Below are 57,671 nucleotides of genomic sequence, written 5' to 3'. Positions count from 1 at the left end.
AGGCAACTCTCCGTTTAATTCGAGGTAAGCCTGCATACCACCAATCTTTCCCGCCCATTCTGATTCTTTGGATAAAATAAACCCCATTAAACCATTGTTTTCTTTTTGAACCAACGTTACGGACAAATTGCCCTCTTGCAAATGCTTGTTTACATAGTCGGCATCCAAAACAACTGTATGCCATTCACTTTTAGGTGTGGCAATAAGTTCAAAAGTTCCAATCGTACCATAAGCTTTCGGTTTGGAGTTCCAGTTTACTTTTGATTCTTTCCAATTAGAGTCAGAGCCCAATACGTCGATTATTAGCTTTTTATCGTCTTTCGCAAAGTTTCTTCCGCGAACAAATAACACTGCCGTTTTAACCTCTATATTCTTTTTGTTTCTAAACTTTAAAAGTATTTCGCGTGTATAACCTGCACTTCCATTCTTAATTAACAGTTTGGTGGCATCACCAAAATTATCATTAGCGAATTCGCCGTTATTAATGTAGCAATCCTCAATAGCCTGCAATTTTATTTGAGCATTAGCAGGCCTAAATGTCACAACCAGCAATGCTATTATTGTTATTAAATACCTGTATTTCATTTTGATAACATTTTTGATTATCTGTTTTTTACTACCTTCTCAACATAGTTCCCTCTCTCACCTTCTATTGAGATAATATAAATGCCAAAAGGAATATTCAATGGATACATATATCCTTTATTTATATTAACCTTTGAAGAAGCAATGACCTTTCCCTGAATATCGTACACTGTGAGTTTACTCTTCCCAAAGTGTTCATCAAAAATAACGCCCTGCTCTACTGCATACAAAGCCTTTCCTGATGTATTCACATTTTGCTTATTCAGTTTTTTGTTGCTCGAGACAACATCATTATATCCCGACAATCTGTTGTTTAGCTGGTAATGATATAACGATGCCGGCCTTATGCCTTCTTGATTGAACCCTTCGATTTCTATCCATTCATCAGACCGGTCGGTAGTGCTGTGTTCTACTTCCATTAAATAGTCGGGATGATAAACGCCGGCTAACACACTTTTGGGATATAGTTTATAGCATTCGTAATTTAACCCATACTTAGAATAATAATCCCAGTAGTTCCATAGCCCGGAAAAGAAGTCCATGCCGGGCCTTCTCGAATCTTGTTTCTTAGAACCTATCAGGTTCCAAAAAACATTGTATTGACCGGAGTGTGGCATATTTTGTTCAGCTCCTCCGCCATAAGTATAAACATTATTAATACATTCAAAAAGATTGTGGGATGCAAAACCGCCTCCGTGAAAATCGATCATTCCATCGAGGTAATTTATTCCAATGTTAGTAAATACATTGCCGTGCGCACCCCCTTCCGTACCAACAGTATGTGTTCTGAATGCATTAAAAAAAACATCTTTAACCAAGCAAAAAGACGAAGAAGGAGTTTTTACACCATGATGTCCATCCAATCCTTCTATTACAACATTTTGAACGGTAACATTTTTTGAAGAAGCTATTTGTATATCGCATACCATATTTTTAATAACCAAATCCTTAACCCATCCGTTCTTGACATTCGCTAATTCTATTCCACACCAACCATAATCAACTTCCCAATTTAAATGATGGCTGTATCCTCCCTGAAAATCAGACTCGAGCCTGAGGTTTTCAATACCCACATTTTCAATAAAAGTTAGTTTTTCCAATCTGGGATTCCACTCTGTTGATATTGTTTGCATTAAAGATTCCTTCAATTTTACCGTTTTTCCATCTACCACCTCTTCAATTTCAAAAAAGCATTCGAATGGAGAAAATCTCTTATAAAATGTCCAGGTTGTTTCAGGGGGCAACGGATGAGACAATAATCGGCTTAAGTCATCTTGTCTTTCACCATTCTTTGCTGGATTAAACATCCGTAAGCGCACAGCATCTCCGGCAACCAATCCGTTTGTTGAAGCTACGGTTAGAAGGTGGCTGCCTTTAGCTGCGTTTTTGGTAACAGAAAGATAGGGAGCACCGACGAAACTACCGGAGGCAGCATAAATCATTCCGCGTCCATAAGCTTCATTAATGTAATTAGCTAGAAATAGAATAGTTCCATCTTCTGCGTTTCCACTTCCTTTCAGAACTACATTGTCTTTCATTGTAACATAAGAATCATCAGCTGCAGCATTGAACAGGAACTTACCTTTCGGGATAACAACGGCCCCTCCTCCTTGAGACGCCGCATAATCGATAGCATCCTGAAAAGCCTGGGTGTCATCAATTAAATCATCAGCCACTGCTCCAAAATCTGTTACTACAGCAATTTCGGCAACATCAGGAAAAGCCTCTTCCCCACCTTTATAGCCCGCATATGAGTAATCATATAAAACACTATTTTCGGGATCAGCTTCAAAATCAGATAAAATATTAGTTTCCCACGTTTCAGACACTATCCCGTAACTTTGCCACTTAATTTCATCTACAACTATCGCTGTAGATGAAGTTAGGTTAGAAATTTTTATTTTGAATAATCCTTGAATATTTATATTATCAAGAGAGTATTCAGTGTCTTCAGCAATATTTCCATCCAAAGAAAACTGTTGTGAGACTGTGGAACTTCCATTATCCGGAATTATTTCCAGTTTAAATACTCTTTTTTCATTGGAGGACCAACACTTATTAACTTTAAATGAAACATAATTGACTCCACCATTAAGCCAAGAGGATTCTACGCTTCCCGTGTTATTTTTAAGAATCAGGCTTTTGCCCTCTATCGTATATGTTCCTGTTGCTTTTCTGCAATCTTTATATGTCCACCAATAAGCATTTGATGAGCTTTTGAACGTTCCATAGTTATAATTACTTTCCGGACAATTCTCCGCTTCTAAGTCTTCATGAAAAATTGAGTTTTGCGCCACGAGCAAGTCGGAATTCGTGAGCATAAGACTCACGAAAAACAACAAAAAACTCTTTCGAAAAAAACCATCCATATCAGAGGATTTTATTTAACAGCTTTAATTTTCTGATTTTAAGGAAAAACCAAGTTAAAGACATTAAGTCCTTAACTTGGTGACGGAAAAGCTATTCCATAATTATTTTTGTGGTTTCTATATGATCTTCAAACCAAAGAGACACCAGATATATTCCTGAAGGCAGACCATGTATATCCATGGTTTCATTGCGGAATTGTTTACTGTAAACAATTGCTCCTGCCAGATTATAAACCTTCACGTGGATAGGTTCATAAGATGCCTGTTTGTCCATTCGCTCAAGTTGGATGACACCTGATTTTAACGTCACTTTCACCGACTTATAGTTTCCAAGCTCACCATCATCAAACCCTTCTTCAACACTCGTCGTTTCAATTGTAGTCATATCCAGCTCAGACAAAACTCCTTCCCTGCTTTCAACTAATGTATAAACGTCGAAACTTGTTGCCCAAACCAACTCATCAACCGTAATGGTTGCTTGAGAAACAGACTTATCAACTACTTGCATTCCATTTACAAAACCATCTCCATAATATACAGCATCGGCATCAGGACCAGAGCTCCCTCCAACATAAGCACTCCAGTAAACTGTTCCCGGTCTGTCTACATCAATGATTACATCAGCGGTTCTATGCCTAATGTTTTTAACATCAACAATTTTATTTAATGGTTTCGAAAGGTTGATAACATAAGTTGCAGTATTGTTTTCTGACAAATTATTGCCAGCAACATCAAAAACATTGTTCGCTGAAACTGTTATTGTGTTATCATGAACCAACGACTCACTCATATCAGCGACTGTTAGTACAACACTTGCAGAGTCATTAATGTCAACGTTTAGCACGTTTCCATTTAGTCCTGCAGTGCCGCCAATAACATAGTCAGAAACCTCAAGGGATGGCTTCACAGCTTCCGAGAAATAAAGGATTAGCGTACCTGAATTTATAAACTCTAACTCAGGCAATACTTCGGGAGCTGTTCGGTCAATAATTATGGCAGCACGATTATTAGGTTCTGCAACAGTAAAAACTCCGTTTTTACCTTTTACATTTATTACATCAACGGTTATTGTTGTGCCATCAGCGCTGTGCTGAGTAGATGGAACTGTTAAATCAAATGTTTTGTCATCTACCATAACTACTGCTGACGGATTGGTTTCAACGCCATCAGAAAAAACCAATTTATAGTTGTCGGTCATTAGGGCGTCAGTTTCGTCAATAGCATACGTATAACGCAAACGCAGGGTAGTAAAATCGATGTATTCCAACTGCTTAACTACCTCGGGTTTTTCAACGGTAATACTCTTTTTATTTTCAACAGATAAACCATTGATTAAATTTCTGACATTATTGGATGTAACAGTAATCACAGACTTATTATCCAAGCCCGAGATGTCTTCTTTTGTCGTTATTTTAACCATGTTGCCTTCGAAATACTCCACTGTTGAAAGTTCCGTTTCAACCCCATCAAATTCCACCTTAAAATTATCGATGGTCACATCGCGGGAATCTATTAACTGATTATAACCCAATACAAATTGTTTTTGTGAACTTAGCAAAACAGTATCGACAAATGCCGGGGAATAGCTAGTCCATTTCACGTTATCTATAACAATATTTTGATTGGTAACGGTGGTGTTTTTTATCTCAAAAGGAACCCCTTCTTCCTTTGGCATTATGTTCAAGTCATCATATGTATACAGTTTTACCTCTGAAGGATTTCCGGAAATAGCAATGGCATTCTCGGCTAAAAGCTGATCTGCTATTGCACATTCAAAGTAACGATCATCATAGTTTGACCAAACCGTGTAAAACTGAAAAGAGACGGATGCTACACCTTGTCCAAAATTGTGTTTCAAAGTACTGCTATCTTTGAATCGCAACATAATTCCTTTTTCATATTCTGTATCCTCACGAGCGCTGGAATAAGTCCAGTTCAGATTGTGCTCTCCAACATAAGTATAATCGGTATAAGCACCTGTTAACGGAGCCTTAGAAAAAGTTTCGCAAAAATGCCAAACAAAATATTTTGCTACGGATTGTTGAGGATTTAGTTCCTTGCCGGATACAGCGGTTACGTTACTCACTCTTACTTCAATACCCGCATTGGGTTCAAGTTCTGACATGTCAGATGCCAGCAGCAGAGTTACTGCACTTCCACTAATATCAGCAGAAACAGGATTTCCGGTTAATCCGCCTGTGCCACTAATGGTATAGTTTGTCACTTCCGCGGCTTCGGCTGGATCTACATTTTCACTAAAATTCAGTTTAAATGTATTTTCGGACTGATACTCCAGCTGCACGTTAACAGTTAAATCTTGCGCAAATGAAGATATAGAAACGAAAACACATAATAACAGTATAATATATTTCATAATTAACTCTTTAATGCGTCTTAAATTCTGGATTCTATTACTTTACAAGTACCTTGCTAGAAGACACACCCAGAGGATCTGATACCATAATTAGGTAAATACCCTTACTTTCTACGGGAATAGAGACTTCTCTGTTGGCTGATTCTATACTGTTAACCAACTGGCCCGAAACATTATAAACGCTCACCTTCCCAATCTCTCTGCCAGCCTTTCTGATTACAATATTTTTTTCCCGGCTAAACACCGTAAGGTTATCAACTTCTGTATCTTTAATACCGGTAGATATTGGTTTATCCTTCCAGGTAATGTTATCAATCACAATTTCTCCGATATTAGATGAAGCATTTACAATGCGGAATGAACAAGCACCCACTATATCTATTCCGCTGATTGTATATTGAAACAATTCAAACCGATGTTCGCTTTGACGCTCATATGTCAAATCATTTTTTTCAAAAACCAAGTCATCATTGGCATCATAAACTTTCAACTGAAAATTTTGAACTCCCGAATTTCCAATCCAATTCTGTACCGCCAGAAAGCTCAATTCTTTCAACCCGTTAGATAATAAATTTGACTGGATATAGCCATAAGTGTCTTTTAACATGATACTTTTGTCTCCTCCGATAATATATTCCAGTGGTGTTCTTCCGTTTGAATACAGCCACGTGCCACCATTATTACCGGTAAAGGAACCTGTTTCATAACTATTGTCAGCAATGCTGGCGTTTTCTATTGTTTCCAGATTATCTTCAGTTCCAACCATCATTATATTATCAATTATAATAATCGTTCCTTCTGTTTTATTGGTGATTTTGTATGAATAACTTCCAGTTATGTTTAAACCATTAATTTGAATTTCGTAAATAGTCTGATCCGCACCAGCATTGGAAAAATCGTAAGTTGTAGTCTGTCCTAAGTCTTCATCAACAATTTCAACCGAAATTAAACGCTCCTGACCGTCTGTTATCCATCCGGCTCTCTGGTTAAAAGAGAGTTCCTTTAACCCACCTTGAAATACCGGTGATTGAATAATTCCTGCACCATCGCTTTTTAAAGCGACACTTTTACCATTAATATTTGTATATAAGCCCGGTATATAACGGCACTGTGTTAAATTCCATGTTAAACCGTTAGATGAACTGGTAAAACTAACGTCTCCATAGGTTCCCTCCGGAGCATTACTTGCATTAAAATTTTCGAAAACAGATGCCTGTGCAAAGTGTGCCACAAACAACATCACTGTAATTGCTATACCATAAGATTTTTTCATTTTATTAATATTTAGTTAGTTAAATTATCATTTGTAAAAACTTCGCGTTCTGGGATAGGCCAGTATAGTTTGTCGCTATTGTAAGGCAATTCAACCTGATCTGTTCTGTCACCAGGGCTTACCTGGCCTCTGATTGCTTGCACATAATACAATCGATCTCCTTCAAAAAACAACTCGATAGCACGTTCCCTGTGAGTAATATCAAGTAGCTCGGAGGTACTGTAACTATTATCCAGTGGTTCGTAATTGTCGCCGTAAGCCCTTTTCCGAACAATATTCAGATCGGTTATCGCCTGTTGATTACCTCCACCTTCTCCGGTAAGAAGACAAATAAGCGCACGGGTTAAGTGTAATTCAGGAGAGCGCATCATTGGGAAGCTGTAGGTTCTTGCTTTCCATTTGTCAGCCCATATTTTACCGTAAGAAATAGTAAACAACTCGCTATATCGTAAATCCTTTGCAGCTTCATCCGAATTATCCCAACCAACAAAAGCGGCAAAGGAGTCGTTCATATGAAACATTTTTCGGCGGCCAGATGCCGAACCTCCCGAAAAAAAGTGATAAACCCTCGGATATCTCCACTGAGAGTTACCGTTATAAGAGGCATACTGAAATACTGTTTCACTTGACATTTGTCCTAACCCTGATTGAGTGTAAGCATCAGCAGGGGAACCATTCAGCGGGTATTTATTGTCTCCTAATATTTCATTTATTAATGCCAAAGAGTTCTCCCAGAATTCAGGCCCCATCTGGAAGAAAACCCGACTCAACAAAAACTCGGCAGCATCTCGCTTAGCTCGATCCTGGTATGACTCCGGATCGCGATTTTCCTCGTATTCTTCCGGAAGAAATTGAATGGCATTATTTAAATCACTAATAATTTGTTTATAAGTACCATCAATGCTTTGCAATGCTCTTGTATCAAAAGGCCCTTCAGATATTGTCGTATCACAAATAATACCGGGTTGAGTCATATCCCCGTTTACGTCGTAAGGAGGACAGAATATTTTGCTCAATGTGTAAAACGCAAATGCCCGGTTGAAGTAGGCTTCTCCTTTCATTCTGTCTGCCCATCCAATTTCGCTGTCGTTAAATGGCCCCTTGCTGTTCAAATGCGTTAAAACCAAATTGGCGAAATGCACACTTCCATAGCCTGACTGCCATACATACTGCAAATAAGGAATTGAATTATTCCAGGTATTCCTGTTATACAATTGATCATGATTTCCATATTCTACATTTATGTCATGACTTGCGCTAATAATTCCCTCGTCTGACGCAAACGACGGAATAATAAAGCTTAAATCGCAGATGCCTTCATGGTACCCTTGCCAGGCGAAATAAGCAGAACTAACCAACTGTTCTAATTCCTTATTAGACGAAATATCTGTGGTTAGAATATCTGCAGGCATTTCTACTTCTTGAAAAAAGTCTTCACAACTTAGAAGTAAGAGGGAGATTAACACAGTTACAATATATTTCATAACGATTAAATTTTTTTGGTTTAAAAACTAAGTCTGGCTCCGATAGTGATAGTCCGAGCTTTTGGAAAAGGATCATACTTTACGTAACCCTGCCCCAGGTTGCGATCTGCAGTGACAGCATGTATGTCTCCATAGTTAACAAACTCAGGGTCGAACGATTTGAAAGGTGACCACACCCATAAATTAGACACTGTACTATACAGTGTTGCAGACTTAACTCCTACTTTCTTTAGTAAAGCATAAGGCAACTTGTATTTTAGCCCAATGTTTTGTAGTCTTATATAGTCACCCTTGTACAGGTACCTGCTGTGCTGTGTCCCCACCTGAGCTCCGGTATCGTCCAGATTATTATACGTTTGAATGGGGTATTCTGCATCTTCCCTGACACCCGGGATAAACGTTTTTCCGTAGATCCTGTCATCAATCGGATTAACTCCCTGTAATACAAAGCCATTGTTGGCAACTGTTTGGTCGTAGATATAGTTTCCCCCGGAGAATGTAAAAGAAACGTCTAATGTGAAATTTTTAACGGTAAAAGAATTAGTTATACCACCAAAATAAGTTGGCAACCCTGTTTTATTATTATGAAACATCCTGTTTTTCTGAATATTTTCGGATGTAGCTCTCACTATGTTACCGGTTTTTTCGGTAATCTGGCCGCCACTTTGCGCAAACTTTTCTTGATCAATTTCATAAATAGTTTCAAATCCTTGCTCATCCATACCTGCGTATTCTGCAATATAATAGCGCCCCAACCGCTCACCAGTCCATACAGAATTAAGTTGAAGTGTGTTTCCAAATGCAGGAGAGTAGCCTATCTGCAGTGGATTGCTAATTTCCTTGGATAGCTTTCCTACCTCGTTCCTATTTGTAGACAAGTTGACATCTGCTTCCCATTTGAAATTTTTAATGTTTACAATAGCGGCACTTATCTGAATTTCAAAACCCTGATTGAACATCTGGCCTACATTAATTAAAGACGTTGGTCCTGCGTTACCTGAATAAACTCCATGGCTAAGTGCAATAGGAGTATTCAACAACATATCTTCAGTTCGCGTATGGTAATAACCAATTGAACCATTAATTCGGTTTTCAAACAGTCCATAATCAAGAGCTAAATCGAACGTAAATGATTTCTCCCATGTCAGGTTATCAATGGCTAAATTTCCAAGAACAAGTGAATTGGAATTGCCATACAACGGCCATGTTTGATAGGTATTTATCCAGCTGAAACTAGGAATACTGGCATTTCCGGTTGAACCATAACTTGAACGGAGTTTTAATAAATTAAATGCCTTGAGATTGCTCATAAATTCTTCGTCACTTAAAATCCAACCGCCCGAGATTGACCAAAAATCGCCCCAACGATTTTTGGGAGCAAAAACAGAAGCTCCGTCGCGTCTATAGCTGGTTCCCAATAGATATCGATTATTCAAAGAGAAATTTGCTCTTCCAAAGAAAGACACAAACCGATCACTGGCAACTGAATACCGTCCCATTAAGAATGTTGCTCCTTCTGTATTCCCGAGTTGAATCCTTTGCGTTTGAAGGTCTTCGAAATCGGCCAACTGTACTTCATCTTTTCTTTCAAACATTTCAGTTCCTGCCATCAATTCCAATTTCAGGCTATTTACTCGCCTAGAATAGTTAGCAAATGCGTTTAATGTTGTATTTGATTTTATTCTTGTATTCTGAGTACCTCTGGCTGAGCCTGTTCTATTGTCCGAGCTTTTTAACCGAATCGCATCAGTAATATGAAATAACTGAGAACGTATGTTATGATCATAACCTCCTCTGGCTGATATCACCAGGTTTTCCAGAAGTTTGTAATCAAGTGAAGCAACTATACTGCCTCTATAATCTTGATTTCTATTGATTTGATTATTTTCCATTAATGAAGGATATGGGTTATAGCCTCCATATGGGTCAAAAAGTTCTCCACTTGGTGTATGACTAGGCATCATCGGTGTTGAACTTCTGTTTATGGTTCTCCAACCAGCTCTAGCTCCCCAGTTATTTCTTCCAACTTCGTTAATGCCCAGACTTCCGCCTTTCTGTGCATAATCATATTTATTGTAGCCAATTTTCGCTTTAATGGCGCCACTGAGTTTTTTTGTAACATCAAAATTCAGGTTCGATGTTAACCCATATTCTGTGCGCTCATCGCCAATCATTATTCCGGTAGCATCTTTAGTCCAAAAAGAGATATAGTATCTGGCACCTTTGCCGCCTCCGCTTAACGAAGTGGATATTCTTTTGAACATGCCCTGGCGCAATACCATATCTATCCAGTTATTATCAACCGTTTCAGCATACGCCCGGTTGTAAAAAGGATAAAGGCCTCTGTCATCATCAAAGTAAAAGGGCACCCAATGACTGAAATCTCTACCTGAGTTTTTACCCATTTCATCCAGCAACTCATAATGCTGAGCTGTATTTAAATACGTTTTGTAATTAACTGCTTCCGATGTGCCATATTCAGTGGTTAACGATATGTTGGCCACGCCAGTGCTACCTTGCTTAGTAGAAACGAGTATTACTCCATTAGCACCTCTTGAACCATAAATAGATGTTGATGCTGCATCTTTTAAAACCTGGATAGATGCAATATCATCAACATTGAGGTCTGCTAGTGGATTAGTAATATCCAACACTCCGCTGGATCGCAGATTGCTGTTTTCCTGGTCGGAATTAACAGGAACTCCATCGATAATCCATAATGGCTCAGTTCCTGAATTTATTGAATTGGTGCCTCTTACCTGGACTCTCATCGAAGCACCCGGCGTAGAACCAGTATTTGTGATTTGCAGACCCGAAGCTTTCCCTTGCAATACTTCACCAATTGAGGCGCCTCCTTCGTCGTTAAGAGATGTAATGGTGGAAATGGAAGACGTTACCTCTCTTTTAATCTGTGTTCCATACCCTACAGCAACAACCTCATTCAGTAAAGTTACCTCTTCTTCAAGCACAACATTTATTACTGTTTTGCCTGCTACGTTAACCTCGGTTCGTTTAAACCCGATAAAATTGAAGGCCAATACGGCGTCTCCATTCTGTAGATTAATTACATAATCACCGTTAAAATCTGAGATTGTGCCATTGCTGGTCCCCTTCTCTATGATATTAACTCCAGGAATGCCAATGCCACTGACATTAGTCACTTTCCCTTTTATTTGACTGACTACGGTTATGGAACACAATAAACACATGCTCATAACAAATAGTCGAGCGCTAAGTAACCTAATTTTCCTCATAAAATTTATCTATATTGATTAGTTGTACTTTTTTACTGATTTAATGGTGTTTACACTTGTCTATTCTATTAATTCAAGCATTTCAATTCCTGCCAAAATAAAAGCCCCCGCACCATACGAAAAGGTTGTATTTTCATTGGTACTGTCAGGAGCGGCACCAATAGGCTGGACGTATCCGAGCATGCCTGTTTCTTCGTTTACACATTTGTTTAAAGCCAGCCATCCTTTTTCTACAATTGGCTGATAATCTGCTCTGCTCAAATACCCGTTATTGATACCCCAGGCTAAACTGTATACAAAAAAACCCGACGAGCTTGTTTCTTTGCTGGGATAGTGTTTGGGGTTTAACAAATCGCTTCTCCATAAACCATCAGCTTGTTGCGCTATCACAATTCTTTCCGCTATCTGCTGAAACAATTCAATATAGCGTTGTTTCATCGCGGCATCTTCAACATATGGGATAAGGCGGGCTAGTCCGCCCAATACCCAACCATTACCACGCCCCCAGAAAATTTTTTGATCATCGGGCCCTCTTTGAGTAAAAAAGCGATCATCCCGATAAAACAAAGAATTTTCATGGTCAAACAAATAGTCATAAACATCCCAATACATTGAATCGGAAAACTGAATATAAGATGGCTCGTTCAAAATTTTACCCGCCATCGTATAAACAGGAGGAGCCATGAATAATGCGTCGCACCAATGCCATTCCTCTCTTCCTCTTCTGGCTGTTTGAAGAACAGAGTCCATTCTTACAACAAGGTTCTCGATGTAACCATTCTTCCGTTCATGTCTATACAAATCCAAATAAACCTGCCCACAAACAATATCGTCTGCATGATTAAGCCGGGGGGCACAAGTCCAGTTGGTTTTGTTACCCCACTTTTTTACCTCCTCCAAATATTTTTTATCACCTGTGGCCTCATATAGGGGTATAAGACTTACGTAAAAAGTGGAGGGGATCCATCCGTTCGCAAAATCATGTTGTAAATCGTAATCGTGAACTGATGGATGGCTCAGTTCATAATCTGCCACCCTTTTTATCTGACTAATAATTTCTTTTGAGGTTATTGTTTTTTGAAATTGACAATTCACCAAAAGAAATCCAATACTAATAATGAATACATTTTTCATTTCTGAATTATTCGTTTCTGATTTATCTAGATGTAAAGGAAATTTCCTTTGGCTTTTTTAACATAAACGAATAATTCAAAAATTGAAATTTCGTTTCAACCAATCCGTAAAAGTTACATTTGATTCATCTTTTGGATTTTTGATTCACCCCTCACCTGCTTCACAACTCCATATTTTTTAAGACGACTATCTTCTATTTTTTCTCAAATACCCCCGATTCTTCTGGAATAAAGAATGGCCTGTTTTTTACTGAAACTATTACTATTTGCTTATTTTTGACATTTGTTTCACCTTTTCATTATTTGTTTCATTCTGTGCTCTAAAAAAGAGCATGCACTATTTTTTATTTAAATTAGTCACGAATTTTGGAATCCCAAAGCTAAACAAATGAGGTTTCTTTTTATTACCATATTACTTAACATATTTATAATATCAGGCCAGGCAGAAATTCAGTTTAATCATTATACTATTAGAAACGGCCTGTCTGAAAACTCAATTACATCCGTATGCCAGGACAAGAAAGGTTTTATGTGGTTTGGAACCAGAAATTCGGGCATTAACAGGTTTGACGGTATCAACTTCACTACTTACAACCTGACCATCGACGCATCAACCCAGTTATGCTCCAATGAAATTACATTTTTAGAACCAGATACATTGCAGCAGTTGATTTGGATAGGAACTACCGATGGGTTAAATTGTCTGAACCAGAAAACTGACAATATAGACATTGCTTACTATACCGATCAGGATAACATCTTATTTTCTTTTTCCGGAAAAAAAATAACCGATATAATTGCTGATGAAAACGGTACAGTTTGGGTAGTTGCGTCTAACCATTTGTATTGCAAAAGTAAGGATGATGTATATTTTAAAGCAATTCCTTTCCGGATTGGTGACATACGGAGTATTGCCAAGATGGGAAAAGACAACCTGATTGTGGCTTCATTCACCCAGATATATCTCTACTCCATATCCTCCCAGATACTACAAGAATTGAACATTTTCAAAGACATTCCGAAAGGAGAAATCTACAATGTTCATGTAGATAAAGACCAGAATATATTTGTAGGATTTGTTCATAATGGGTTTGCATTGTATTCTTCCACCGATTATGCCAGCTACTATTTCTCACCACAAAATACACCGGTAATGAGAAATGGTTTTATCCGATGCTTTTCGGAAGATGAGAATGGGATAGTCTACATTGGAGGATTTAACGGATTATATACCTTGGATAAATCTACACTCAAAGTAAATGCCTATTTTTCAGACGACAGAAGCAAATACGGATTAAGTCACAATTCTATTGTAGACATTTACAAAGATATGGCAGGCAATATGTGGTTTGGAACCTACAGCGGAGGCGTAAATGTAAAATACCAGACCAACTACCCATTCCAAACCTATTACCACGATCCCTCGAAAAAAAATACCATTACATCCAATGTTATCAATACATTTTTTGAAGATCAGCACGGCATTTGGATCGGAACAGATGGTGCAGGAATCTCATTATTCAACAACGGAGAGTTCAAAAATTATACGCTGCCACTTGACAATCATAAATTTGCCACCCACATAAAAGTTATTAGTAAGAGAGATGAAAATACTCTTTGGCTTGGTGGTCATAACTCCGGGCTATTGGTATTCAACGTCAGAACAAATGCAATAGAACATCGATACATGGGCAATAAAGGCATTTATGATATTGCCAAAGATACAACCGGGTTGTTATGGTTGGCCACTGTAACAGAGGGACTGATTTGTTTTGACGAGGCAAAAAATTCTGTAACAAACAATATCAATATTCCAAAGCACTTTAAATCTCCCTTAAAGAATCTGCATTATTCCAGCAGCACCAACACCATGTGGGTTTGCACTCAAGATGGTGTTTACTTTTACAACTACCGTTCTAAGCAGTTTATTAAGTTGAAAAACCACTATTATTGGAGTCATCACAACAATACGATTCACCATTTTTTTGAAGATAAACAACACAACATATGGTTAGCTACGTCTCAGGGACTTTATCGAATTTATCAAATCGATTATCAGTCGGGTAATTGCAAAACGCAGATATTTAACACTTCAAACATACTGCCTAGCAACACAATAATGGCTGTTGCACAAGATGATAGCGGACTCATTTGGGTGAGCTCACTTAAAGGAATAACGCGAATTTCTTTGGATTACCATACCGCCAGAACTTTTAACCACGACTACAATATTCAAGGCAATGAATTCTCCCCGACAGCATCATACAAATCAAAAGACCATCGTTTATGGTTTGGCGGCAATGAAGGCTTTTCTGCATTTGACCCAGCCATGCTAAAATCCAACCAATACATTCCTCCTGTTGCTTTCACTCAGCTGACGATAAACAACATGGAAATTAGCCCCAATCATAAATATAAAGTGTTAACCAGCAATATATCATACACGAAAAAACTAAAGCTAAACTATTGGCAAAATAATATAATACTGAAGGTGGCTGCCCTTAACTTCAATAAACCAGAGCGAAACAATTACAAGTGGGAGCTCTATAATCATGACCGCGAAATTTTGACTGGAAATACATCAGGCATACACATTAACAATCTTCTGCCCGGAAATTACGAATTGAAGGTCTGGGCTTCAAATAATGATAATGTTTGGAACAATACTCCTTTAGTGCTTAAAATTGAAATAATACCGCAGTGGTATAAAACCAACATTGCCATAATCGTTTTTATCTTACTTGGTTTGTTAATGTTAATAGCCATTCTCAAGGTTATTAGCGACAGGAAAAAAGTATTTTATAACCTCAAGCTTGAAAAACAAGAAAAGGAGCTACAAGAAAAAAAGATTATGTTTTTCACCAATATTTCCCATGAAATACGTACTCCTCTGTCACTAATCTATGGTCCTCTCACAACGGCCATTGAACTGGCTCAATCACCTGAGTTAAAAAAGCAACTCAAACTCGCCAAAAGAAATACAACTCGTTTAATGACTTTAATAAATCAGCTAATAGATATCAGGCGAGTAGAGCAAAACCATAAACAGTTGAAAGTTGGTAAATACAATTTAATCTCCCTGACTACCGAAATAGTTGATTTATTCAAAGAATCATTTGCACAAAGCACCATAACTTTGAATAATACCAGCACAAACGTTGAAGGCTTTGTGGACTCCGATATTTTAGAAAAAGTAATTTCCAATTTATTAACTAACGCCATTAAATACAACAAGGAAAACAATCCTATAAGCGTTTCCATATCAGATGACTTTTGTACCGACCATTCCTTGCTTTCTTCATCAACCGTGGTAGGCGAAGCAATTGATCCGAACATACGGTGTATTGTTATTTCTGTTGAGGATCAAGGGATAGGTATACCTCAAAAAGATTTGTCTAATATTTTTGGCCGTTTTTTTCAAATAGAAAGGAAAGACCATCAAACCAGAGGCTATGGCATTGGTTTGTCTTATATACACAAGCTTATAGCCATTCATAAAGGGCAAATTAAGGTAGAAACAAAGGAATATGTTGGTAGTAGGTTTTCCATTAAACTGCCTGTTGAAAAGAGTTATTATGAAGACTCTGAAATTGCTGCAGTTTTGGTGGATGATGAGAAGCCACTAAGATACTTTGATGAAGAAGATGTGCTGTACGATAATACAGGAGAACAGCTGTCTCAGACAAACACTACCATACTTATTGTTGAAGACAATTTAGATTTAAGAAACTGGATGGTTAACTATTTAAGTCGTTATTTCAATTGCATTGAGGCTGACAATGGCCGTGCTGGAATCGAATTGGCCAAGAAAAAAATTCCGGACATTATTATTTCTGACATCATGATGCCTGAAGTTGACGGACTCGAACTTTGCAGGACTCTCAAAAATGACCAACTAACAAGTCATGTCCCCATTATATTACTAACTGCAAAATCAGCTGAGACCGATGAAAAGCTTGGTGTAGAATCTGGTGCCGACTTATATATTTCTAAACCCTTTGATGTTCAAATGTTATTGAGCCGCATTAATAATTTGCTCAAACTTAAACAGCAGATTATCAAACGATTCAATCTTAATCCTGACGACAAGTCTTTTGAAGAAAGTTTATCGATCCACGATCGAAGAATAAAGAATAAGATTGATCAATATATTAGTGCTAACCTATCGGATGTAAACCTAAACGTTGAAACAATGGCCAGAGAAATAGGAATGAGCCGTGTAAGCTTATACCGCAAGCTAAAGGCGCTGACCGGCATTAGTCCCAACCAGTACATCAGGGATGTTAGATTGAGTAATGCGGCCAAACTAATAAAAAAACAACAGTTTGATATTCTGGAAGTATCAGAAAAGGTTGGCTTTGCAGATGTTTACTATTTTCGAAAATGCTTTGAAAAGAAATTTGGTATCAAGCCGGAAAAGATGTAAAATCGCAACAGACCCTGATTATACGTTAGTCGCTCTATCTGCCTGTTTCTCTGATTTCAAAATTGAAGGTTTGCATGTTGCCATTTTGAAGTTCTTTAATTGAAGTTCGACACAACCTTGCAATATTCTTTCAAAGAAGGTATCGTTTCTGTTCTGCCTCAATAAAGAATAATGATATTTCATGGCATTTTTGAAAAAAAGAGGCCGTCCCTTTTGAGACAGCCTCTTTTTGTACCCCGGACGGGATTCGAATGCTTTTTTACAACTAATTTATTTACTGACACTTATAATCATCAACTATTACAGGTATCGATTTAGTCACTCTCTGAAATTTCCCATAATGTTTATACTAATTTAGCAAAAACATGGCGGAATAAAGACAAAAAAGAACAAAATTGTATAAGCCTCAAGCAACGACCTTCTACAAACCTTTAGCAGATTCACTCAATAAATTTTCTGCAAGAAAAGTGCTTGCGAAATACGGTTATAGAAATCGTCAAAAAAAAGTAAATGACTAATAAGCACTATCTCATAATACTTTCCAAAGATTTAAAATTTGAATAAGGTCAAAAAGAATTTGCTCTTTAATTCTATTGAGCATTTTCTTCAAATTGTACCCTGTTCCGGCGAGGATTGTATTTAATTGGTCACCAACAACACCTTTTAAATAATTTTTAGCATTCTGTGGTCGTGTTTAATGTGGTTAATCACTATAAACCGACTAAGGTCGGGATTTATAAAATTATCTTCTGTAACGCTCATTTTATGGGCGTTTATTTTTCAATTTTAAATTAGACCCCATTCCAATTTAACTTCAATTGTCCGGGAGAACCACCAATTTGCTTTTTAAAATTTCTATTGGTATTACGTAATAGTTCTGTTAATTCAAGCATACTTATCAGGTGTATTCTCACAAGTGAAGCGACTACGGAGAATGCCTTCTTTGTTTGCGCTTTCTTTTGAATAACTGTCATTAATAGTTGGGCTATTAGTGTACACCAAACCTGCGTGCGTATGGCATTCTCATTTTCGCCGTAGAAGTAGTGAAGCTGGAAGTTTTGCTTCATCTTTTTGAAAAGTAGCTCTATGCCCCAGCGTTTCTTGTATAGAAATGCCACTTCTTCGGCTGTGATTTCAAAATTATTGGTTAAGAACTCAAAGTAGCGGTTCTTCTCATCTTGATATGCTACTTCTCTTAGCCTTAATGACTTTTTAATTTTATACTGCTTTTCTCCATCCTCATTCTCCGGATAGTATTCCAGCTCTATAGTTTGGTCCTTTAAAACTTTGGCAACACCTTTTTTTCGATAGCCCGTTTTATGTGTTTCTATCACTGTATAAACAGCATTCTTCTTTATTCGGGTGACAAAATAAACATGATGGTTAGTCCATAATGCAAACTGATGGTAATAATTGTATGCTTTATCGAAGACTATCATGCTGTGGGATATTAGCTCCAATTTCTTGAGAAAATTTTTGTCATGCACGTTGGCTGCTGTAACCTTGACGAACCTACCAACTGATTGCACAGCATTAATTAGCATATGTACCTTAAGTCCGCCTTTCTTTTTACCATCTCCTTTAGGGTTGCGCCCTACGCCTTTTAGTACATCACTAAATAAACGAATAGTAGTGGAATCAATTAATAGCACCTCTTTGAAAGTCAGTCCATAAGTTCGGCTGTCCGACAAAAAAGATTGGTATTTGTGAACCAATTCAAAATATAATGATTCTAAAAAACGGTTATCGCGATTACGTAACCCATCTCCTGCAGTACTTTTTGCAGGTGCTTTCTCAAGCCCTAAATGATTTAGCTTTCCTGCTAAAGCCCGCAGCCCCTCACAGGTTTCATTCATCGAATTACAACGGCTTAAAATACCAAAAAGCATCGTAATTATATGCGTGCTGCTTTTGAAAGCTTTGTAATATCGGTCGCTTTCGTGAGCCTTTATGAGTGACGGTATGTTGGCGACTTTAAGCAAATCTATTATCTGTTTGAATATCGGCTGTCCAACAAATTTTATATTGAATATCCGCAATCTATCATAATCCTGTAACTGCAGCAATGACAAACCTATCAAAGAGCTTCTCACCAAAATATCTCCTGTTTAGCTTGTAGACAAACTCGTTCAAACACATCTGAAGATACTTTCCTTTAATCTTGTGGTAATTTTCCAGGAAGTTCCGTTTAGCATTGCTAATGGTGATATGAATCCAGCGCAATGTTTCTTTGGTGAGCTTTTCATTGGACTTCTCAGAAAAATGCAGCTTTACATAGTCGGAGATATCAACATAAGAACTACTGTCATCGGTGAATACGATGCTTTTTTCATCAAAAGATTCTTTGATGGTATCATTTATTTGATTGGCCTGATGACTTTCGAGAACCTTGGCTTTGAAGTACCGACATTGGCTCGTTTTTTTACCAGTCTCAATATCTTCAAGTTTAGTCGACTCTGCCATTACAGACACTGGTGCTTTACCTGCCGCACCGCGCCCCCTTCTTGTTTGGCAATCTTGTTTATCCGCTCAATAATACGTTTATGTAGTTTGGCATCGGTTGGGTAGATAATATTCTTTTCCTGCACGGTACTGTCAATTAATACCTCTTTTGCCTGAGCTTCTTTGGCAAATAGCTGTATAGGTGCTTTCAATAGTTTTTCTGCTCCTTCTTTGCCTATTCGGTTTCTGAAATGTATAAATTCTGTCGGGTCGAAGGGCTTTTGGGTCTGAAAAACTTTTTCTCTGCTAAAATACTTCCAGTATGGGTTTTCAATCCACCGCTCAACCATTGCTTCGTCGCTTAAATTGTAAATGTGCTTTAGTAATAGCAGCCCAACCATCCTGCGGATTGGTACTGATGGACGTCCTGTTTCTGAATAATAAACAGAAAATTCTTCCTCTATTGAATCCCAATCTATTTGTTTAAACAGAATACACAATTCATACTTTAAATTGATGAACCTCTCCAGGGGGGATCAAAAATACTCAACTGCGGTGCTTTGTCTTGTTTTCCAACCATATCTGCAAACTTTTTAACCAAAAAACTTATTTACTTGCATTTTTAAAAACAAAATTAAATTTGTTATCAATTGATTATCAACAGCCTATTCTGTTTTTAAGGATTGACTAGTTATTACTAAATATCGTCACTAACTATTTTTAGTTCAACATTGCATTGGAGCATACTTTTTTTGAAAAAAATGGTTAGTTACCAAACAGCCTCATCAGATATTACCAGTGCAAAAGAAAATTCCCGGATATTATTAACATCCGGGAATCATAAATATCTATTTAAGATACCTTAACATAAGCTAAAGCCTCGTGAAATGGAATCGAAGAATGGCCTGATCATTGAACCAATCGCGGAATAAGACCATTTCCTTGTTATCAATAAAGGTTACTTCGTAAGTAAAATCTTCATTAATTGTAGTTGTTTTATTGCTTACAAGATCGGTTCTAATATTGTAGGTAACTGTTAATTCAGTATGTCCACTATTCAGATTCCATGCGCCTGTTATGATACTCTCTGTGTCTTTCTCAATAAAATCCCCGTTGCTTTTAAATTCATAAGTAATGGAATTAGGGATTGATGTTGCCAACACATGGTTTATTGTATCAAGCGCCCATACTCCTATTATCACATTACTGTAATCGACAGATCCGGGAGCTGTCAGCCAATGTTGCCTTTCTGTTTGTATGTTGTAATAAAAGCTTACTTTTTCTCCTGATTCTTCTGTAATAGCATAAACAAGAAAACCTTCTCCATCGGCATCTTCATGCGAAATTTTATTGATAATCACATCAACCCCGTTAAAAGTAAATACCTCCCCATTTAAAAATGATTCGAATAATCTACTGCCCCTTTTTGTTGTGATGCCTGACAGGTCAACAGGTTCATTCTTAAAATTTGCCTTATAAGTTACCTGTGAACCATCTTCCGGGAACGAAAACAGAAAGCTGTATTCTTCGTTTGTAACTTCAATCGTATTAAAAATACTACTTTCGATTTCATTTCGGTCTATATAATCTGCCATTACATCTTCTGCAAGTTGAAAAACAGTGTAGTTGATAAAAGTTATTATTCCAATACCCAACACATCTCCTTCGTTGTAAAGCGACTGCCCGTAGGTATTATCTATCGTAACATTAAAGATATCTCCTACTTTAGCTATGTCGGCAGTATTAAAAAAAATTACAAGTTTGTCCCCGTCTTGCCTTAGAACCAGGGAAACCCCATCAATAGTAAGTTTTCCCTCATTGCTGTTCCAGTAAAAACTATACTCCTGAAAAACACTAAGATCTTCATATTTAGTTGTTTCTATTTGCTGAATAGAAATTACAGAAAAAAGATTGTTACCCATATCATAAACCTGCAATTTCTCCTTGTCTTTAATGGTTTGTTTATAAGAGTTCCATTCTGATAGTTTACTGTTTCCACTGTAAAAATCAATCTTCCATGAGTCGCATTTCCATTGTATTTCCACTAAATTTTCCAAGGCGGGGATTACCAGACCCACTCCTGTAATATTTTCAACCTGCTTACCAAATTCGGACGAAAGATCAATGTCCGTATTTTCTTTCTTACAGCCATACAGAAAGATACACGTAATAAAAAAAAGCTTAATTAACTGTTTCATTGTAATCCGTTTTAAAGTAAAACTAATTAAATTTGTCATATTGTCTAAAAATATTTTTGCATGAAGTTCACATTCTTCTGCCATGTATGGATATTATAAAGAGACGGACTTATATTTTTCGTTGCCTGCACAAAATATTTTTTTTAGAAAATCAAAAAAAAACGTCTTCCATCCCGAAATAATTACTTAATGCGGATATTAAAATAATTTCAGGCAACGTTTTCATAAAGTAACACTCTGTATAAAATATACTGTTATGTATGAATTTACTGTCAGCTGATAAATGGATTTAAAAAGAACGATAAAGCTCTGTTTAAAAAGAGACGAACAGGCTTTTAAGAAGCTTTATAACCACTATATTTCTGCCTTTTGGGGTATTACAAGACGTTATACCGCTTCCCCGGAAGAGACTGATGATATTGTACAGGAGGCTTTTATTAAAATATTCAACAATTTAAACCAGTTAAGGGATATAGAACATTTTGAAGCCTGGGCCAAGCGTATTATAATTAATACTGCACTACACGCCATTTCCAATAAAAACAATTCAAATATTGATATAAATGACTACAAACCAGAACTACCAGAAGAAGATGAACCTAGATCCTTGACAGCAATGGACAACATGGGAATTAGTGAGTTAATCGGGTTAATGGACCATTTACCTGCCGGCTACAAAACAATACTCAACCTGTATGCAGTAGAAGAATTTTCACACAAAGAGATAGGGAAAATGCTTAACATTAAAGAGGCAACATCCAGGTCGCAATATTTTAAAGCCAAAAAAGCTTTTCAGAAGATTCTAGTGGAACACAATCTAAAAAGTCATGAGCAATATGCAGTTTGAAAACCTTTTAAGGGAAAAGGCTTTAAGCTATAAACCGGATATTTCACCCAACGTATATACCCGAATTTACGAAGGGATAAATGCCGGGACAAAAACGGCTATAGCAAATTCTGGGAAAACTGCTGCATTAGAAATTTCTATTGCAAGAACCGCCCATTGGACAACCTTAAAGACAGTAATCGGCATTGTTTTGGCAACAGCTTTGGGGCTTTCTGTTTATTTTTTTATGAAATTCGATGAATCCGCAATACCAAAAACAAATGAGCTTACTGAACAGGAAAGAATAAACCACACCCCGAAAGACCCCATAGAAAACAAGTCTGGTTTATCCGAACATTCTGTTAATACCGATGAAGTAAACCCGGTACTGAAAACTCCATTGCAAAAACAAGTAAACAAAAATGGAGAATTGCCCAGAGGCAATAAGAAACAGGAAAAAATGATGCAGATAACCACGGGAGAAAAAAAACAAAAGCATGTGAACATTACGGACAGCTTTTTGCCCATAAAAACGGAAATCCACCAGTTGAACCTTAAACCATTGCCAGAAAAAGAATACCAGTTAGATATCGGCTCCCCTTTCAAAATTGTTCCCGTTCCCAGAATCACGAATGCTTCAGTAAAAGGGAAAAGTCATTCTCGTGTAAAACAAAAGGGGAAACCGCACGAAAATGGCTTTAGTATAGCATCTAAATCTATGGTAGGCTTACCGTTTCTTCTAAAAAATAAAGAATCGTTGAATGGTCTTGCCGAAAAATCGCAAGGTACATCGTGGAGTAGTAATATTGCCATCCTCTATCAATTAAACGACCAATGGAAAGTTGGGATAAAAACCGGATACCAGCAAATAAACCTTAAAAGCAAGTACTACTCCAGCAACAGTTTAGACGGGGTTATCCAAAGAGATATTCTACTACTAAGCATAAAAGCCGGCCTGCAATACCAAATATTTTCGAGAGGTAACTGGAATGTTGATTTGATTTCAAATGTTGGATTATCATATAAATTAAGGCACACAAACGGGTTCTCCGGGAAATATTTCGAACAGGCATTTTCTATCGATCAGAAAAAACAAAATACATGGAGCCCGACAGCAGATATGGAATTGAACCTGAATTACAAAATAGGAACACATTTCTCGCTTGGTGCCGGGATATATACTGATTTTATTTATTTTGAAAAAGAATCGCAATTACTAGATGCAGGCGGTCAAATAATATTGACTTATTTTTGGTAAAGGGATAGGTTTGTTCCCTGTCAGTTCAAACTCCCGGCTTAGGATTCCTGCTATTGTAAATTCAGGAATAAAACAATAAAAGCCGGCTCCTTTACAGAACCGGCTTTATATTTTTCGGTATAATACTGAAAAATAGTTGGTAAAAATCTCTGAATAGCTTGACGGTATTAGGATAGCGAGAAGCTTTTTGAAATTGGTTTTTGAATATCCGTAAACTGTCATAATCCTGTAATTCCAGCAATAACAAGCCTGTCAAAGAGCTTTTCCCCAAAGTACCTCCTGTTTAAACAGCATCTGCATCATAAGAATTTTTAACTAATTCTGACACAGCAGTTTCATGTCTTGCAACTAGTTCCTTGCCAAGTCTGTTAATTACGCCAGAGTCGACTGAAAACCGGACATTATTGTTATCGAGAGAAGCTAACTCATGTGAAAGCTTCAATATTTTTTCAATATTGTTAGGATCTTTAGCTACTGTTCTAGCCAGTTCCTCCCTTATTTTTATTTCATTCATAATGTTCACAGTTAATCAATAAGTTACTTGAACTAAACCAAAACGCTTATTTCTCATTTAAATTCTTTCTATTAATTCAATTTTCAGCCAATTAAAAGCCTCATTTTGATTGTATTTAATTTCAGGTCTCAACAAAGCTTCCATGTCACCAGTAAATTCGGTGCTATTTTCTTTCTCTTCAACATTTAGCAGGAATTCCTTTTTACTGGGAGGTCTTTTGCCCGTTGCAAAAGAGGTGTATTCCTTAAAACAATTTATAATTTGCTCATAGTCCAAGTCAATATTTTGCCGGGAATAATCTAAATCAAACAAATCTCTTCCTTTACTTCGTTGGTAAAGTGCCCTGAGTTTTGTTCCCAGAAGTTCATTTATATTGTACGTTCTTATTTTTGTTTTACCAGAAAACCATTCACTTTCAACGTCAAAAGGAAAATTAACCCAATCAAGTACATTGAAGTGTTCTTTACAGTTAATTTCTAATTTGAGTCGCATTCGTATTTCTTCATATTCCGATGTGAATCGATACAACGCTTTTGCCCCATGTCCACGAACCTGTGTTGTCCTTTTTTCTTCAAAAAAGGTGACCACTTCACCAATCCTTTCCATTATTGGCTTAATAGGACCAGGTTTTATTTGAACTAAATCAATATCTTCAGAATATCTTGCAGCAGGATTTAGATATAATTTGTGTAAAGCAGTACCTCCTCTGAAAGCAAGATTTTCCCGGAGGAACTCATCGGAGAAGATTTCTACCAAAGTTCTGGAAATAATTAAATCTTGCTCAACTTGCGCAAATTCTTTCCATGGAGCATGCTGTTGCCATTTTGCTATAAAGGGTTTTGGTATCATAAATCACTCTCCAATTTTATATTAATAGCCACTTTCCATCTATTATTTACAGCTCCGGGTTTTTCATCTGACTTTGGGCTCAGCAAAACCGGAAAGAAATTTGTCGTCTTTAAATTCACAAATATTATTTCCTGAAGATCTTCCTTAATCCCAAGGTGTTCCAACAAAACGCCAAATCTTTGTAATGTACTTTTATTGGGATACCAACTTAAAAGTTCAACCAAATCCGATTCATTTAATTCTTCTGACAATTCTTCAATAACGGCAAGCATTCTGTTTATCCCACCTAACTTTGTTTGATAATGAATTAAGTCGGCAATTGTCAGGGCAGGACTTGACACCTTATATGGACCAGCATCAGATTTTTTAATTTGAATATTTTTGTCCGACCGGTTACTAGTTGTAAAAAAACGAATATCAATTGAGCCTTTTGAAATATCGTTAAGTTTTGGTTTCTCAGTTATTATGTAGTCTCTATGAACCTGCTGGTGGCTTGCACCATGAAATTTTGCTGCTGAAAAAAGAGCAACATAATAATTCCTGTCTAAGTGTTTGAAAAGTTTCTCGCAATAAAGCTGAATTGGCAACTTTTGCGCCGATGAATATCTTGGTGTTATAATAAGATAAAAGCCTTTTCTAAGGTTTACTATTTCTTTTTTAGCAATCAGCCGAGATAATTCACTTTTTATAGAAATCTCACTTTTATGAATATTCGCAATTAATTCATTTAGGGAGAATGAATATTCCTCGTAGGATAATAATTGTTTTATGTAATTTGATACTGTCAACTTTAGTAGAATTTAGACAAAGATATTTAAATTCGATAATATTCTCCAATTATTACTAATTTCTTTTTGTTCTAAGGGAGGGTAAAAATTGTAATGCACTATACATCCTACTAGCTAATAGTCTTTATACCGTTTTAATCTAGTGTTTTTCATGAATATTCTGTCTAATGGACCTTTTTGCAAGAAATTTTTCACTACCACAGGGTTAATATCACTTGTTTCGCATGAGCCATGTCCGAGTAATTTTTTATACTCCCAATTGATTACTGGTTTTAAGACTAAGTATGAAGCCTATATATTAGTTGTTGTTGCCAAGATAAATATATTGTTAGCAACAACAAATCAAAATAGTTAAACAATTTACTAATGTTCAAAAATCCCAAAAACATAAAGCTTCAGCGACTCATTCCCCTGTCTCTGTTCTTTACTCTATACTTCTTCGCTGGCTCCTGTTTACGCCGATTGCTGCGCTCAATTAACCGATTCAAATCTCTCGCCCATTGTGCCAGCTGAAATTTATCAATCACCGGTTTGTCGATTTGTAATTCCTTTTCAGCCCTGGCGGAAACATAAAACCTCGGTCGTTCCTCAAACTCTGAAAGCCGAATCGGATAACGAACCGGATTTCCATTACCATCGGTTACAAACACAACATACCCTCTTCCCGACCTTCGAATCTCTACATTAAAAAGCTCCAGCGACTTGTCGTAAAGTTGTTTAGTGGTTATAGATTCAATCTGATTCAGTTGATAAAATAAACTTTCAAGATTCCGCTTAAGGTTGCTACTTCCAGCTGAAAACTTCAAATTTGCCTGTTCTCTGTTTAGTTCTTTGGTCAGATCATATTTCTGCTCCAGGGATTTAATAAACCGCTGTACTTTCTCCTTTTCGTAATTGTCTCGGATCTTCTTACCTGTTTGCTGGTCAATCCGAGTGGATACAATATGAAAATGAGTCCGATCCAAGTCGGCGTGTTTATAAACAAAGCATGGCTGGTTTCCATAGCCCAGATATTCCATCAGGTTTTTGATTTCAATTCGGATGCCCGCATCTCCCAATTTCACCAGGTCGCTGACCGTTGGATTCACAGAAATATGCAGGCACTTCTTTTTAACCCGCGTGTTACGCTCTTCAATTTCTTTCAGGATATTCCAGCGGTCTTGTTTACTCCCGGCAAAAGGATTAACCGTTGGAGAATTTCCGCTGTGGAAGAAAAAGGCTTTCTTTTGGCTGACTTTCTTTTCATTGTAAAACAAAGCGTTCTGCGTATTCAGAGACTGATGGATAACAATAACCATTAGAAAAAGATTCAGCGGAGGTGTTTTTGTAAAAATGCCAGGCATCGGGTCATCATTTCGAAAGCTAGTCTCAGTAGTTGTCGATCGTTATCACCAATGTTACAACCAACAAAAGAATTCATGCGTTTGGAAAGCTGGTTCAGGTTAACTCCGATTTTATTGAGTTCGTAATCCATTTCTTTTAATTGTCGACTGGTTTCATTGTCAAGAGTTATCGTCTTCTTGTCCAGGCGCCGAAAAATACGGTTCCGTATAAAATCACTCATACAGGGATAGCCTCCGGATCGTGTCAACGATTTAATCCGTAGCTTTTCATCCGGGTTCACCCGGATGATGAGTTTCTGACTCCGTTTTTCATTTTCTGATAATGCCGGACGCATTTATACCTGTAATTTTTGTTTTCAAGGGGAAGGGAATTTTTGTCGTTTTTGGAAAAAGCGACTGGCCCCTGCCGGGCAAGATGGAAAGGTTTTTGTGCATACAAAAACACATCTTGCCCTCCCCTCCCCCAAGTTAATTTCCGGTTCTGAACCAGGTTCTTCCTTTTCCAAAAAGAAAGGGAAAACTTTTTTAAATGATTCCCCTCCCCTGGCGAAGAGAGGTGGTTTTGGTTAACCAGCCTTTGGCTTAAGCCCTTTGGATTTCTCCTGTTTCTGTTCCAATGCCTGTTCTTTTTCTTGTTTAAACCCGGAGAAACTGATGTTCCGGTTGGCTGCATCCACCTGCAGGGTTGCCCCAAACTTCTTCCCGTTCCGCCCGGTCATCCCCTCCAAGGTGACTTTTCCCCCGGCGGCCAGCTTTTGCTTCTGCTCTTCGGAAAGGGCTACTCCTTTAATCCGGTCAGGCACCTGGATATGTTTGGTCCGGAGCGGTATCAGTTCATTGGTTTTGTTATCAACGCCCAGGTAGTAGGTATCCTTTTTCCCATCCCTGCCGGTCAGCTCAATGGTTTTTCCCAGGTTTCTTTCTCCCAGCAGAGCGGCCTTCTCCCCTTTGGTAAACGAATGCCCCATGTATTCATCCGGGATAAAAAGCCGTTGTATAGGATGGATTCTTACATTCACCGAGCCGTCTTCCTGCTTCTGCAACCGGATTTTGGCAGGGATCTTATACTCCTGGTTGTCAACGGTTGCATTGACGGTGTAAAGTTTTTCCGAGCGGAATCCATTCAAAAAATCCCTCAGTTCATTACTCTCCATGTGGGTGACAAAATCTCGGTTTATCCCAACTTTTTCCAGTTTGTCAAAGGGAATCTCTTCTTTGTTCATGCGTGTGTACTGTTCCATAATTTTACTATTTAAGTGTTAATCGACTTCAAATACATGTTTTTCTTTCCTGTTCAGTTCCACCAACCCACGCAGGATGGTATACACCTCTTCCGGATTTTTGATGGCCTCCAGCCGGAACACCGGGGTGGTCTTGTCCGAGGTGTAAATCACCAGGTTGCCCCGCCCGAAAAAGCGGTAAATCAATGGCCGGTCCACCCGAAAATCCTTTATCCGGTACAGCTCAATATAGCCGTGCTTCCGGTGTAAAATCCCGGAAGTGTGTTGTAACTCCTCAGGGTTAATTTTATAAACGGTGCAGCGGGTCTGAAGGACATGGTACCCCAGCTTTAAAAGGGCTGTCACAAACAGACAGGCTGGCAACCCGGGAAGGTAATTTACAAACGAATCCGGCATAAACGCCATGGGCAGGATCTGTCCTATTGCTTTTGCGGGGATAAAGAGCAGGGGAACCAACAGCAACACAACTCCCAAATGACCCAGGTTAGTTAGCTGGGACGGCCTGCATTTGATATAGGTGGTATTTTCAATCATAGGATACGGGTTTATGGTTTTTGTTCTGTATGTCAGGGACAATGGACCGGATCTCGTTTTGTATCCGCGTGCGGTTGCGTTCCAGCGTTTCACGGCTATTGTCAAAATCATAAAAGTCAGGGATGGGGGCAACCTGTTTTTCTTCCCGCTCAAGCGCTTTTGTGTCCGGGCTTATCAGGCAATTAAAATTCTTCTGGCTGATTCGCTCCCCGAAGTTGTCGGCCACCTGCCCGGCCATGTACCCTTGTGGCAGGGTGGCAATTTTGCCTTCCGGCACCAGGTAATCCAGCTGCGTGGAAAAGGAAGTGGACTGGGTATTGCGGTTGATGTTCACGGACTGGCGTTCCTGCAGGATTTTCCCCATTCTGTTCTGGATAAACCGGGCTGTATCGCCCACACTCTGCCCGGCAAAGATGTTCCCGATGTTGGTCAGGATGGCATTGGCTTGCTCTTTGCCGTAATCCCGTACCAGCTGGTCAATGGTCTGTATTCCCAGCAACGTGGATATCCTGTTGCCCCTTGCCGTGGCTATCAGCGTGTCCAGCCCCCGGAAATAGATGGTTGGCAACTCATCAAAAATAAGGGAGCATTTGTGCTGATGCTTCCGGTTAATGACTTTCAGCATCCGGGTGATAAACAGGGACAATACTGCCCCGTACATTTCAATGCGCAGGGGATTGTTGGCCAGGCAAACCACTTTGGGCTGTCCGGGGGTATTGATGTCCAGGGAAAAATCACTCCCGGAGCAGATCCAGTAAATTTCTTTTGAGATGATTTTAGAGACTGCAATCTTCAGGCTCCCCAATTGCCCTTCCAGTTGTTCGTGTGCACCCCTTTTGTGGGCATTGACAAACGGGTTGATGATATTAGCCACATCATTCTCCTTAGAAAGCACAAGAAACAGATCCTCGTAGTCCAGTTGCAACAGTTCAATGGCGTGGGGAAGCGTACAATACTCCCCGTTGCGGTACTTTTTTAAAAACCAGATGACCGCAGCAAAAAAGGAGACTGCGGACTCGGAGAAAAATTCCCCTTGTCTACGTATCCACTCCCGGTTCAGGTTGTACAGCACGGTACGGGAAGATTCAAAGGCATCGATGGTGCTCTCCATCAGCTCCGGAGCCAAGGGATTACAGCGGTACGACTTACGGATGTCATCAAAATTAATGACATAAAACCGGGTGTTCCCGGGTAGTTTCCCCCTTTTCTTAGCCCCCAGGAAATGGGTATATGCAACTTGAGACAAATCCGGGTATTTAAAATCATACACGCACATGGCAAATCCTTTATCCAGGTGTTGCCGGATAAACGGCAGCACCACGGAGTAAGATTTCCCGGAGCCGGGCGTGCCAATGACCATGGTTCCCCGAAAAGGGTTGACAATGTTTATCCATCCCCTGTGCCACCTGTTCCTGTATTGATATTGCGTTGCCAGGTTTACGGAGAACTCATTGGAGATCAGGGATTGTTCCTGGGGAAAACTTTCGTTTTCCCGGTTAAACCGGTCTTTCATCAGGTTCACGTTTATCAGTTTGGAGGTGTTGTCAAACCCGATGTTCAGCAGCACAAAGCCCACAAAAGAACAGAGCAGGTAAGCAATTGGCAGACGGTGCAGAAAAAACAAACTGCCCCAGTACAATACTGTTCCGGCTGTTACCTGTGCCACCAGCCCGGAGACTTTCAGATCCCTGTCTTTCTTTCCCCTGGTTCCGATGCAGGTGACGGCTAAAAAGCCCAGGCAGGATAGCTTGGAAACTACCGGGCTGGCCAGGAAATCCAGCTGCATCAGCTTCGCCAGCACCGGGGTAACCCCGGGCAGGCTGATTCCCCTGCTTATGAAAAATTCCGGCAGGGCCGTGTACAATGTCAGCAGCAACAACAGGTAGCTGAAGAACCGGAAGCCTTCGTGCATCTTCTGTAAATCTGCGGATTCTTGAACCATTGCTTGAGGTTATTTGAGTGGGCGTGCTTTCAAAATGTCCCTGTTCTTTATATCCAGGCTCAGTGTACGGCCGGTGTTCCCCAGGGCGTTCTCCCGCATCTCCAAACGCAGGATGCGTTTCCCCGGGAGGCTCAGCCGGGGCAGGACAAACACCTCCCGCAGGGTGGTGGCTGCCGGGATAGTGGCTACTCCGTAACAGGCAAATTCGGGATGTACCGGGTATTCCTGGACATTGGTGGCTTTCACCTGCCGCTGGTCATCTATCCACCAGTTGAACCCGTCGATGCGGTAGCTGGCAGCGGTTGTATTGGTGATGCTGATTTCAAAAAAGAGCCAATCGTTGTTCTGCCCGATATTATTTAGCCGGAGAACAATCCCGTCTTTTTGGGTTTTTCGGAGCCTGACGTGCCTGGAGCGCTGGGTTAACAGCTGACGGCACAGCTCTTCCAGGACATATTCCGGGACCGGGCCTGCTGACAGCGTACCTGCCTTTTTTCCTGAAAAAGATTCCAGGCAGTATTCTATAGGACAGGCCTTTCCGTACGACACCACCAGCGAATAAATCGCACCGGCACTAACCACTGCCAGTGAAGACTTCCCTTCAAACGGCTCCGTGGCTTTTACCCGGACCAGGTTAGGATGCTCCGGCACCACCTCGGCGATTATCCGGGAAGAGTCGCCCGCCCGGAGGTAGCTCACCCTTTCCGGGCAAATGATGTGTGTAGTTTTGGTTTCATGGACACAAATACTGTTTTGTGCCGCCAGGGATAACTGAAAGCTGGTTAAAAAAGCAAGGATAAGAACCTTCATTTTGTTGCATTTAAAATTATTGACTTCGAGGGATGAGATAAACCCGCGTATTTTTCTTGACCGTTACCTTTTTCAGACGTACCCTTTTTACCAGGGCGCGGGTTGTCCGGTCTACAGCCCGGATTCCGGCATAAGCCAACGGGTTGTCGGTCATGCCTAAAAGCGACGACGTGTTGGCGCTGCTCCCTGCCTCACGGGTGACACTTCGGGCAGCATTCCCGGGAACGTATAGCCCGGGCAGGCCATCCAAATCATAGACTGCCAAATCAACCGGCAGGAAAGTTTTTCCCCCGGGAATACGGGAGACTGTAATGTTCAGCCGTTCGTGGTTGACTTTGCATATCCCATAAAAAAAAGTGTTCCGGGGAATTTTCACCCCGTCCAGCCAGGTGTCTTCCAGCAACCGCAGTTTTACCCGGTTACCATCCAGGACAGTAGCCGTTTCATAAACCTCGGCCCGAATAGGAGTACCGGTCGTTGTTTCGTCCCGAATCCCTGAACTGTTTTCCTTTTCCGGCGTAAGCATGTATTGCTTTTGTTCCGCTTCATGTTGCAGCTGTTGCAGCCGGGCAAGGGCAAGCTCCAGGGAATCGTTCCTGCGGGTCAAAACACTGTTCTCCTCAAACATTCTATCCAGTTCTTCGATCCCTGTATGTTGGTTGACGACATCGGAAGGGTTGTCTGCGTCCTTGAGGTTATCAGTGTTTTCCGGGGATGAATGATGGTTCTCTTCTGTTCCCCTGCCCGGGATGTTCAACTCGCGATTAATCTCCTCTTCTTTTTGCCGGATGTGTGCCAGCAGGTTATTGGTGACATCCACATTGACCTGCTCTTGTCGGGGGATGTTCCCGCTCCCTGCCGTATCTCCCGGAAAAGATAATGCTTCGTCGGCTCTTGTCAGTGAATCCGGGATTTCCAAGATGTAATAATCCGTTGTAGTTACCCGCTCTCCCTGCCTTTCATAGGCTTCCGGCTTATCGGCAATTTCAATGGAGCTTTCAGCCTGGGGAATGGTGTAGTTGGCCCCCTGCCGGGGTTCTCTGTTGGGGCTGTTTTTCCGCCCGTTCCCGGGTGGGGTTCCGCCTCCCAGTGTATAAAACAACAGGAGCACAAAAGGCAATAATGCCAGGGGAAGAATAATCAGGGCCTTATTCTGCTTCAAAAGTGTCTTCATTGCTTTTTTGTTTTAATGGGTGTTCTAATGAATCGGCCGGGAGTTCCATGATACCTGTTCCGGAAGGAAACTGTACAGTATCTGTTCTCACGGGAGTCTTGCCCGGCAGGGCTTGATGCTCGACCGTTACCCGGGGAAACCAGGTAAAGGAGAGCACAAACAGCAGAAACAGGATACAAAGGAAGATGACCCACTTTTTTTTTCTGCCCCGCGGACTGAGTAACCGGTCTTTTTCGTCCAGCCCGTTTATCCACCGGGTGAACCGGCTGACGTCCTTAAACGAAGGTTGCTTCATATCTCGATGGCTGTTCATAATAAAAAATTAAAACGATTTTCTGCGTACGGTCTCAAGGTCTTTGTTGTCCGCGATCCGCCACCCTTCCATTAAAAACCCGTGCGGGTTGTTGTCGGTACGGGAGATGTTGCGCAGGCGGCCCGTGGTCGCCAGGTTACGCAGCGTAATGTTGGAGGTGCGTACGATTTTCTGTTTCCCGTAATAGGCAAATGAATACGGGTAGGTCGAAAAATCCAGACGGATGGAATCTGTGGCAAGGGTCATGCTAATGTCCGAGGCAATCACCTGGTTGTAGACGTTGTTTTCTTTAAACGAGCGGTACTGGTTCATGGCTGACCGATCGGCCAGGTGCAAGGCTTCGCGGATGTTGTTCTCGATGTACTCCTTGTCCGGTTCCAGGGTAAAAAACAGCTCATGAAACCGTTTTACATGGTCCCGGGCTTCTGCATCCCGGTTCTCCGTGATATCTTCACGCAAGGCTACCAGCAGGGACTTGCCGTTGTCCAGCACATAGATCTTCTGCCGGGAGCGCTCCACCATCCTGACCGACAGGGTAAACACATAACTGCTCACCCCGGTCAGCGCCAGGCTGATGGCCAGGAACAGGTACACGGTAAACCGGAACTTGCGCCGGATGTCAAATTGTTTTTTCATGGGTTTATAATTGTTGATTTCGATAATGATTCACGAAACTCACACGATAGTCCTGCTACTTCATGGCGCCCTTGGTGGCTGCCATGACAGCGGCTGTTCGAATCAGCCTTCCCCCGCCGGAAGCAGTGCCCGATGCCTGGACTATCCATGATGCTATCCTGGGGACGAGCGCCATCCCGATGATTCCGCAGACCGGCACAACCAGGTTGGAGACATAAAACAGTTGCGGCTGGTACACGGGCAGGGCATGTATCTGTGCAATTTCCCGGTCCAGGACATACAACAGGATCTCCTGCACCAGGGAAAGGATTAGAAGTGCAATGGGCAGGTACAGGTTGACATTGATAAAACGTGCAATCCACTGCAGGTAGTTATCCCGAAACCCGTCAAAGACGGAAAGGGCAAATACCAGCGGTCCGAAGATGACCAGCAGGACACAAAACACCGTTCTTAAAAAAGCGATCAGGTAGACCAGCACTTCAAAAATGGTCTCCGTCAGTTGCCGACAAGCATCCATGATATAAAGGTTGATCTGATTCCGGATGGCCCGGCCGGTAACAATGTTGTAGGAGGTCAGCAGCAGGTTGATGCCTTTATCCCACAGCTGGGACTCTTTATCTTCATTTTCATAAAAAGCGGGTAAATCGGTCGCTGCAATTGCCTGGTGTTTCTCTTCAAGCTTTTCCCGAACCAGGTGCTTCTTATCGGCGTAAACTGCTTCCGAAAGACTGGTCAGCCCTTGGGCAGGAACCATCAGCAGGTTTACAAACGGCCCCCAGAAAGTAATGACCAACAGCAGGGCGAACGGGCGGAGCAGGGGAAGGATATACACCGGGTTATCAGCTATCAGCTGTTCATATATCCGTTTGGAGATATAGAAAAAAGCGGCTATTCCCCCGATAGCCCGCGCCATGTTGACCAGGATGCCGGCGTGGCTGATCCCTGAGGTGATCAAAAAATCAGTGAACGTAAAGAAATCAGTGGTGTTAATAACCTGTAGTAACATATTTTCTGGTTTTTACGGGGTTAGAACAGAGTAGCCTGCCAGAGTCGTTGCCCCGGCGGTTTCATAATACTGCAGTTTTCGAAAGGTATAATCCAGTTCTCCGAGCAAACGGCTGAGCTCTGCGTGCAGCTCCCGATAAGAGTCCATTTTCTGCCCGTGATCGGACTCCAGCCGATTGACCAGCAGAAAACGAAAAAAAAGTGCTTCGGCTTCGTGCTCAAATGTTTCTTTGACGAATTCGTTCGTCTTCCCCCGGGGGAAAGCGTCTATCTTGTGATAAACGGCAACAAATTTACGGGTTAGGTTCCACTGGTCTCCCAACTGGTCAAAGCGTGCTTCGAAAAGCTCTTGGACAATCCGTTTTTGGGCGTCGGTGTTGCTCAGGATGCCTTCCGTTTCCAAAAGTCTTCCTTTCATCAGGGAGCGTTCCGCTAGCTTCAGCAGGGTTTTCACCAAATCGGCCTTGGTCTTCCCGGCAATTTCGGTCCCGTCGACAACAGATTTGGCAAAAAGGTCTTTGTAGTTATGTGTAGGCAAGTAACGGATAAACACGTGGGGCACGCCTTTTTTGACTGCCACAAACACCACGGGATAGCTTTTATTCATCTCCGGGTAAGTGCCGGTCCAGGACTTGATTGCAACCGCCTGTCCTGCGGATTGGTTGACTGCTGCTGCAATGAAAAGCAGGATGACGAAGAAAAACGTTATTCCCCCTATCGTAAAGTGAACTTTTTGGGTTTTCATGGGATACATTTTACTGGTAAAGGCTGTAATAGAAAGCAAAGGCTTCCGTGGCATCCGGGTGATGGCTTCTAACAAAAGAGGCATACCGCAGTTTGTTGTACAGGTAGCTGATGGTTCCGTAGTGCTGTTTCACGCCGGTGTAGATCTCATTAATGGTGTCATAGCGTTGTTTGTCGTCCATCAGAAACAGGTTATCCTGCAAGATGGAGTTCAAAATGGTAGTGACCAGCTGCCGGCTCTCTTCCAGGATGATGTCAAAAGATTCTACGATAACGGCAACCTGACCGGGCGAGAAACTCTCGTCCTGCAGCAGCCGGGGCATTTTTTTTGTGTATATCTCCACTACTTTCCTTAACAGGTCGCGGGTTTCCTGCACCCGCCGGTAGTCTTTTATCAGGGAGGAGACTTTTTCCACGCTCTCCAGCATCTTCTCGTCAATCCCCAGTATCTCGGCGGTTAACCCTTTGATGTCCCCGTTCAGCGCTTTAATCAGGACATTGTAGGTATTGATGGCCGTTAAAATCCCTTTCTCCTGGGTCCACTGGAACTCGCGCTGGATTCCGGCACCCGTATCCGTCACCGGAACCGGGGACTGCCCCTTGACCGGCCGGATAAAAAGGCCAACTGTCAATAACAGGGGCATCAGGAATAAAAAAATTGCTTTCATTTTGTCTAATTGTTTATTTATAGGGTTAAAATGCATTGTCTTTTATATGGACTCCAGCGCTTCCATTACGGAATGCCCTTGTTTTACTTTTTCCAGTATCGACGCCTTCTCTTTTTGTTCTGTGGTATAACAGTAATGCTCCGGCCGGCTGACTTCCAGCGCATATACTGTTGAAACGGCTCCCTGTGCGATAAATACTTCTTTAAATTTGCGGCCTGCCGGAAGGTTCTCATTGATTGACAACACCTGTTCTTTCTGGAACTCAGTCAGCCCCAGCATCCTGCTGATTGAGTCAAATTTGTTTTTAAACTTACCCATATCCAGTAAGATGCGTGTATCAGCGTTGTTGATGATGGCATCCCGGATAATGGGCGATGCAATCACGTCGTCTACCTCTTGGGTGACCACCATGGCTTCCCCGAAGAACTTGCGGACGGTCTTAAAAAAATACCTGACATAGCCTGCCATCCGGGGCGTGGCAATGGCTTTCCACGCTTCTTCAATGCAGATGACTTTCCGTACGCCGGTTAACCGACGCATCTTCTGCAGGAAAATATCCATGATAATCAACGTGGCTACCGGGAATATCACCGGATGGTCTTTAATGTTGTCCAGCTCAAACACCAGAAACGGGCAGGTAAAAAACTCATCTTCCTGCATTGGCCGGTTCAGCAGGTAGTCGTATTCGCCCCCCTGGTAATATTTACCCAGGATAAAAAAGAACTCGTTGCTGTTAAAGGCCAGGGACTGTTCGCTGACCAGCCGTGGGATGTACTCCCGGCAGAAGGTGTAGTACCCGTTAAAGGAGCGTTCACGGTTACCGGCTTTAAAAAATTCAGAGACCGACTGCCCGATGACATCTTTTTCCGTTTCGGTGAGCCCTTCCTTATAGATGGTGTAAAGCACCGAAACAATGGTTTGTTTTCGCTCCAGGCCGGTGTCCCCACTGGTGATAAACGGGTTAAACGACACCGGGTGCGTTTCGGTAAACTCCACCAGCTTCGCCCCGCCCCTGGCATGGAGCTGTTGATCCAGGTACCGGGTGAGCAGCTCGTAGCTCCGGCCCACATCCAGCAGCACCACATGGCAGTTCCCGCTCTCGGCATATTGCCGCAGCAGGTGGTTGGTGAAAAAAGATTTTCCCGATCCGGAACCGCCAATGATGATTTTATTGCGGTTATGGATGATGTTCCGTTCCAGGGGTTCGTCTGATAAATCGATTTTTACCGGGCTCCCTTCCTGCCGGTTGGAAAGGTTGATAAAAAAATTAGACTTAGAATTTTGCACTTCTCCTTCAAAATTGGTCAGACAGCAGGCTTGCGGAACCTGTGTGGTAAACAGTTCCGTTTCCGGCAATTGGGTTGAAAAAGGCACACAGGCAAAAAACAACAGGGGCAAATCAAAGGTATGCTGGTAGGGGAAACAGTTTATCTGTGAAAAAGCGGAGGCGGTTTCGCTTTTGTGCTTTTTCAGTTCCGCCATGGATTCGTCGAAAAGCATCACATTGAAATGGGTCTGTACAATTTTCTCGCCGGTGGACTGTACCGTATCCAGAAAATTTTCCAGCAAACCGGCATTCACCTTGTTCTCGGAGGAGAACCGCGAAAGGCTGTATATTTTCCGGTAACTGCTCTCCAGCATTGTCTTGATATCTTGCTGCACAGGCACATAAATAAACTGGTTGGTGAGATGGGTAAACGGCAGGCCCCAGGTTACCGGGTACGTAAAGGAGACCGGCAGCCCGGTACGGGGATGGCAAGACAAAGGCCGGAGCTCCGGGGTGACATGGGTATAATCGCTCAGGCTTAATATTTCTACAAACTGATCCATCACCCGCAGCCGCTCCCGAAAATCCATCCCTCCCAGCACCGGATGCCGGCCTTGGAAGTTCAGGGTCAGGTAGCGCTCTATCAGCCCCGGGGTTCTCCCCTCCCCGACAGCCTGACTCCTGGTCACCGACTCACAGGCAATCCCGTTTTGTGTAAACAGCGACACGAGGTTGCAACGTAGCTCCCCGGCTTTTTCATGCATTCGCGATTCCTGCATCTTCTGCTTCCCGGAGAACAGGAGCGCTGAGCCAAGGTAGTTTTTCAATAACCCGGCATTCAACAAACTGATATACAGGTAACATTCATGACCCAGGCAGGGCCTCCCCCGGAAATGCGCCAGGTAGCTTTTGTCCAGGCCGACCCCGGTGGTGGTTTCTGAGAATGCCCGGGACATAAAAAGGTCTTGCTTGTGCAACAGGGTGTTTTCAGGCAACAGGTGAACAGCCCGCCGGAAGGTGTCGTGCAACTGGCACAGTTGGTCACTGCTGCATGACAGAAGCCCGGGAAGCCTGAGCTTCATTCCGAAGGTTATATCCAGGTTGTCCGACACCAGGGCGTCCCCGCGGAACCCCAGGACAGGAAGGCACTTTTCAATGGCTTTTGCTTTCATGGGGTTGGGGTTGGCTGATGCGCTTTTTTATGGTCACAAACCGGGGAAGCTGCCGCACGGTTTTCTTTTTGGCCCATCCGTCCGGGCCGTACTTTTGCTGTAACCGGGTCAACCGGAACAGCCACCAAAAAAATGCCGGGACACAGACCACCACCGCAATAACAGCCCCGGAGAGCACGTACAGCAGGACAAACAGTAACAGTGCGGCAAGGATTCCGTACAGCGCTTGGTACACCATTGCCCCGGTAAATCCCTTGATGTAAAGGTTGGTGTCTATCTTCCGAAGAATATAGGGTTTCATCAGGCAAAAAATGCTTTGATAACTACTCCTACAAGAATCAAGAACAGGCAGGCGCCGAACCAGCCCATGATGGCTTTCTGGGTGTCCTGGTCGCCGCTTTGCCATTTGATGTAAACCCGTACCCCGCCAATCAGGCCCACTACAGCCCCAATGGCTATTATCAGGTTGGAAACCGGGTCTACATACGAACTGACCTCTGCCGTAGCCTGGTCAATGCCGGCCGAGCTCTGCGCCAGGACCGTGTATGTGCCTGCAATAAAAAGGAAGAGCCACAATGCCTCTTTTTTCGGTAACCGTTTCATTCCGGTGCTCTTGTTTTTTTTCTTTCTCATTTTTATCAGATTATAATTGTTGAACATTCATTTTTTGAAGCAGCGCGGGATGATGGCCCCGGGTCAGCTCATCGAGGATATACCCTTCTTCCGGCCCGGTATCTTCATAGTAAACAACTTCCAGCGGGATGTTTTCATTGGGGTAAGGGAGCAGCTGCGAAGGGAAAGATTGAAAAGACACTTTTACGGGCTCCAGCCCGGCGGCGTCAAAACCTTCTTCGCCATCTGCATCTTCATAAAAAGGTGATTTTCGTTTGTCTTTTTGGCGGGTAAATGCGTACAAAAGGACACCTCCGTACCATATGCCCAATGCAATAAGGATAAATACGGCAAACTGTCCCCAGGTGATTTTGTCAAGTCCAAACATACGTTCTCTTTTTTTTGATGATGACCTATGATTCATAAGAACCGGGACAAAGGTCTGCTGTCCAAAAAAGAGAAATACCACACTGTGGTGTTTTTTTAGCAAAATACTTCATTAGTAACTATGTTACAGTATTTTACAGATTGTTTTTCTGCTTTAAAAGAAAACAATACGAAGCCATCATTGCATTTGGTTCTGTTTGATTAAGTTTAAACACACCCTTTTTTTCAAAAACAAAAGAAAAACCGTCAAAAAAGAAAAGAAAATCCGATTACTGCCGCCCGGGGCGAAAATGCAGGGCTGGCACGATTTCAGGAACACCTTAAATACTGAACTGAAAACCGGGGTATCGTGCCACTTGCCACGGCCTTGCATTTTCCATGGAGTGAAGGCCAGCAGGCAGGGGGGCTAACTTGGGTTTTCTTTTTGGTTTTTTGATTTTTTGATAAAACTCAGATGGTTCCTGTCCTACTTTTAATGCGGGCTGGCAAAGGGCAAGTGCTGCCGTGCAATGGAATGGAAAGGCGGCTTTTGCCGTGCGGAGTCCTAAGGCGCTTTCCCCACGGGCAGCGAGCGGGGAAGGACGCCTGCGGAAGATGCCCGGGGGAATGGGCCGGGGCGAAGACATTAATTGGTTATCTTACTTGACCTGAAAAACCTTTTTGGTGGGCAGGCACAGGGCATGTGCCGGGATAAAGGGAAACGGAGTGGACCGGGACCCGGCTCTTGCCGCGCGGTGCGAAAGGCTGTTCATCTCCACCGGAATGAACGGCCTGTGCACCAAATTTTCTCCTACAAAAAATAAGCACACGAACAACTACCCCATTAAGCTCAGAACCAACCCTGAAATTTAAAATCATTTTAACAAAGAGGTGCATTAGAAAGTCCGTTCAATTGCTACATTTGAACATTTTTAGAATCCCATATATTTGAATCTGTAAAACCTGAATACTGCATGAAATCTAAAACCGGTTTTTCTGCCTTTAGGTACAAATGCTTCGTTATCGTAGCGGCAACAATACTGTTAAGCAGCTGTGCGTCATTCAATCCCGGCCTTATCCATTATAACCAGGACAAATCATTGTATGAATATGGGGGCTCTCCAGAAAATGCAGTTCCCCTGCGGAACAAAAACAATGAGCTTATTTCCGAATCCAACTACGAGGCATTCCTAAAAGAACTGGAGAATAATGACAATAAATACCAGGGGACCAAAACATATGAAAAAACCAATTCGATTCAATTTTCGGATCATAAAATCGCATCATTGTACGCTGAATCTGTCGCTGAAATGAACAACGGGCAGTTTGAAGAAATTCCTGCTAAAATCGACAGTTTAATGGCGCTTTACCCGGATGCTCTCTATTTTAGCGATGCTGCTTTTTTAAGCGGGTTTGCCTTTCAACACCTGGGAAAAACCAACGAAGCTAACGAGAAATACCGGGAGTTCATCAACTTCTCTTCCGGTAAGTACACCGAACGATTCAGGGGGCACAGGGATTCAGAACCCAACGACAGTACCTGGATGGCAGAAAGAGATTATGCCAGAAGCTTCATTGACGGGAAACAGGAGGAGGCAGCTGTTGATTTTTTTCACCCGTTCATCCCGAAGTATTACTACAACAGCTTACACCCGGGGTATGGCATTAATCCTGAGGACTATGCTAAGAATACTGAACACCTGTTGATGTTTGTACTGGGGCTTGACTTGTCGGATAACTTATCTGCCGGTATTCAGTACTACCGCCAGTTAAACAAGTATTTGGATATAAACCCGAGTTACATGACATCCGGGGGTATCCGGGAAATTGCATTAGCTGTTCCAATCAAGCTTTATCAATCAGAAAACAACAACCTGGGGATAAAAGTAAGTCCTTTCATGCGCTATTCCGGGATAAGAAAATTGACTATTGATGGCGTTCAAACGGAGTTTGATGAAAACATCTTCAATTTTGGAATAAAGGCCTCTGCCGGGTATTATTTTGCCCCGAAACTCTCCGTTGGAGCTTCTTATATTTATCACCGTTACAATGAAAACAGCACCTTCCTGTTTAGTACCCGGGACATTAAGCTCTGGTTTTTTAACGAATACGACATCAGCTTGTATTATGACCTGTTAAAAGGGTTCAGCCTGAAATCCGGGGTTAAAACAGGAGACTTTGTGGCAGGTATTTACTGGTCCGGTTGGGAAATCAGCTACAACTTTAATCAAAAAGGGCTCGTATTCAGGGTCGATATGTTTTAGTAAGCCACACAGTAACCCTTTTTTTGTCTTTCTCCGGGAACAGCGATTCACCTCCCCGAAGGGGAAAGAAGCATTCCAGGACTTATACCCGCTTGTCTTTCGCACTTTTGTCAAACGCGACCAGGTTGAACATTTCGCGCATCCGGCTTCTAACCCGATTGCCATATTTTTCTTCGATTTCCGATGCAGACAGATTCGTGGTTACATGCGTTAAAATCCCTTTAGATATAAACAAATCGTACCGGCTCAGCAGGATTTCGGCCATTACATTGCATGCGTTCCCAAAGTACTTATAGGGTTGTTCCACGCCCAAATCGTCAAAACAGAAAATGGCAGGGACAGGAACGGCTTGTCCCGGGTTCAGCTGGTTCCGGCTGTAACGGGTGATCACTTTATACCCTTCGTTCTCAAACTCAAAGCCAATATCCCGGGTGGATTTAACCTGGTATTGCCTGCCGGGGGGGAAAAAGTATTTTATCAATGCCATAAGGGTTGACTTCCCGCAGCCGATTGGACCTGTCAACAGGATTCCTTTCCTCAAATCCAGGTTCCGCCGGGCACATTCTGCTTTATCTTCTATGGCATAAACCAGCAGGCGGTAAATCACGCCATAATCTTCAGCATACAACCGAAAATGCTCTCCGTAGTGCTGCCTCCCCGTTTCCTCCAGCCATCTCCTGCACCCGGGAAAGCTAAACTGGTAAACCCCGGCTTCCTGCGTAGCAATGTCTTTATAAGGGTTCAGCGTAATCTTTATCGGTTTCGACGTGGAGTGGGTTACCGCGGTTGCTTTTCTCTTCTCCATTTTTCATTTTTTGAGCGTGCCCCTGTTTATCCTTTATCTTGTTTTTATAGTTTATAAGAGGTGTCCCACTTGCGGTCCCATTAGTGGTCTCTCTTCCGGCATCAGTAGCTGTCTCTTTTGCAGTATCAAAACGGATACAGCTAACATGGCTTGCCTGGTACCGGTTGCCCGCGGGAGAGTATATAATATATCCCCAGGCATGCAGTTCTTTCATGCACCGGGAATAGGTGTTCCTGGAACCAATCCGCGCCATGGACATGACATCCTGCCGGTTCACTTCAAAGTATTCCCGGAAACGGTTCAGATTCCACACGTGAAAAAGCGTAATGTACAGGCTGATATGGTGGGAGGTCATATTTGCATCTTCTTCCAAACGGTCGAAAAAACCGCGCAGGTGCCTGATGTAGTTCATCCCCGGCGGCGGAAATCAAAACGGCTGTGCACCAAATTCTCCTTCATCATCTTTTGAATGTCCTCGCTGTCGTAAAAAATTACCCCGCCGATTTTGGTGAAAGGCAGGGTGCCGTTGACCCGAAGGTTCTGAAGCGTACCCGGGGAAATCCCCAGTAATTTTCGGACTTCCCAGGATTTTATCCATTTTTTGGACAGCTGCCCGTGATGCACTGCCAGCAACTCTTTGAATTCTTTTATAAGCTCGAGCTTAAACTCACGTAAATCGTCGGTGGTTACAATTTCTGTTGGCATAACTTTTTGTTTTGTATTGAACGGTTTTGAATGATGCCAAAATTGCCCCTTCTGAAATGTATAAATACCACACTGTGGTGTTTTTTTTGAATCAAAAGCTACAACAGCTTAAAAATCATAATTTTATATCTAAGCGTTTTTTGCAAATATCTCATTGGTGAAATAGGCTCTTACGATTCATTGGATTTGCCCGTGTTTGCATCTGCCTGATTCCGTCTTTCAACAACACAGGACCGGTGGAAGGAACGGAGTTGCTCAAGGGTAGCTTCATCCAGGGTATTGAGAACCCGGATTTGCTTTTCCATATTGTTCAACTGGTGATACGGGACAAACGGACAATCAGCGGTCGGCTCACCAAAGGGACAACGCTGGAATACTGCGATTAAATCAGTATTTTTAATGTTCTTCTCCATCCGGTACTCTTTCATAGGATAAATATGGGTAATAAATTAGGAATAAAAAAAGCGTGGAACTGAAGCATGCTGTACCGGAGGTATCGTCAAACACCCACACCACAGGTATGTCCAGCCCACGCCGAAGCGCAGGCGTTGTGTTTATATTCCTGTGATGTACTATGTTTTGACGATTTTCCGGTACAAGAATCAAAAACTAACGCGTCTATATTTTTTTGCTACTATCTTTTCATCGCTCCTTGTTTTTAGTCTTTCCGTTATAATAGTTGTTTTGCATTCTTCTTCCTTCTTCTGTTTAAAAACGATTGCTATTTTGTTTGTCGACTTTGATCCTGACCGCTGTGCCCTCTCCTTTTCCTTCTCTTATGCTCATCCTGCTCTTCCACCAGTTTCGTCAGCGTCTCCTTCATCAAATCCAGGTAACCCAGCGGTTGCTTTTTTAGCTGGGTGATTTCATAAAAAGTATGGTAGTACCCCGACAGCTTCACATTAAACAGCGACTCAAAACCGCACACCAGTTCCTTGATCTGGACCTTTCCCCGGTTCACTGCATTGGTGTAATATATCCCGTAAATAACCTGCATCAAATCCCGTTTATTCAAACTCCAGAACATATCGCTGCGCACCAGCCGGTAGTTGCCCCTGTGCCTTAACCGGTTGATTTCTGCATTGCAATAGGCAGCTATCTTCTCGTTGGCCTTTATGGCTGCCAGGGTGTAATCGTGGCTGGTCGAGAAAAACGGGTCAAATATAAAGTGCTGGCAATCCAGGGTACAACTGATTTCTGTGCGGACAAAATACTGTTCATCCAAATGGGTCGATCCGCTCCGGTAATACAGGTAAAACTCGGTGTTCTCATTGAAAAACTGTTGTACCCCTGCTGTCACTTTTCTCAAATACTTTTTTCGCCTTCTTATGGAAGTGACCGGTTGCCGTATTAAAATTTCCCAGAGCTTCGAATAATACAGGTATTCCGATAGCACAAAGGATTTTGTATCCTTGAAAAACCGGATTTCTTCGCTTTTGTTTTTTAAATCATTCCGGATGATATGTTCACGTAACTCCAACAGGGTGGCAGAACAAATCCCGACTGTCTTTTCTGCTTTTGAAATTTCATTTAACTCAGTGTCGTTGACTTTTATTAAACTATTTTTTAGCCCATCAATGATATGGTGTAGTTTTGGGGTTTTCATTTCTAGGATGATAGAGGTTTTGAAAAAAAATATTTAAATATCCAAATGGAATTTTTTTGCCAGTTGTTACTCCGGGAATGAGACAAATGCCATTCAATCGTGGACAATTTGGTTTCATCCCACTCAAAAATGTACTCTGCACCCGCCTTTTGTACATCATTTTTTTGGTTGATGTTATGTATTTAGCTATGTAAATGAACCTCTCCCAAGTACCTTGGGTTTGTTTCTCATTTTGCTGCCTCCTTTCTGTCTTTTTATGCCGCTTAAATGAGCTTGTCAAAGTTTTCACAGTCGGCATTATAATGAATGTGTTCTGCATTGCGACCATAATTAATACTGGGACAAAAGAGCGGCGCACTTTGCCCTATCAGCTGTTCTTTACCTATCCCTATTGTTGCAAGATATTTACAAATAGCCTTTGCCCTTGAGAAAATGTCATTGTTTTCTTCCATGTCTAAACCACTTACCTTCGTTAGTATCGAGGCAGTGTCCCCTCCATATTCCTTAAAAAAGGCCCTGTCTTTTTCAAACTCAGGCTCTTCCGGACCTTTTGCCCTAAACCGGCAGGCACAGACAAGGGCATACAGGATATCGCCATAAGGCATGTCCTGGGATATCGCCGATCTTATGGGCAGAACCAAGCGGTCTTCGGGGCCCAACTTGCGCCCAAGGTCACAGCCTACCCTGAAAACGGTATCGCCCAATGCCCTGTTCATGAAACGGGACAACAGGTCTTCCACATGGGCAATCAAATCCCCCATCGTAAACTCGTCAGGGTATTTTCTTCTGAGAACAGCAGCAGACTGCATCATTGCGCATCTGACCCGGTGATAAACCTCCGGCAGCCCGAGCACTTCATAAAGGCGATCCAGGCCTGGGGCATATGCATGCCCGATATATGCAGCGGCCGAATGCCCCATGTTGTGGACAAACAGTTTCCTTTCGACCCACGCCCTTATGTTTTCCTTGGGGGCAAGCCCTCCTATCTCCGGGACCGGGTTCTTGAACGCCTTCTTGTCAACGATCAGGGTATTGTATGGTTCTGCATATACATCCAGCATACTGCCGTCCGCACCACCTGTGGGCATGAGCGGCACCATTTTGCCGATACTGGTCTCCACAAGCCCAATGGCCCCATCAAAAGGGAAACCTACGGGCAAGTGCTTTAAGAGCTCCCGGCCCAGGTAAGCGGAAGCATTGGCCATGTTTTCTGCTATGATGATGTCCAGCGGGGCATTGTTGCCGGCTTTGTGCCTTTTTAGCAAGCCCCTGGCAATGGACGGGGCCGTGAGCGCCAGTGCGCCGGCCCCTACGGAAATGGCAAGAAGGCCTGCCGTGGCAACTTCTTCTATTGCCATTTCTTCGTCCATGGCATGTACGCCCCTAACATTCTTGACCTCCAGCCACTCCATACTTTCATCAGAAACAAAACAGACCCTGTACTTATGCCCACGGTTCAGCTCCTCGATAACAGGTTTGCAAATGTCCACAAAGACCACTTCGTACCCCCCAATGCTGAACAACTGGCCTATGAACGACCTCCCTATTTTGCCTGCCCCGAACAAGACAAGTTTGTTTTTCTTTACCTTCATTTTAAACCGGCCTGTTTTTTATATTCATGATACAACCCTTCCAACAAACTGCGCTTCCCGCCCGGGGCGGCCTCATGGTACACGCCCCCTTTGTAGGAACAGGCGAAACCCCCGGACACTATGCCCCAACCAGCTGCTTTGATCAAATCGAGCCTTCCTTTTTTGTTCTCCCCGAGCTGCATTGCGACCGAAGCTACCGCCCCGCCGACAAAGTTGTCGCCACAGCCCGTGGTGTCCCTTTCCCGGGCAGGGATGGCCGAAAATATTTCCCCTGCCTTTTTGGACACGGGCATTCCCACTGTCCCGTTTGTGGGAAGGAAAATCCCCCCTTTTGAACAGACAGCAATATCGGAAACCCCGTCCGTGATGATAAAAGACCGGGCACCTGATCCGGCAAAATATCGGATGGCCTTCTCCTTCGTGTTTTGCCCGCTTATCCTTAGGGCTTCCTCCATGTCCATTATCAACAGGTCTATGTCCCGATAGGCATCTTTTGGCACCAATGGCCATGGCCGTCCCGGGCACTCCATTTCGCTAAGGAAGTCATAAACGGTGTTCACGACCGTCACACAGCCGTTTTCCCTGGCCTTCCCAAGTACGGTGCCCAGGTTGTCGTGGAGCTGCGGGACAAGGGCCGTGCCGCCCAGGCAGACAATATCCGCCTCAAAGAAACCCTTGCCAAGCATCTTTTCCGTAAACACGGAAGCCGTGCCCAGACTATTCACAAAGCTACGTTCGCCCTGGCCCCCATTGTATGTCGGGTCGGAAAAGACATGGGTCGATGGCGTTTCGCCCCCCTCCTCCGTATTATAGTTTGAGGTATCGAACGGCAGGCCTTCAATTGCCTGGAATATCATTTCCGAAATTTTGTCATTCCCTGCGATGCCATAAAACCTTGTTTCAAAGCTGTCCCCGTCCAGTACCTGCGAGGCATGGACAAGCGGCACCAGCCCGGGCCCACCCGGGTTAAAAGCATCAGGTTCCATGTCGCCAACAATTTGGGTCAATATTTCGCTGAACGGTTTTCCCGAGAACTTTTCTAGACATTCCTTAAAGACCAACTTGCCAGGTAATATGCCCCCATCGCCATCTTTTTGGGAGAGGTACTTTTTAAATTCGTGGCTGTCGAACCTTATGCCTGTATAGATAATGTCGCCCAAAGCACAACCTGTGCCCGATATTATAACTTTTTTATTGTTGTTTGACATAACCCAAATAGTTCCCTGTCACCCTAATGCATTTCCGTTCCGCAACTGCCCAGCCCGCCCCGGTAATAGTTGAACTGTACATTGGGGTGGCAAGCAAGGAGCGACATCGGCACTGCCGAGTCCATTATTTTTTTGCCGATCATAAACGCGGTAAGCCTTTGCCCAAACGGGTTGTCGTGCACGCCAGCCTGCCATATCGATACTTTTTCTGCTTTCCAGGTCTGTACCGGCCCTACGGTTATTGCCTGTGTGGGGATGCCCGTAACGACGCCCCCGGCACTGGTGCGGGCATTCTGCATACAGGTTACAGGGTGTAGGTCAACAATTCTTGTGGAAAGCGACAGAAATTCTTCAGGCAAAGGGGGGGCATCCTGATATTTGCCTTTCCTGCGCACCGGGTCGTTGAAGGCCCAATGCTTTACATCGCCCTGGCCGCCCTGCATCACCGCACAACGGATGCCACTGTCCCAGCTTTCAATATATGGCCTGGTGTCGGCTTTCGGAAAATGAAGGTTGTTGTCGGGCATCCTTAGTTTTGCATCAATTTTATCAAAACACATCTCCCTGTCGGCTTTTTCAAACGATAACGGGTGTGAGGCATCCATCTCTTTTCCATCAACTACCCATTCGTCCATACCCCAAAAATGTGAATTGGAAAGGTTTAAGCCCAATTCATTCACCAAACGGGCTACTAACGGCAACTGTTCCGTAGGGCCTATTGGGCCGCATACACCCACAGGTGCACTGTCGGTTGACTGTTTCCAGGCTGTGATATACTCTAATGTTTCGGCAAGGTAGAAATCTTCCAGAGTGTCATAAAACACAACTTTAAAGCCCGGCCTCGATAGTTGCAAAAGGTCTTTTTCGCTGAGTTTGGACACATCGTCCAATAAATTGTCTTCAAGGGTAGTAAAATCCCACCACCCGGGGGCTAACTTACTTTCTTTTCGTGCCATAATATGTAAATTTTGTAATTATTGTTTTATCAATTATTTGTTGATATATGTACTTTCAGGTTATCAGGCAATCAAGCCTGTAAACAATCCAAATCTTGCAGATTATGTATCAGGTGCAGGCTTAATTCAGTTTTTTAACCTTCAGGTTTTTCCATCTGACCTTGATGCCACCCCCATCGTGGATCTGCAGGGCGATGGCCCCACGTCCCTTTGCTATTTTTTCATCATCAATATCGACCATTTGTACCCCGTTAAGCCAGGTTGTTACATGACCATCCACAACACGTATTTTCATGGTGTTCCACTGGCCCATTTTCAAGATGCTTTCTTTTTCATCAGGTATCTTTACTAACCAACCACGGCCATACGATTCATAAATACCGCCTGTATCTTTGTTAGGCGGAGCTACCTCAACCTGCCAACCACTAACTTTTGTGCCTTCAAAAGTAGAACGGAAGAATATACCACTATTGCCGTCTGCTTCCTGTAAGAAATCGGCTGACATCTCAAAATTGTAATACTGTTTCTTTGTTGACAGGTAACCATACCCTTTATCAGGCCCGCTCTCACAAACCAAGAGGCCTTCTTCCACATACCACTTTTCGGTACCGTGCACTATCTAACCTTTAAGGTTTTTACCGTTAAAAAGTGATTTGTATTTTTGTGATTGGGCATGTGCAACATTAAAAAATAAAGCACATGCTAATATCAAAATTGTTCGTTTCATCTCATTATAATGTTTTTATCTGACAAACTCTCCAAGTACCACTTTTAAAATATTATCCTGCGGGTATCCATGCCCGAGGTGCTGTCTGAAACCTTCGGCATATCCTACACCTATCTCTTGTCCCCTCGATTCGGTAAACCGCTTCATAGCAAGGATGTATTCATCCATCTTATGGTGCTCTAGCAACCAGTTGCGCTGGCTCGCATGGCATGCAAGCATTTTTTCCTTCAAAGCCATTTCTTTTGAAACATCAACATATATAGACGGAGGCATTGGCCTTCCCAATTTATCTTTTCCTTCCAGCGCATCTGAATAATACAGGTATGGCGTTGGTTCAAACGCGGTCTCCTCCACCTCCATGTTTTTTATACCACAACAAAAACAGGCCGTTTGTACGACAAGGCTGGTCATTTCATGATCCACCATGTAATCAACAGGGCTTGCTGTAAAAACAATATCAGGTTTTACTTTGCGGATTAATGCTGTTGCAGCATTGATTGTGTCACGGTTGTACATGATATATACATCTTCAAATTCAAGGCAATGATATGTGCCGCCCAATAATCTGGCAGAGTTTTTTGCTTCCGATTTCCGTATGGCGCTAATCTCTTCGCGGTTATGAACGGCGGATCCCTTGTCGCCGGGGGTCATTGTTGCAATATGTATCTCCCATCCCTGTTGTTTCAACAACGAGAGTGTACCTGTACACATCAGTTCTGCATCATCCGGATGCGCAAACAGGGCAAGTACTGTTTTTTTCATATTGATTTTTATTAATTTTACAGGTTATTGACTTTCTGCCGATTTGTCTGCTGCAAATATCAGTTCATGTGTTTTTATCGCATCGTTTAAACCAGTCAGCGGCATCTCTTTCCCTGCTTCGATGGACTTAAAAAATTCTTCGAACTGAACCTGATAAGGGTGATCCGACACATCTCCGGAGTCTAACATCTTCATTGACAAAGTGCTCCATTTCCCCTTATCAAGGCCATTTATTTTGGTGGAATAAAACTTGTTGTCCAGAAGGGTGCCCTCGCTTCCTACCAAATGAAAATGAAAGTAATAGGGTTGTAAACAGTCAATAACAGATGCAACTTTGCCTACTGAACCATTTTTAAATTTGACGATGGATACGGAGCTTGTAGGATATTCATATTTTTCAAAATCTTTATTTGATGAATAGGCTGAATAGCTTTGTACTGATTCAAATTCACTGCCCATGCACAATAACAAGGCATCCATGGCATGGCATCCGGCCGACAAAAGGCTGCTACCACCAGATTCCTTTTGGGTGTTCCACCTATATTGTCCGTACCATGGCCCTATACCATGAAAATAATCCACTTCACCATAGTGTATGTCACCCAACAGCCCCTGATCGATGATAGCTTTAATGGTTAGCAGCTGGCTGGAAAAACGACATTCGAAACATACACAGACATTAACCCCGGCTGCTTTTACCGCTTTTTCTACTGCAAGGCACTCTTCCCAATTCATGGCCAAAGGCTTTTCTATTATAATGTGTTTCCCCGCCTGGGCTGCCATAATTGCCTGTTGGGCATGGAGGGCAGGATAGCTACATATGGATACGGCATCTATCGCCGGATCAGCCAGCATCTCTTCCATCCGGGTATAACATTTAATTGCCCCACCATGTGTTGCACCGATTGCAGTAGGATCAAGCCTGCGCGATGAGCAGACAGCGGTAACCTGTCCCAAGGATGTGTTGTTGATTGCATCAATATGGGCTCCTGCTGCCCAACCATATCCTATTATTCCTACATTGTATTTTTTCACAATAACTATTTTTGATTTAATAATATTGATTTTAACCCTTTGCCAGTTTTGCATCGAACCATAACTTGAAGGTGACTGTTGCCCAGCCAAACACAAGGCCCAACACAGCAGAGACCAGCAAGGGGACGGCAACCTGGAAATACCAGGAATATGCCCCAACCGTGACAGGGGCCTGAACATAGGTAATAATGGCAAAATATGCCCCGGAACCTATAAAGTAGGATGGCAGGAAGTTGATGGCAGGTACCCTGTCGGCAGGAATAATAAGGAACGCCACAAAAGATACGGCGACAACCCCGCCCCAGGCAACTGCAGAAGTGTTCAGACTGCCAAACAAGCCCCCCAGTTCAATCAGGATTACAGAAGCAATTATCCCGCCAATATATCCTACCATGGTCTTAATGGCCATTTTTATTGTGCAACCACCCATAAAATACATGGCCCAGGCCTGAAAGGCCGACCAGACCAGTAAGCCCTTGCCCATTGCTTCTGGTGTAAAAGGGACAAAAGGGGCAATGATCAATAACAACATGGCTTGGAGGCCAACAAATGCAGGAAATCCCATAAACTTATGGAATGGAATTGTGTTCGATTTTTCTTTCATGATAGAGATTTTTAATAGTTATTGCTTTGGTTAATAAAATTCAAAAAAAGGTCATGCCATTTCCCAGCCAGCCCTTACGGGTTCCCTGATTATCGGATCTGCATCAGGCAAACCAACAGCTTTCATGTTTTCTTTGTCCCAATAGATTTTCTCACCGCCTAACCTAAGTGAAAGGACTCCCAAAAGGGTTATCTCTGTCAGTTTTGATGCATATTCAAAATTTGACAGGGGCATTTCACCGCCTTTTATGGCATCGAACCATTCCCGGTGTTGTTCAGCAGAACGAGGGAAGCAGGGTTCCGGCGCAGTAAATGAGTCCCTGAGACTTTCCGGGAATATTTCAGGGGCACTGGCTGCATTTCCATTGGTCAGGATCACACCTTTTTCCCCAATAAACATTGCCCCCCTGGAATTAAGTTTAAGATTTTGTGGAATTTCAGGCGGCAACTCCGGCAAAAGTCCCCCCGACATCCATGTCAGTTTTAGGGGCGGACGATTTTCATTCCCGGCAAAATGGAAATACCCTATTTCTCCGTAAGGAACCACCTCGCCGCTGCCCCTGTTGCCGGCAGGGAACACTTGTACGCTTTCCGGCACATCAAGGTTGAAGGCCCAGGTGGCTGCATCCATATCGTGGCAACCGAAGTCGCCCAATGACCCATTTCCATAGTCCCAGAAATCGCGCCAGGTAAATGGCGAATAAACCCTGTTGTATGGGCGGAATACAGATGGCCCTATCCATAAGTCCCAGTTAACCCCTTTTGGAACTTTCATTGCTTCAGCAGGATATCCTGTAAGCCATTTCTGATATCGTGTGGCCGGCACCCATGAATAAGCTTCATGTACAGGCCCGATAACACCTGCCCTGAGATATTCGACTGTTTGCCGTATACCATCGGAGGCATGCAACTGGTTTCCCATTTGGGTAGCCAGGCCCGTTTTCATAGCGACTTCACGAATTTTACGTGCTTCCCATATATTATGCGCAAGCGGCTTCTGGCAATATACATGCCTACCCGCCCGCATCGATATGATGGAGATATATGCATGGGTATTGTCGGGCGAGGCACAGATCACTGCATCTATTGATTTGTCCTGCTCCAGCATTTCCTGAAAATCCTCATGTTCTGTAATCCTGTAGTTGGGCGTTTTTTTGGAATAGTGTTCCTCGATTGTTTTTTTCCTTGGGGCACGGCCAAGACCTTTTTTGTTTAAATGGTTGCCATCCCAATTTCTGGCCGGGTCGGCGATACTTATTATCTGCACATCATCGCATCTGAACACTTCATTCAGGTGGTGACTGGCAATATCTCCTGCCCCAATCAAGCCGATGTTTATCTTGTCACTGGGCGGCACAAATCCTTTGCCGCCAATGGTGCAACGGGGCAGGATCATAAAGCCCGCACCGGCAACAGTGGCAGCTTTAATGAATTTGCGCCTGGTGGTGTTTGTTTTCTCTTTTTCTTTACTGGTCATTTGATTTACATTTTGGTTATTTACAACTTCCGGGTAGAGCGGTTCGTTACCTCCCCGCTCCCCCACAGACCCGTACGAGCGGCTTTCCCGCATACGGTTCCCCGGTAATTAGTTTCGCTATAAAGGAACATAAGAGTGGTAAATAAAGGGTCTAATAAGAGGGTCCCATTTTACAACCAAAGTGGTAAAGGTATCCCAATTTCACTTTGGTTTACCCCCTCTACGGTTTAGCCATTTGGAAAGACATCTCCTGACATTCCTGTAATAACTGAATATACCTCTATAATTAAAGGTAATGCCATAATACGAGTAGTGTTGGATCACATTGTCTATCGCCCTTCTTATCACTCCATCCTTCACCCGTTTTTCTAGGAATTTCCAGAGAATACCGTGATTAATGCTCCCAAAGTAGTCTTTAAGGTCGGCATCTATAATATCTCGCATCCTGTGTAAACTAACATGTTTGAACATACAATTAATCGCCTGGTGCTGTGAACATCCCGGCCGAAAGTCGTATGAAAAAGGTTTAAATTCTTCTTCATATATAGGCTCTATGACCTTTTGTACACTTGCCTGCAAAACTTTATCCTCAATAAGATCATAAAGACTGTGCAAGGCTTCTCCCTTGAGCTTCTTTGCTCTTTCAGCTATCTGTACTTTTACTGTTGACATTTTTTTCATGTAATTGATACATTAATGTTTCTAAACTACAGCCCTAATTACCGGCATCCCCCTTCCTTACTCACCGGCTTTCAGCGGTCCTGATTTCCCGGCTTTCAATCAGTACTATGGGGTTGCTAAGACTGCCTTCGCCCTTCTCCTTACCTTCGGTCTCCCTCGGTTCAGATACCATTTACGTTTGTTGCCCGTCCTTTGCGCTACTGCAGGGGCAACAAATTCCCTGTTTAACCCGGTCTAATTGGTCACGCGGTTAACCGTCATTGCCGCGGAATCTCGAATGGAGGCGTTAGGCTCTCCCGTGTTCCCGTGCTTCCCTTTTCTGCCTTTGAAATGGTCTCAGACCCCGGCCAGGCTCCAACAACTCGCCAAATCGCTGCTTTTCGTGTTGTCCCAACCAGATGAACAGTTAAGACCCCGGCATTCATCTTTCTTTCGAGGCTACATAGCATACCTTTGACAATCGCTGCCTACACTTCGTGCCATCATCTCTAATGACTACGCAAGGCTCGCTTCCGGTGGCTGGCTAAGCCTTTCCGTACAGGCTTGGTTACCTGTAGGGAAACTAAAAGGTGTTTCATTAACTTTTATATTTATTCGCCTTTAAATCCCCACCTCATGGACTAGCACGGCGCAATCATCTGAAAAGTGATAGTTTTTTGTTCAATATCTTTTTTGTAACAAATTGAAGATAAGTAAATTATATCACTTCCCTAATTTTTGATTTACATTTTTAAGTATTATCAAATAATCGATATGCAATATTTTTGATTTTTCAATTGATTAAAAAACAAAACACCAATCATTTTAAGCTTTGATTTATTTTATTATTGAATAGGCTATTTTTAATCAAATGGAGCATTTTTTACCTTCCCTTCTTGTTTTATGATCCTATTAATTATTTCAATTGAGTAAAATAGTTGCCTAGGTAAGTGTAACAAATCCTCTGGTCTATAATTGTCAGGAATACTATGATAAAGACTGAAACATTTATTATAGTATCTAATAATATCAGGATGGTGGTTATTTTCAATTACCATGAGACAAAATAATAACACATCATCAAGTGCTCCCCAAGGATCAAATTCACTCTCTACTTTGGGTATCTCCTCCGGGTATTTTAAAGTTATTATTCCTTTACCATCAACATAACACTTTTCTAATGTAGAGAATCCCATTTCAATACCATGCCTATATGTGGGATAATGCTTTACACGATGAGCTTCATCCATTACCATCCAACAGGCTTGAATAGAATGCCAGCCACTGATACTACGAAGATTTCTTGATCCACCCCAATTGGATACATTAGAAATATACTGTTTATAGTTGATATCTAAATATTCAAATAACAGTTTATACTCTTCTATCCAATGATATTCACATATCATACGAACACAAAAACGTGCAATTTGCTCAATTTCTTGATCATATTTGACTCTTAATAGTGAAGATAAAGAATAAAGAAGGTGTTGCCAACCCCCTAGTCTGCGGATTCCAGGTTCCATGGCAGGACCATGAGCATCTGTATGTTGATATATAGGAGAAACTAGACGTTTCAATATTGAATGAACAGTATTAATAGCAATATTTAAATCTTTTTCATCACTAGTAGCCTTATAAAGTTCGGACAAACCAAGTACCATATAAATATCTCCATAATGATCAACAGGTCCACTTAAAGGATTACCCTGCCTTTCCAAAATAGAATTCCAACGGAAATCATCTAAAAGAGCATGTTTTACCACAAAATTTCTACCATTAATTGCAGCATCCAAATGAAGTTTATTTTTTGTTACATGATTATATAGATAACTAAACATCCATATAGCACGGCCCTGATAATACATGCTTTTCTTTTCAAAATCCGGTTCTTGTCCAGGTTTTAATGAATCAGCAAACCCACCGTTATCCCAATCGACACCACGCTCCCAATTAGGAATATAAGTTTTATAAAGATAATTACGATGAAAATCCAGTAGTTCAGGAAGTGACATCCCTCCTAGTCTGTCCAATATTAAATGATTTGAATTACTATTTTTGTCAAAAATATCATGTTTATTTTTGTTAAACAGTTTGACATCATTTATTATTGTTGGAGATAATAAAATACCTCCTCCTAGCTTTAAAAATTTTTTACGTTGCATTATTATAGTTATTTATTAAGTGTATATATCCAGATAAATGAGTGTCGGAGATTTTCACCGAAAAATATTTTTCCATTTTTATCCGCAACAATTACATTGCATTGAGAGGTATTGTCAGGCCACCCCAAGCAGTCAATAGAACCGGTCACCTGATTGTAACACAACAGCCAGGAGTTGTCTTCGTCCCTTCCACCAAGCATATATAATTTTTCATCGGTTCCATAACACAGCGATTTCAGGTTCCAGTACTGAAAGGCTTTTCCCTTGTTGATTACTGTTGATGTTGAAGGGTAAAATTTAAAAAGGAACCCATCGTTGATTGTCCCGCACCAAAATCCCCCGTCGCTGGCACGGATTGCCGAAGCAATTCCGTTTTCATAAAGCTGGTCCGAGTCCATGCCCTTTTGACTGGGGATAGTTGCCCCGGTAAAAACAGGTTTCTCATCCCCAAATGCCAACCTGAAAATCCTTCCGCCTGCATAAACTGAGTAGTATGAAGGGCCGCCATCCATTAATTCCTGTTTCCAAACAGGTACTTTTTCATGCACATAGGTAGAAAAATATACTGTTCCAGCATCATCAACAATCAGTACCTTGGGGACACCTCTCCATGAAACCCGTCCTAAATCTTCTACACGCCAGGGTTGCATAACCTGTCCAAAGTCTTTTTTTATCTTTGTTTCCAGGTGATATGAAAACAGATGACCGGCTGGATAGGTAATGCAATATATTATCCCACGTATTGAATCCATTGCCATACAGTTGATTCCCTGTCCTTGCTGGATAATTCCTAAATCATCCATTGTCTTTTTTCCCGGGTTGTAGGCAAATAAGTGGCCACCTTCATAATCCTTTTTATCCAATATTTCATTGTATGTTGATGTACAACCGTACAAGACACTACCTTTCCCAACAACAAGGTTACTTATGGTAGTTTGACCGGGCATTTGTCCGGTCATATTGATAATGTGTTCTGATTTTTCACCATCGATCCGAAAAAGGTGGCAATTTTGTGCCCCCCATGTTGCTTTTGTACTACCGTACATCCAGCCGTCCGGCATTAAAATTAAATCTGTTACAGCACTTTCCCCACCTTTTATTGGGCCTTGAGGACCATTTGAAATCAGTACCTTCGAAATAGAACCTGCATCCAATCCCCCCATTCTTTGTGAGAATACATTTGTAGCATGGAAAAGCAAAATAATTATGGGTAAAACCAGTTTATGTTGAATACTATTTTTCATACGTTTTCACATTTAATTTATAACCTAAACCTGTTGTTAGTCCAATTCGTTAAGATCCTCAGGAGGGGAGTATTTTAGCAGATAAGGCCGGGTAATAGGCTGGCCACTTTTGTCTTTTTGAATCTGATCCCCTTCGTAGAACCGGCCAAAGGAATTGAAATATACTTCATGGTCTTTGCTGCATAGAGCACCGAAGCAACCTTCAAAGCCTTCAATCTTACCTGCCCAATAGTATTTGCCCGTTTTTAGATCTAATATTGTC

50 protein-coding genes and 1 pseudogene (2 of these 51 running past the window's edge) are annotated in these 57,671 nt (G+C 42.1%); 4 read left to right on the top strand and 47 right to left on the bottom strand.

What is annotated here, in order from left to right:
* From BUB08_RS00850 to BUB08_RS00820, 7 genes are all read right to left on the bottom strand, one after another.
* Positions 1-585, bottom strand: the start of a protein-coding gene (locus tag BUB08_RS00850) for a CBM96 family carbohydrate-binding protein (RefSeq protein WP_072998078.1). Its footprint begins 2,226 nt before the window's first position; only the first 585 of its 2,811 coding nucleotides appear in the window; it begins with the start codon at positions 583-585; its stop codon lies off the left edge, out of view.
* 17 nt (positions 586-602) lie between these two features.
* Positions 603-2,954 carry a glycosyl hydrolase family 28-related protein gene (locus BUB08_RS00845; protein WP_083570503.1) on the bottom strand — a complete coding sequence of 784 codons (2,352 nt, stop codon included), beginning with the start codon at positions 2,952-2,954 and terminating at the stop codon, positions 603-605.
* Between the two features lie 91 nt (positions 2,955-3,045).
* On the bottom strand, positions 3,046-5,328 hold the full coding sequence (locus BUB08_RS00840) for a T9SS type A sorting domain-containing protein (RefSeq protein ID WP_083570502.1): 2,283 nt from the start codon (positions 5,326-5,328) through the stop codon (positions 3,046-3,048).
* 37 nt (positions 5,329-5,365) lie between these two features.
* Positions 5,366-6,601, bottom strand: a complete 1,236-nt coding sequence (locus tag BUB08_RS00835) for a T9SS type A sorting domain-containing protein (RefSeq protein WP_072998073.1) — start codon at positions 6,599-6,601, stop codon at positions 5,366-5,368.
* 11 nt (positions 6,602-6,612) lie between these two features.
* A complete protein-coding gene (locus BUB08_RS00830; protein ID WP_083570501.1) occupies positions 6,613-8,085 on the bottom strand; it encodes a RagB/SusD family nutrient uptake outer membrane protein in 1,473 nt (490 codons plus the stop codon).
* Positions 8,086-8,105: 20 nt separating this feature from the next.
* Complete coding sequence (locus BUB08_RS00825; protein WP_072998069.1) at positions 8,106-11,294, bottom strand: SusC/RagA family TonB-linked outer membrane protein; 3,189 nt, start codon at positions 11,292-11,294, stop codon at positions 8,106-8,108.
* Between the two features lie 105 nt (positions 11,295-11,399).
* Positions 11,400-12,473, bottom strand: a complete 1,074-nt coding sequence (locus tag BUB08_RS00820; RefSeq protein ID WP_072998067.1) for a glycoside hydrolase family 88/105 protein — start codon at positions 12,471-12,473, stop codon at positions 11,400-11,402.
* 387 nt (positions 12,474-12,860) lie between these two features.
* Between BUB08_RS00820 and BUB08_RS00815 the strand changes: the two genes are divergently transcribed.
* Complete coding sequence (locus BUB08_RS00815; RefSeq protein WP_072998064.1) at positions 12,861-16,898, top strand: hybrid sensor histidine kinase/response regulator transcription factor; 4,038 nt, start codon at positions 12,861-12,863, stop codon at positions 16,896-16,898.
* Between the two features lie 791 nt (positions 16,899-17,689).
* Here BUB08_RS00815 and BUB08_RS00810 read toward each other — a convergent pair.
* From BUB08_RS00810 to BUB08_RS00795, 4 genes and pseudogenes are all read right to left on the bottom strand, one after another.
* Positions 17,690-18,991 (bottom strand): IS4 family transposase, encoded by a 1,302-nt coding sequence (locus tag BUB08_RS00810; protein ID WP_245820153.1) that lies wholly within the window; start codon positions 18,989-18,991, stop codon positions 17,690-17,692.
* Positions 18,942-19,400: pseudogene (locus tag BUB08_RS00805) on the bottom strand (IS1595 family transposase); the annotation flags it as partial. The pseudogene BUB08_RS00805 and the gene BUB08_RS00810, both read right to left, overlap by 50 nt.
* On the bottom strand, positions 19,361-19,840 hold the full coding sequence (locus BUB08_RS00800; protein ID WP_072998061.1) for a transposase: 480 nt from the start codon (positions 19,838-19,840) through the stop codon (positions 19,361-19,363). The pseudogene BUB08_RS00805 and the gene BUB08_RS00800, both read right to left, overlap by 40 nt.
* Positions 19,841-20,212: 372 nt before the next feature.
* Complete coding sequence (locus BUB08_RS00795; RefSeq protein WP_139249575.1) at positions 20,213-21,538, bottom strand: hypothetical protein; 1,326 nt, start codon at positions 21,536-21,538, stop codon at positions 20,213-20,215.
* 283 nt (positions 21,539-21,821) lie between these two features.
* Between BUB08_RS00795 and BUB08_RS00790 the strand changes: the two genes are divergently transcribed.
* Together BUB08_RS00790 and BUB08_RS00785 are read left to right on the top strand one after the other, a co-directional pair.
* Positions 21,822-22,385 carry an RNA polymerase sigma factor gene (locus tag BUB08_RS00790; RefSeq protein WP_072998056.1) on the top strand — a complete coding sequence of 188 codons (564 nt, stop codon included), beginning with the start codon at positions 21,822-21,824 and terminating at the stop codon, positions 22,383-22,385.
* Complete coding sequence (locus BUB08_RS00785; protein WP_139249574.1) at positions 22,375-23,622, top strand: hypothetical protein; 1,248 nt, start codon at positions 22,375-22,377, stop codon at positions 23,620-23,622. The genes BUB08_RS00790 and BUB08_RS00785 overlap by 11 nt, the downstream gene beginning before the upstream one ends.
* Positions 23,623-23,905: 283 nt before the next feature.
* Here BUB08_RS00785 and BUB08_RS00780 read toward each other — a convergent pair whose 3' ends face one another.
* The 19 genes from BUB08_RS00780 to BUB08_RS00690 all read right to left on the bottom strand — a co-directional run bounded on the left by BUB08_RS00780 (position 23,906) and on the right by BUB08_RS00690 (position 39,622).
* Positions 23,906-24,136 carry a hypothetical protein gene (locus BUB08_RS00780; RefSeq protein WP_139249573.1) on the bottom strand — a complete coding sequence of 77 codons (231 nt, stop codon included), beginning with the start codon at positions 24,134-24,136 and terminating at the stop codon, positions 23,906-23,908.
* 57 nt (positions 24,137-24,193) lie between these two features.
* Positions 24,194-24,985 carry a nucleotidyl transferase AbiEii/AbiGii toxin family protein gene (locus BUB08_RS00775; RefSeq protein ID WP_072998048.1) on the bottom strand — a complete coding sequence of 264 codons (792 nt, stop codon included), beginning with the start codon at positions 24,983-24,985 and terminating at the stop codon, positions 24,194-24,196.
* Positions 24,982-25,773, bottom strand: coding sequence for a type IV toxin-antitoxin system AbiEi family antitoxin domain-containing protein (locus tag BUB08_RS00770; RefSeq protein ID WP_072998046.1), 792 nt, complete (start codon positions 25,771-25,773; stop codon positions 24,982-24,984). The genes BUB08_RS00775 and BUB08_RS00770 overlap by 4 nt, the downstream gene beginning before the upstream one ends.
* Positions 25,774-26,168: 395 nt before the next feature.
* Complete coding sequence (locus tag BUB08_RS00765; protein WP_083570496.1) at positions 26,169-27,116, bottom strand: relaxase/mobilization nuclease domain-containing protein; 948 nt, start codon at positions 27,114-27,116, stop codon at positions 26,169-26,171.
* Positions 27,083-27,451, bottom strand: a complete 369-nt coding sequence (locus BUB08_RS00760; protein WP_083570495.1) for a plasmid mobilization protein — start codon at positions 27,449-27,451, stop codon at positions 27,083-27,085. The genes BUB08_RS00765 and BUB08_RS00760 overlap by 34 nt, the downstream gene beginning before the upstream one ends.
* Positions 27,452-27,682: 231 nt before the next feature.
* Positions 27,683-28,357: a DUF3945 domain-containing protein gene (locus BUB08_RS00755; RefSeq protein WP_072998039.1), complete on the bottom strand. Its 675-nt coding sequence runs from the start codon at positions 28,355-28,357 to the stop codon at positions 27,683-27,685.
* Between the two features lie 18 nt (positions 28,358-28,375).
* Positions 28,376-28,891, bottom strand: a complete 516-nt coding sequence (locus BUB08_RS00750) for a PH domain-containing protein (RefSeq protein ID WP_072998037.1) — start codon at positions 28,889-28,891, stop codon at positions 28,376-28,378.
* Positions 28,884-30,833, bottom strand: a complete 1,950-nt coding sequence (locus tag BUB08_RS00745; protein ID WP_072998035.1) for a type IV secretory system conjugative DNA transfer family protein — start codon at positions 30,831-30,833, stop codon at positions 28,884-28,886. Before BUB08_RS00745 ends, BUB08_RS00750 begins: the two co-directional genes overlap by 8 nt.
* Before the next feature lie 9 nt (positions 30,834-30,842).
* Entirely contained in the window at positions 30,843-31,643 is an 801-nt protein-coding gene (locus BUB08_RS00740; protein WP_072998033.1) for a DUF4138 domain-containing protein, read from the bottom strand.
* 16 nt (positions 31,644-31,659) lie between these two features.
* A complete protein-coding gene (traM, locus tag BUB08_RS00735; protein WP_072998031.1) occupies positions 31,660-32,817 on the bottom strand; it encodes a conjugative transposon protein TraM in 1,158 nt (385 codons plus the stop codon).
* On the bottom strand, positions 32,792-33,130 hold the full coding sequence (locus BUB08_RS00730; protein ID WP_139249572.1) for a hypothetical protein: 339 nt from the start codon (positions 33,128-33,130) through the stop codon (positions 32,792-32,794). The genes traM and BUB08_RS00730 overlap by 26 nt, the downstream gene beginning before the upstream one ends.
* 9 nt (positions 33,131-33,139) lie before the next feature.
* Positions 33,140-33,766, bottom strand: a complete 627-nt coding sequence (gene traK, locus BUB08_RS00725; protein WP_139249571.1) for a conjugative transposon protein TraK — start codon at positions 33,764-33,766, stop codon at positions 33,140-33,142.
* A 55-nt stretch (positions 33,767-33,821) separates the two neighbouring features.
* The gene (locus BUB08_RS00720) at positions 33,822-34,772 is read right to left on the bottom strand and encodes a TraJ family protein (RefSeq protein ID WP_072998025.1); all 951 of its coding nucleotides are present in this window, start codon (positions 34,770-34,772) and stop codon (positions 33,822-33,824) included.
* A gap of 12 nt (positions 34,773-34,784) precedes the next feature.
* Positions 34,785-35,516, bottom strand: coding sequence for a hypothetical protein (locus tag BUB08_RS00715; protein ID WP_139249570.1), 732 nt, complete (start codon positions 35,514-35,516; stop codon positions 34,785-34,787).
* A gap of 10 nt (positions 35,517-35,526) precedes the next feature.
* Positions 35,527-36,219, bottom strand: a complete 693-nt coding sequence (locus BUB08_RS00710) for a hypothetical protein (RefSeq protein ID WP_139249569.1) — start codon at positions 36,217-36,219, stop codon at positions 35,527-35,529.
* A 6-nt stretch (positions 36,220-36,225) separates the two neighbouring features.
* Positions 36,226-38,622, bottom strand: coding sequence for a TraG family conjugative transposon ATPase (locus BUB08_RS00705; RefSeq protein WP_072998016.1), 2,397 nt, complete (start codon positions 38,620-38,622; stop codon positions 36,226-36,228).
* A complete protein-coding gene (locus BUB08_RS00700; RefSeq protein ID WP_072998015.1) occupies positions 38,603-38,923 on the bottom strand; it encodes a DUF4133 domain-containing protein in 321 nt (106 codons plus the stop codon). The genes BUB08_RS00705 and BUB08_RS00700 overlap by 20 nt, the downstream gene beginning before the upstream one ends.
* On the bottom strand, positions 38,923-39,225 hold the full coding sequence (locus BUB08_RS00695; protein ID WP_072998834.1) for a DUF4134 domain-containing protein: 303 nt from the start codon (positions 39,223-39,225) through the stop codon (positions 38,923-38,925). The genes BUB08_RS00700 and BUB08_RS00695 overlap by 1 nt, the downstream gene beginning before the upstream one ends.
* Before the next feature lie 40 nt (positions 39,226-39,265).
* Positions 39,266-39,622 (bottom strand): hypothetical protein, encoded by a 357-nt coding sequence (locus BUB08_RS00690; protein WP_139249568.1) that lies wholly within the window; start codon positions 39,620-39,622, stop codon positions 39,266-39,268.
* 952 nt (positions 39,623-40,574) lie between these two features.
* On the opposite strand from BUB08_RS00690, the gene BUB08_RS00670 reads away from it, so the two are divergent.
* The gene (locus BUB08_RS00670) at positions 40,575-41,864 is read left to right on the top strand and encodes a hypothetical protein (protein WP_072998004.1); all 1,290 of its coding nucleotides are present in this window, start codon (positions 40,575-40,577) and stop codon (positions 41,862-41,864) included.
* A gap of 82 nt (positions 41,865-41,946) precedes the next feature.
* On the opposite strand, the gene BUB08_RS00665 is transcribed toward BUB08_RS00670, so the two are convergent.
* The 17 genes from BUB08_RS00665 to BUB08_RS00585 form a co-directional block, all read right to left on the bottom strand.
* Positions 41,947-42,669 carry a P-loop NTPase family protein gene (locus tag BUB08_RS00665; protein WP_245820152.1) on the bottom strand — a complete coding sequence of 241 codons (723 nt, stop codon included), beginning with the start codon at positions 42,667-42,669 and terminating at the stop codon, positions 41,947-41,949.
* Positions 42,596-43,081 carry a hypothetical protein gene (locus tag BUB08_RS00660; protein WP_072998001.1) on the bottom strand — a complete coding sequence of 162 codons (486 nt, stop codon included), beginning with the start codon at positions 43,079-43,081 and terminating at the stop codon, positions 42,596-42,598. Before BUB08_RS00660 ends, BUB08_RS00665 begins: the two co-directional genes overlap by 74 nt.
* A complete protein-coding gene (locus BUB08_RS00655) occupies positions 43,078-43,374 on the bottom strand; it encodes a helix-turn-helix domain-containing protein (protein WP_072997999.1) in 297 nt (98 codons plus the stop codon). The genes BUB08_RS00660 and BUB08_RS00655 overlap by 4 nt, the downstream gene beginning before the upstream one ends.
* A 170-nt stretch (positions 43,375-43,544) precedes the next feature.
* A complete protein-coding gene (locus tag BUB08_RS00650) occupies positions 43,545-43,787 on the bottom strand; it encodes a hypothetical protein (protein ID WP_139249567.1) in 243 nt (80 codons plus the stop codon).
* Positions 43,788-44,095: 308 nt separating this feature from the next.
* Complete coding sequence (locus BUB08_RS00645) at positions 44,096-44,980, bottom strand: RteC domain-containing protein (protein ID WP_072997996.1); 885 nt, start codon at positions 44,978-44,980, stop codon at positions 44,096-44,098.
* Between the two features lie 263 nt (positions 44,981-45,243).
* Positions 45,244-46,572, bottom strand: a complete 1,329-nt coding sequence (locus BUB08_RS00640; protein ID WP_072997995.1) for a mannitol dehydrogenase family protein — start codon at positions 46,570-46,572, stop codon at positions 45,244-45,246.
* Positions 46,569-47,780, bottom strand: coding sequence for a carbohydrate kinase family protein (locus tag BUB08_RS00635; protein ID WP_072997993.1), 1,212 nt, complete (start codon positions 47,778-47,780; stop codon positions 46,569-46,571). Before BUB08_RS00635 ends, BUB08_RS00640 begins: the two co-directional genes overlap by 4 nt.
* Before the next feature lie 23 nt (positions 47,781-47,803).
* Positions 47,804-48,736, bottom strand: coding sequence for a sugar phosphate isomerase family (locus BUB08_RS00630; RefSeq protein ID WP_072997992.1), 933 nt, complete (start codon positions 48,734-48,736; stop codon positions 47,804-47,806).
* Between the two features lie 121 nt (positions 48,737-48,857).
* Positions 48,858-49,352, bottom strand: a complete 495-nt coding sequence (locus BUB08_RS00625) for a 3-keto-disaccharide hydrolase (protein WP_217651523.1) — start codon at positions 49,350-49,352, stop codon at positions 48,858-48,860.
* Positions 49,353-49,478: 126 nt separating this feature from the next.
* Entirely contained in the window at positions 49,479-50,225 is a 747-nt protein-coding gene (locus BUB08_RS00620; protein ID WP_072997991.1) for a PIG-L deacetylase family protein, read from the bottom strand.
* A gap of 24 nt (positions 50,226-50,249) precedes the next feature.
* Complete coding sequence (locus BUB08_RS00615; RefSeq protein ID WP_217651522.1) at positions 50,250-51,314, bottom strand: Gfo/Idh/MocA family protein; 1,065 nt, start codon at positions 51,312-51,314, stop codon at positions 50,250-50,252.
* Positions 51,292-51,864 (bottom strand): DUF1097 domain-containing protein, encoded by a 573-nt coding sequence (locus tag BUB08_RS00610; RefSeq protein ID WP_072997989.1) that lies wholly within the window; start codon positions 51,862-51,864, stop codon positions 51,292-51,294. Before BUB08_RS00610 ends, BUB08_RS00615 begins: the two co-directional genes overlap by 23 nt.
* A 51-nt stretch (positions 51,865-51,915) precedes the next feature.
* Positions 51,916-53,340: a Gfo/Idh/MocA family protein gene (locus tag BUB08_RS00605; protein ID WP_072998829.1), complete on the bottom strand. Its 1,425-nt coding sequence runs from the start codon at positions 53,338-53,340 to the stop codon at positions 51,916-51,918.
* 201 nt (positions 53,341-53,541) lie between these two features.
* The gene (locus tag BUB08_RS00600; RefSeq protein WP_245820151.1) at positions 53,542-54,012 is read right to left on the bottom strand and encodes a reverse transcriptase family protein; all 471 of its coding nucleotides are present in this window, start codon (positions 54,010-54,012) and stop codon (positions 53,542-53,544) included.
* An 851-nt stretch (positions 54,013-54,863) separates the two neighbouring features.
* On the bottom strand, positions 54,864-56,165 hold the full coding sequence (locus BUB08_RS00595; protein ID WP_072997987.1) for an AGE family epimerase/isomerase: 1,302 nt from the start codon (positions 56,163-56,165) through the stop codon (positions 54,864-54,866).
* Between the two features lie 8 nt (positions 56,166-56,173).
* The gene (locus BUB08_RS00590; RefSeq protein WP_139249566.1) at positions 56,174-57,409 is read right to left on the bottom strand and encodes a hypothetical protein; all 1,236 of its coding nucleotides are present in this window, start codon (positions 57,407-57,409) and stop codon (positions 56,174-56,176) included.
* A gap of 36 nt (positions 57,410-57,445) precedes the next feature.
* On the bottom strand, positions 57,446-57,671 hold the final stretch of the coding sequence (locus BUB08_RS00585) for a ligand-binding sensor domain-containing protein (RefSeq protein WP_139249565.1). It continues 1,007 nt past the right edge of the window; only the last 226 of its 1,233 coding nucleotides appear in the window; the start codon falls outside the window, past its right edge; the stop codon is at positions 57,446-57,448.

This window comes from Mariniphaga anaerophila (assembly GCF_900129025.1).
In the GTDB taxonomy this organism is placed as follows: domain Bacteria; phylum Bacteroidota; class Bacteroidia; order Bacteroidales; family Prolixibacteraceae; genus Mariniphaga; species Mariniphaga anaerophila.
Note: the sequence above shows the minus strand (reverse complement) of the source record. Positions and strands in the feature narration are given on the sequence as shown.

What these genes read in the sequence shown, in the direction of transcription:
- BUB08_RS00845 (WP_083570503.1), bottom strand. Translation starts at nt 2,954, where the DNA reads ATGGATGGTTTTTTTCGAAAGAGTTTTTTGTTGTTTTTCGTGAGTCTT.
- BUB08_RS00700 (WP_072998015.1), bottom strand. Translation starts at nt 38,923, where the DNA reads ATGAAACCCTATATTCTTCGGAAGATAGACACCAACCTTTACATCAAG.
- BUB08_RS00815 (WP_072998064.1), top strand. Translation starts at nt 12,861, where the DNA reads ATGAGGTTTCTTTTTATTACCATATTACTTAACATATTTATAATATCA.
- traK (WP_139249571.1), bottom strand. Translation starts at nt 33,766, where the DNA reads ATGAAAAAACAATTTGACATCCGGCGCAAGTTCCGGTTTACCGTGTAC.
- BUB08_RS00670 (WP_072998004.1), top strand. Translation starts at nt 40,575, where the DNA reads ATGAAATCTAAAACCGGTTTTTCTGCCTTTAGGTACAAATGCTTCGTT.
- BUB08_RS00620 (WP_072997991.1), bottom strand. Translation starts at nt 50,225, where the DNA reads ATGAAAAAAACAGTACTTGCCCTGTTTGCGCATCCGGATGATGCAGAA.
- BUB08_RS00695 (WP_072998834.1), bottom strand. Translation starts at nt 39,225, where the DNA reads ATGAAACGGTTACCGAAAAAAGAGGCATTGTGGCTCTTCCTTTTTATT.
- BUB08_RS00605 (WP_072998829.1), bottom strand. Translation starts at nt 53,340, where the DNA reads ATGACCAGTAAAGAAAAAGAGAAAACAAACACCACCAGGCGCAAATTC.
- BUB08_RS00655 (WP_072997999.1), bottom strand. Translation starts at nt 43,374, where the DNA reads ATGCCAACAGAAATTGTAACCACCGACGATTTACGTGAGTTTAAGCTC.
- BUB08_RS00790 (WP_072998056.1), top strand. Translation starts at nt 21,822, where the DNA reads ATGGATTTAAAAAGAACGATAAAGCTCTGTTTAAAAAGAGACGAACAG.
- BUB08_RS00825 (WP_072998069.1), bottom strand. Translation starts at nt 11,294, where the DNA reads ATGTGTTTATTGTGTTCCATAACCGTAGTCAGTCAAATAAAAGGGAAA.
- BUB08_RS00595 (WP_072997987.1), bottom strand. Translation starts at nt 56,165, where the DNA reads ATGCAACGTAAAAAATTTTTAAAGCTAGGAGGAGGTATTTTATTATCT.
- BUB08_RS00650 (WP_139249567.1), bottom strand. Translation starts at nt 43,787, where the DNA reads ATGGAGAAGAACATTAAAAATACTGATTTAATCGCAGTATTCCAGCGT.
- BUB08_RS00600 (WP_245820151.1), bottom strand. Translation starts at nt 54,012, where the DNA reads ATGTCAACAGTAAAAGTACAGATAGCTGAAAGAGCAAAGAAGCTCAAG.
- BUB08_RS00645 (WP_072997996.1), bottom strand. Translation starts at nt 44,980, where the DNA reads ATGAAAACCCCAAAACTACACCATATCATTGATGGGCTAAAAAATAGT.
- BUB08_RS00640 (WP_072997995.1), bottom strand. Translation starts at nt 46,572, where the DNA reads ATGAAGGTAAAGAAAAACAAACTTGTCTTGTTCGGGGCAGGCAAAATA.
- BUB08_RS00615 (WP_217651522.1), bottom strand. Translation starts at nt 51,314, where the DNA reads ATGCAAAACTGGCAAAGGGTTAAAATCAATATTATTAAATCAAAAATA.
- BUB08_RS00705 (WP_072998016.1), bottom strand. Translation starts at nt 38,622, where the DNA reads ATGAAAGCAAAAGCCATTGAAAAGTGCCTTCCTGTCCTGGGGTTCCGC.
- BUB08_RS00765 (WP_083570496.1), bottom strand. Translation starts at nt 27,116, where the DNA reads ATGCCTGGCATTTTTACAAAAACACCTCCGCTGAATCTTTTTCTAATG.
- BUB08_RS00710 (WP_139249569.1), bottom strand. Translation starts at nt 36,219, where the DNA reads ATGCATTTTAACCCTATAAATAAACAATTAGACAAAATGAAAGCAATT.
- BUB08_RS00795 (WP_139249575.1), bottom strand. Translation starts at nt 21,538, where the DNA reads ATGAAACAGTTAATTAAGCTTTTTTTTATTACGTGTATCTTTCTGTAT.
- BUB08_RS00780 (WP_139249573.1), bottom strand. Translation starts at nt 24,136, where the DNA reads ATGAATGAAATAAAAATAAGGGAGGAACTGGCTAGAACAGTAGCTAAA.
- BUB08_RS00755 (WP_072998039.1), bottom strand. Translation starts at nt 28,357, where the DNA reads ATGGAACAGTACACACGCATGAACAAAGAAGAGATTCCCTTTGACAAA.
- BUB08_RS00635 (WP_072997993.1), bottom strand. Translation starts at nt 47,780, where the DNA reads ATGTCAAACAACAATAAAAAAGTTATAATATCGGGCACAGGTTGTGCT.
- traM (WP_072998031.1), bottom strand. Translation starts at nt 32,817, where the DNA reads ATGAAGACACTTTTGAAGCAGAATAAGGCCCTGATTATTCTTCCCCTG.
- BUB08_RS00785 (WP_139249574.1), top strand. Translation starts at nt 22,375, where the DNA reads ATGCAGTTTGAAAACCTTTTAAGGGAAAAGGCTTTAAGCTATAAACCG.
- BUB08_RS00730 (WP_139249572.1), bottom strand. Translation starts at nt 33,130, where the DNA reads ATGAACAGCCATCGAGATATGAAGCAACCTTCGTTTAAGGACGTCAGC.
- BUB08_RS00740 (WP_072998033.1), bottom strand. Translation starts at nt 31,643, where the DNA reads ATGAAGGTTCTTATCCTTGCTTTTTTAACCAGCTTTCAGTTATCCCTG.
- BUB08_RS00745 (WP_072998035.1), bottom strand. Translation starts at nt 30,833, where the DNA reads ATGGTTCAAGAATCCGCAGATTTACAGAAGATGCACGAAGGCTTCCGG.
- BUB08_RS00660 (WP_072998001.1), bottom strand. Translation starts at nt 43,081, where the DNA reads ATGAACTACATCAGGCACCTGCGCGGTTTTTTCGACCGTTTGGAAGAA.
- BUB08_RS00665 (WP_245820152.1), bottom strand. Translation starts at nt 42,669, where the DNA reads ATGGAGAAGAGAAAAGCAACCGCGGTAACCCACTCCACGTCGAAACCG.
- BUB08_RS00590 (WP_139249566.1), bottom strand. Translation starts at nt 57,409, where the DNA reads ATGAAAAATAGTATTCAACATAAACTGGTTTTACCCATAATTATTTTG.
- BUB08_RS00840 (WP_083570502.1), bottom strand. Translation starts at nt 5,328, where the DNA reads ATGAAATATATTATACTGTTATTATGTGTTTTCGTTTCTATATCTTCA.
- BUB08_RS00830 (WP_083570501.1), bottom strand. Translation starts at nt 8,085, where the DNA reads ATGAAATATATTGTAACTGTGTTAATCTCCCTCTTACTTCTAAGTTGT.
- BUB08_RS00760 (WP_083570495.1), bottom strand. Translation starts at nt 27,451, where the DNA reads ATGCGTCCGGCATTATCAGAAAATGAAAAACGGAGTCAGAAACTCATC.
- BUB08_RS00610 (WP_072997989.1), bottom strand. Translation starts at nt 51,864, where the DNA reads ATGAAAGAAAAATCGAACACAATTCCATTCCATAAGTTTATGGGATTT.
- BUB08_RS00715 (WP_139249570.1), bottom strand. Translation starts at nt 35,516, where the DNA reads ATGAAAACCCAAAAAGTTCACTTTACGATAGGGGGAATAACGTTTTTC.
- BUB08_RS00690 (WP_139249568.1), bottom strand. Translation starts at nt 39,622, where the DNA reads ATGTTTGGACTTGACAAAATCACCTGGGGACAGTTTGCCGTATTTATC.
- BUB08_RS00820 (WP_072998067.1), bottom strand. Translation starts at nt 12,473, where the DNA reads ATGAAAAATGTATTCATTATTAGTATTGGATTTCTTTTGGTGAATTGT.
- BUB08_RS00720 (WP_072998025.1), bottom strand. Translation starts at nt 34,772, where the DNA reads ATGTTACTACAGGTTATTAACACCACTGATTTCTTTACGTTCACTGAT.
- BUB08_RS00630 (WP_072997992.1), bottom strand. Translation starts at nt 48,736, where the DNA reads ATGGCACGAAAAGAAAGTAAGTTAGCCCCCGGGTGGTGGGATTTTACT.
- BUB08_RS00775 (WP_072998048.1), bottom strand. Translation starts at nt 24,985, where the DNA reads ATGATACCAAAACCCTTTATAGCAAAATGGCAACAGCATGCTCCATGG.
- BUB08_RS00750 (WP_072998037.1), bottom strand. Translation starts at nt 28,891, where the DNA reads ATGATTGAAAATACCACCTATATCAAATGCAGGCCGTCCCAGCTAACT.
- BUB08_RS00835 (WP_072998073.1), bottom strand. Translation starts at nt 6,601, where the DNA reads ATGAAAAAATCTTATGGTATAGCAATTACAGTGATGTTGTTTGTGGCA.